Consider the following 55605-nt stretch of genomic DNA (forward strand, 5'->3'; position numbering starts at 1 on the left):
CAAATAACCTAGCCCCACGCAAATCCCGCTTACCCCAGTTAACTCAATAGCGCTTTACCAATTGAAAATAATCATGCAATTCGCTTTGTTGCCACAGTCTTTTGCTCAGTTTAGCCACCGGCTCTTGAGCGCCTGCAGCTAACCAAGCAACCACCGCTTCTGCCACATTCGGCCATTTACAATAAACCGCACTGTCTTGCTCAATAAAGCGTTGTACTTGCTCTGTACTCAGTTCTTCCATCACCTGTGCAAGGCCTGCAATGTCTAAACAACGCGCATTTGCTACTTGTTCAAACTGCCCTTGGAGCGGTCGCACTAACAACTTTTTGCCCATCGCTAAGGCTTCACAGCTGGTTTCAAAGCCGGCGTTACTGATCACCCCTGCCACACTCGCAAAGCAATCCGCAAACCCCTGCCGGGATGGCGGGAAATAATGCACATGTCCCACTTGCTGATGCTCGGCTTGGGGATGAAAAACACTGAACCGGTAATCGCTGAGGGGCGCCAGCAACTGATGGATTGCAGCTAAATTCTCAAACGGTAGATAAACTAAATAATGTCGTTGCTGCAGATTCGTCACTTGCGCTCGTTGGTGAATAATAGGTGGCACCGTGTGCTGGCCATCCTCAAACCAATGCATGCCCAGCGCCTCACTTACCGGTGCAAACCAACGCAGCAACTGCCGTTGAGCGACATGAATAGGGAGTGTTTGCGTGGCTTTATAAAAGGCAAACTGGCGGCCAATACCAATCACTCGGCGCTGTTGTTTACGACCAGCCCAGGCGGTAATGGGTTCGTAGTCGCTAACGATGAGATCGTAAGGAGCTAGATCCAACTGCTGTACATCCTGCCAGAACTTACCCCAGTTATTGCGCCGCATGGTTTCTCGTAGCGATACTCGACCTTGCTGCACGGCAAAGGTGAGGCCTTCGCACCATTGCCAATCACCAAACGCTTCCATATCGAACAAAGCCGCTTGCGGCCGTCCTGATACTAAAAAATCAAGCTCGATATCGCTGCGTTGACTAGCAGCCTCAGCTAATGCCGCGCACCGGCTTAAATGACCGTTACCGGTGCCCTGTACTCCTACTAAGATACGCATGCTATCACTCCTATAGCGATCATACTTCCTAGCCCTATCCCAGCCAAAATGTCGCCCGGATAATGCACTCCTAATAACACCCGCGACGATCCCACCGCCACTGCCCAGGCATAAAACAACCACGACCAACTTGGCCAGGTCCAAGTTAACAGCGCTGCCATTAAAAATGCTGCGGTGGTATGCCCGGATGGAAAACTAAAAGGATCGTGCGCAATAATCACCGCTTTTAACGCAGGTTTGGCTTGATATGGGCGGGGTCTCTTATAGTAACGCTTGAGCAGGCAAAATAACGGTACTTCTAGCGCAAATCCCAACCATAATGCGTATTGCAACTGTGTCTGGGTTTGTAGCAAGGCCAACAGCAAAGCTAGTAGCGCATACAAATAGCCATCACCTGAGTGCGATATCCAGCGCACCAACTTGCGTTGAGCTAAGGCTTGGTAGCGGTGATTACACCAACTAAAACTGCGCTGATCGTAGTCGTTTAGCTGCTTAATCCACCCCGTCATATGCTCTTCCTCTGCAGGTTAACTGGCGCAAATTTAACCAGTAGCCATGGCAGCTCTGTGACAACTCGATGAACAATCGATGACAAATGCTAATAACACTACATTTGATCGGTTGTTTATAGCGGCTAAAAATTCGATAATATGCAGTATCGATAAAGAGCGAACAGGTATCTTCATGAGTGACTACTTGCTGCTGTTGGTTGCAACAGTACTAGTCAACAATTTCGTGTTGGTTAAATTTCTTGGATTATGTCCCTTTATGGGCGTGTCTAATAAGCTAGAAACAGCCATTGGTATGTCGGCTGCGACCACCTTTGTGCTGACGTTAGCCTCGGTGTGTAGCTACCTTGTTAACCAATATATCTTGGCACCGCTAGACTTAATGGCGCTGCAAACATTGAGCTTCATTTTAGTGATTGCCGTAGTGGTACAATTCACTGAAATGGTCGTACATAAAACTAGCCCCACGTTATACCGTTTACTGGGCATCTTTTTACCGTTAATTACCACCAACTGTGCGGTCCTTGGTGTGGCTTTATTAAATATCAACGAACAACATAATTTTGTCGAGTCAATCATTTATGGCTTGGGTGCAGCGCTAGGCTTCTCGCTGGTCCTTATTTTATTTTCAGCGTTGCGCGAACGCCTAGCTGCGGCGGATGTACCGGTGCCATTCAAAGGTGCGGCAGTGGCGATGATTACAGCCGGCCTGATGTCATTAGCCTTTATGGGATTTAGCGGCTTGGTGACCAACGCATGAGTATGTTGACTGCCATCATTGTGTTAGGTGTACTGGCGCTGGTGTTTGGGCTTATTCTTGGCTTCGCGGCAGTACGCTTTAAAGTGGAAAGCGATCCTATTGTGGATCAAATTGATGCTATTTTGCCGCAAACCCAATGTGGTCAGTGCGGCTATCCCGGTTGTCGCCCCTATGCCGAAGCCATTGCCAACGGCGATGCCATCAATAAATGCCCTCCGGGCGGCGAAGCAACCATTAAGCAACTAGCTGAGTTGATGGGGGTAGAACCACAACCTCTTGATGCCGCACATGGTACCGAGGATGTCAAAAAGGTAGCGGTGATCCGTGAAGATGAATGCATCGGTTGTACCAAGTGTATTCAGGCCTGTCCGGTAGATGCCATTTTAGGCGCCGCCAAGCAAATGCATACGGTTATAGCCCATGAATGTACGGGCTGTGATCTTTGCGTGGAGCCATGCCCAGTGGATTGTATTGATATGGTGCCGGTACCCGTGCGCCCAGAAAATTGGCAATGGAACCTAGAACAGATTCCAGTGACTGTTGTGGAGTCAGCTAAATAATGTCCGCGATCAACATCAGTGCTATTGAGGCAGGTCAGTTGTGGAGCTTTCACGGCGGCATTCATCCGCCCGAGCGCAAACAGCTATCGAACCAAACGCCCATCCAAACCTTGCCGTTAAGCAAGACGTTTGTGGTGCCGGTTAAGCAACACAGTGGTAACAGTGGTGAAATACTGGTTGCTGTCGGCGACTACGTCCGTGCTGGTCAACCACTCACCCAACCGGGCTTACAACGTGGCTTACCCGTGCACGCTCCTACCTCGGGTACAGTGCTGGCGATCGACGAACAGCCGATCGCTCATCCGTCGGGCCTAACTGACCTCACCATTACCCTTGCTGCCGATGGCCAAGATGCATGGTATCCAACCACTCCCTGCCCTGATTATCAGCAATTAAGTCGGGCTGAGCTGTTAGAGCGTATTCAAGCAGCCGGGATTGCAGGTTTAGGCGGTGCGGGCTTTCCTAGTGCACAAAAATTAGCGTTACAACGTCCGCTTGAGTATCTCATTATCAATGGGGTGGAATGCGAACCCTATATTACTGCTGATGATCGCTTAATGCGTGAACATGCCGCCGAAATCATCAGTGGCACCGAGATCTTAATGCAGGTTAGCGGTTGCAACAAAGCCTTGATTGCAATTGAAGAGAACAAGCCTGAGGCGATTGCGATATTTACCCAGTTACTTAGTGAACGCGCTGCAACAGCAAGCAGCATTGCGTTACGCCAAGTGCCGGTAAAATACCCCTCGGGCGGCGAGAAGCAACTGATTGAAATTTTAACCGGACGGCAAGTTCCCAGTCGCGGCCTACCGATTGATGTCGGCTTATTGATGCACAACGTAGGAACTGCGTTTGCTATTCATCAAGCTATCGTACTGGGCATACCGTTAATACAACGGGTGGTTACCGTCACCGGCGAACAAGTGGATAAACCTGGTAACTACTGGGTTCGTCTTGGTACTCCAGTTGCTGATCTGCTAGCTTATGCGGGCTTTCATGAAACTACCGGTAAGGCTGCACAACGGGTGATCATGGGCGGGCCTATGATGGGCTTTGCCTTGGCTAATTTACAAGTGCCGGTGGTGAAAATCACCAACTGCTTGTTATTGCCCTCAACCACCGAGCTAGCCCCAGCCCAGCAAGAAATGAATTGCATTCGGTGTGGCGCTTGTGCTGACGTGTGCCCGGCGCAACTGTTGCCGCAGCAACTGCAATGGCTGGCCAAAGCCAAAGATTATGATGGCCTCGAGCAACAGAACCTGTTTGACTGTATTGAATGTGGTGCTTGCGCTTACGTCTGCCCAAGTGAAATTCCGTTGGTGCATTACTATCGTAAAGCCAAAGCTGAGATCCGCAATATTGCGCGCGAAAAAGCCAAGGCAGAAATTGCACGCGAACGCTTTGAAGCGCGCCAAGAGCGCCTTGAACGCGAAAAACAAGAACGATTAGAACGTCATCGGCAAGCTGCTGAAGCACGTAAAGCGGCCCAAGCTGAAGCGGTCGCCGCTGGCGCTGATAACCCGCAAGATGCGGTCCAAGCAGCGATTGCTCGGGCCAAAGCTCGCAAAGCCGCACAAGCCGCTGCTGCCGCCAAGGCCAACGACTCTGCCGAAGGTGAATCATCATGACATTTAAAATAGCCGCATCGCCCCACGCTCACCAACGGCGTACCACCACGCAAGTGATGCGTTGGGTTTACCTGGCGGTGATTCCTGGCATCTTGGTACATAGCTACTTTTTTGGCTTAGGGATTATCTTACAACTGTTGTTAGCATTACTCACGGCATGGATCTGTGAAGCTGCCGTGATGCGTGTTCGTGGACGCTCCATAGCAAGTGCCTGGCAGGATCATACCGCCATAGTGACTGCCGTGTTGTTAGCCATTAGCATACCCAGCTTGGCACCTTGGTGGATCATTGTGATTGGCACCGCCTTTGCCATCTTGGTGGTGAAGCATGTCTATGGCGGCGTTGGCCAAAATCTATTTAATCCTGCCATGGCTGGCTATGTGCTGTTACTGGTGTCCTTTCCGGTACAGATGACCAGTTGGCCGATCCCACAACAACTGGCACAGTTACAGTTATCGCTAACCGATACGTGGCAGTTAATCAGCAGTGGTTATAGCCAAGCAGGCTACAGTTTAGAGCAATTGCGTAGCGGTATTGATGGAGTCACTATGGCAACTCCTCTAGATAGCTTACGCACCGATCTTAGTCATCAACTCACCACCGCAGAAGCGCTGCAAAAACCTATTTTTGGGAGTTTTGCTGGGGTTGGCTGGGGCTACCTCAATCTGGCCTTTTTGCTTGGCGGCTTGGTGCTTATTTATCAACGTATTATCAGTTGGCATATCCCGGCCGGGGTGCTGCTAGGCTTAACGGTGCCGGCTACTTTGTTGTGGTTGTTCTATCCGGATCAAAGCATCTCTCCTTGGCTACATCTGATGAGTGGTGCAACCATGTTGGGGGCCTTTTTTATTGCCACCGATCCGGTAACAGCGGCTACGTCTAACAAAGGCCGCTTCATTTTCGGCCTCATCATTGGCGCTTTAGTGATGGTGATTCGCACTTGGGGGGGCTACCCTGATGCTGTTGCCTTTGCGGTGTTGCTAGCTAATATGGCCGTTCCCGTGATTGATAAGTACAGCCAACCGCTAGCCTATGGCCATGGAGGTAGAACATGATCGGCAAAAGTATGCGCCATAATGGTATGGTTCTAGCCTTGTTCGCTATTGTTGCAACCCTGCTCATTGTGGCCACAGCTCAGTTTACCGAGGAGCCCATTAAGCGCCAACAAGAACAAGAATTATTGCAAGTGCTGAACCAATTAATTCCACCTGAGCTGCATGATAACGACTTGTACCAGAGCTGTAGTTTAGTTGACCATGCTGAACTGGGGCCTGGCTCTCATCGCATTTATCGGGCTAGCCTGAACCAGCAAGCCACCGCCTTAGCGGTAGAAGTGACCGCACCGAATGGTTACAGTGGTGCGATTGAACTACTAGTAGCCTTCACCGTCGCCGGTGAGGTGAGTGGCGTGCGTACCCTACGCCATCAAGAAACCCCGGGCTTGGGTGATAAAATTGAGATCCGCAAAGATGATTGGATCACCAGTTTCAACGGTTTAACCGTGCAAGGAGCTGATGACAACCGCTGGGCGGTGACTCGCGATGGCGGTATGTTTGATCAATTTACTGGCGCTACTATCACCCCAAGAGCCGTAGTGCAGGCAGTAAAACGTGCCAACCTGTTATTTCAGCAGCAACAGCAACAGTGGTTCGCGGCCCCTAACAACTGTGCCGGAGTAAGCTCATGAACGCCTACAAAGAGTTAACCCTACAGGGCTTGTGGACCAACAACCCTGCCTTAGTGCAACTGCTAGGCCTGTGCCCTCTGCTCGCAGTTACCTCAACGGTAACGAATGCGTTTGGGCTTGGTTTGGCAACCTTACTGGTGTTAGTGGGTTCTAACGTCACCGTATCACTAGTGCGCGACTGGGTTCCTAAAGAAATTCGTATTCCGGTGTTTGTGATGGTGATTGCAACCTTTGTTACCGTCATGCAATTATTGATGAACGCTTATGTGTATGGCTTGTATCAATCGCTGGGTATTTTCATTCCGCTGATCGTCACCAATTGTGCCATCATTGGTCGTGCCGAAGCTTATGCCTCCAAGAACCCCTGGCAAAAATCGGCGTTTGATGGCCTGATGATGGGCTTAGGCTTCACCTTAGTACTGGTGTTGTTAGGCGCCATTCGTGAGATTATCGGTAACGGCACCCTGTTTGATGGTGCCGATTTACTGCTAGGAGCATGGGCCAGTGAGCTACGTATCGAACTGGTTCAATTTGACTACCCGCTGCTGTTGGCGATTCTGCCGCCGGGGGCCTTTATTGTGATGGGCTTTATCATTGCGGGTAAAAACTGGTTCGATCAGCGCCAAGCCGAGCGCGCCAAAACACCAGAAAAACAAGTAACGCGGGCTCGGGTTACGGCCCAATAACTATCATGAATAAAGACAAACGTATTGCTATTTTAACGCGCTTGCGCGAGCACAATCCGCACCCTACTACGGAACTTGAGTACAACTCGAGTTTTGAGTTACTGATTGCTGTGTTGTTATCGGCCCAAGCCACCGATGTTGGGGTAAATAAAGCGACTCGTAAACTCTTTGCCGCAGCCAATACTCCGGCAGCCATGTTAGCCTTGGGCGTGGACGGCGTTAGAGAGTACATTAAAACCATCGGCCTCTTTAATGCCAAGGCTGAGAACATCATCAAAACTTGTACTATCTTGGTGAATCAACATCAAGGCGCTGTGCCAGAAGACCGCGAGGCTCTAGAAGCCTTGCCAGGGGTTGGACGCAAAACCGCTAACGTGGTGCTCAATACAGCGTTTGGCTGGCCCACTATTGCCGTCGATACCCATATTTTTCGGGTTGCGAATCGGACTAAATTTGCGCCAGGCAAAACCGTCCGAGCGGTAGAAGATAGACTAGAAAAAGTGATTCCGGCCGAATTTAAAGTAGATGCTCATCACTGGTTTATTTTACACGGGCGATACACCTGTATTGCGCGTAAGCCAAGATGTGGCAGTTGCTTAATCGAAGATTTGTGCGAATTTAAACAGAAGACATCAGACGAGGTTTAACATGAGACTACTGCACACCATGCTACGTGTTGGCGACCTGCAACGCTCCATTCAATTTTATACCGAACTGTTGGGCATGAAGCTATTACGTACCGCTGATAACGAAGAATACAAGTATTCTCTGGCGTTTGTTGGTTACGGCGATGAAGCTGACCATAGCGTGCTTGAGTTAACTTACAATTGGGGTGTTACTGAATACGAACACGGCGGTGCCTTTGGCCATATTGCTATTGGTGTTAGCGATATTTATCAAGTTTGTGAGCAATTAGAGCAAGCTGGTGCCGATGTTTATCGTAAGCCAGGGCCGGTTAAAGGTGGCAAAACCATCATTGCTTTTGTTCGTGATCCGGACGGTTATGCCATTGAGTTAATTGAGCGTAGCGCAGCCAATCCTGGAGATTTATGAGCCAGACACCAACGCCAACACCAACGCCAGCCAGCACTGCACCCGCTGCTGCGGTGACCATGCAAGAGCGCTTTCGCGGCTACATGCCGGTCGTTATTGACGTTGAAACCGCAGGTTTTAATGCCAAAACTGATGCCTTACTTGAAGTTGCCGCGGTTATTCTGGAATTCAATCAGGCCGGACAACTGCAACCGGCCAAATCCTTGCACTATCATGTTGAGCCTTTCGAAGGTGCCAACATTGAGCAAGCTGCCATCGATTTTAATGGCATTGACCCGCACTCGCCCTTACGCGGCGCAGTAGCAGAGAGCGAAGCTCTCAAAGACATGTTCAAGCCGATTCGTAAAGCGCAAAAAGACGCGGGTTGTCAACGTTGTATTTTAGTCGGCCACAATGCGACCTTTGACCATAGCTTTGTTATGGCAGCAGCAGAGCGAGCACAACTCAAACGCAATCCGTTCCATCCGTTTGTTACTTTTGACACGGCCGCTTTAGCTGCGGTGTTTTTAGGTCAAACTGTGCTGATCAAAGCATGCCAAGCAGCTGGTATTGCCTTTGATAGTAAACAGGCGCATTCTGCCCTGTATGATACTGAACGTACCGCTGAGCTGTTTTGCTATATGGTTAATCGCTATCAAGATCTCGGTGGCTGGCCCTTGCAACCCGCAAGCAACAGCTAAGCCTCGCTGGCACTTAACACAAACAATAACAAGGAAACGCATATGCCCACCCATCACCGTGTTCCATTATTCTTAGCCAGCCTGTTTGTGGTGGTCGTCTGCTGGTCAGCCATAGCGCCTGCTGATAATCGGGTTTGGTGGGCTGAAATGGTACCTATTTTTGCGATCTTTATCGGCTTGGCCGTCACCTACAAGCAATTTAAGTTCAGTAATACCAGCTATCTTTTGATGAGCGTGCTACTCATCATGCACACCATAGGTGCGCATTACACCTTTGCCAAAGTGCCATTTGATTGGGTCACCGAAACCTTTGCCTTTGAGCGCAACCATTACGACCGGGTGGCTCATTTTAGTGTAGGCTTTTATGCCTATGCGGCGGCTGAGTTATTGCTGCGTAAGCAATGGGCTCGCCCCGTGACGGCGATGTTATTCGGGCTGTTTTTAATCATGGCTGTAGCCGCCGCCTACGAGATCATTGAATGGCAATTCGCGGTGATTGAAGGCGGCAATGCCGGCATCGAATTTTTGGGCTCACAAGGTGACCCCTGGGATGCCCAAAAAGACATGCTGGCTGATACCCTAGGAGCTATTGCCGCGCTAGTGTTGTTCTATTTCTCGCGTTGGGTTAAGCCTGCTAAAGACTAAACCCCGATGTCTTCATGCCATAACTGCGGATGCTGCTGAATAAAGTTTTGCATTAATTCGATACAGCTAGCATCCTGCCTTACCTCCACCTCAATTCCGGCCTCAAGCAAGCGCTGTTCAGCACCCATAAAGGTCTGATTTTCACCAATAACTACCTTTTTGATGCCATAGAGCTCAATTGCTCCTGCGCACATGCAACAAGGGGATAAGGTGGTGTAAATGGTGCATTCCCGATAAACTTTCGCCGGTTGCCTGCCGGCATTTTCTAAGGCATCCATTTCGCCATGCAAAATAGGGCTGCCACTTTGCACCCTTCGATTATGGCCACGGCCGATGATCTTGCCTTGGTGCACGAGCACCGAACCTATGGGCACCCCGCCCTCAGCTAACCCTTGTTTTGCTTCAGCGATAGCCGCTTGCATAAATTCATCCATTGTTTGCGCTCCTGATGTTTTGCAGATTCACCATAAATACTTTCTCTGATATCCAGCATAGCCCAAATTCTGCTATTATGAACCGTCTATTCATCACGTATAAGTTAGCACATCTATCATGAGCACTGTCGCAATGCCAACCACCCAACCTCCTCTCAGCCAGTTCAGTCAGCTTCCGTTAGCAGCCAATTTGTTGCAACGCGTGGCCGAGCTTGGCTACAGCACCATGACCCCCGTTCAAGCAGGCAGTTTGCCGGTGATTTTGGCGGGCCAAGATGTGGTGGTACAGGCCCCAACCGGCTCCGGAAAAACCGCAGCCTTTGCGCTAGGCTTGTTAACCAAGCTGGTGCCCGCTCAGCAAGCACCTCAAGCACTGGTAATGTGTCCAACACGTGAGCTGGCCGAACAAGTAGCCGAAGTCATTCGTAGTCTTGCCAAAGCCATCGGCGATGTGAAAGTACTGACACTTTGTGGTGGGGTGCCAGCGCGAGGCCAGCGTGAGTCATTGCAGCACGGTGCAAACATTCTGGTGGGTACGCCAGGGCGTATTCTAGATTTGCTGCAGCAGCAAGCTTTCAGCACAGCAGCCATCCACACGTTGGTCTTGGATGAAGCGGATCGCATGCTAGAAATGGGCTTTATCGATGATCTTAAGGCTATTGTGAAGACGCTACCGGGCCAGCGCCAAACGTTATTGTTTAGTGCCACCTACCCAGCCACTATCGCCCAACTTGCGCAACAGGTAAGCCAACAGGCCAAACATATTCAGACTGAAGATGTTGCAGTACCAGCGGCTATTACCCAACGTTTTTATGAGTTAACCGACACTGCCGCTAACGCAGTGGCAAATCTTCTGCTCCAATTACAGCCACCCAGCTGTATGGTGTTCTGTAATACCAAAGCTGAGACGCAAAACATTGTGGCTCATTTGCTTGGCCAAGGCATTAGCGCCACCGCCTTAAATGGTGATCTTGACCAAAAACAGCGCGATCAAGCGATGATTCAATTTCTCCATGGTAGTGTCCGCGTGTTAGTTGCAACGGATGTCGCCGCGCGGGGCGTGGATGTGGATCAATTACCCCTGGTGATTAACGTGCATATGGCCCATGACCTTGATACCCACACCCATCGCATTGGCCGTACCGGGCGGGCTGGCAGTGCTGGTCTAGCTATTACGCTGCTAGGGGCACAGGATAACTATCAAAGGCATCTGCTAGAAGATCAACTCGATAAACCTATTCAGCTGTTAGCACTACCAGCACCGGCTGCGGCTAATCTTAGCTTGCCCGCACTGTGGAGTACGCTGCAAATCACTGGGGGCAAGAAAGATAAACTGCGCCCAGGTGACATTGTTGGCGCCCTCACCAAAGATAATCAGCTTAAAGTAGACGCGATAGGTAAAATCAAAGTGCTTAGCCAGTGGTCTTTTGTGACGGTCCGCAAAGCTCAGGTGAAAGCGGCACTGGCCATTCTCAATAACGACAAAATCAAAGGTAAGCGCTTTCGCGCACGAGCGCTCTAACGTCTCTTGTCGCCATGCCGCATGCCGTAAAAGGCCAAAAAAAGCCCCAGCACTGAAACCAGTAGCTGGGGCTTATTCTTTGAACTAGCCTAAAAGTTTAGGCTATTACAGTTTGCCAGCGTTTTTCGACAAGTAGTCTGCTACCCCTTTAGGGTCTGCTTTCATGCCTTCGTCGCCTTCTTTCCAACCAGCTGGGCACACGTCACCGTGTTTCTGGTGGAAGTTCAACGCGTCAACCAAACGAATCATTTCGTCGATGTTGCGGCCTAATGGCAAGTCGTTCACGATTTGATGACGTACCACGCCTTCTTCATCGATCAAGAATGACGCACGGAAAGCCACGCCGTCAGTTGGATGCTCAACATCGTAAGCACGGCAAATTGAATGCTTAATGTCGGCTACTAATGGATATTTAACCGCACCAATGCCGCCGTCTGCTTCAGCGGTGTTACGCCATGCGTTGTGCGTGAATTGTGAATCGATAGACACACCGATAACTTCTACACCACGTTTTTTGAATTCTTCTAAACGGTGGTCAAATGCGATCAACTCAGAAGGACATACGAAGGTGAAATCTAATGGGTAAAAGAAAACAACCGCTTTCTTACCTTTAATTTGCTCGTATAAGTTAAAGCTATCAACAATTTCACCGTTTCCTAATACCGCTGCAGCAGTGAAGTTAGGAGCCTTACGACCTACTAATACACCCATGTTATATCTCCGTTTTCTAGGTTTACTTATTCTGCTGGGGCCGAATGGCGCTCAGCAACTTCTGCAATTAAAGCCTGCAATTCACCTTTTTGGAACATTTCCAAAATGATGTCACAACCACCCACTAATTCGCCTTCAATCCACAATTGTGGAAAGGTTGGCCAATCAGCGTAAGCGGGTAATTCTGCACGAATATCTGGGTTTTGCAAAATATCAACGTAAGCAAATGGCTGACCACAGCTCATTAATGCTTGCGATGCTTGCGCAGAAAATCCACAGTTTGGTAATTTAGGTGACCCTTTCATGTATAACAGAATAGGGTTTTCAGCAATTTGCTGTTTGATCTTTTCAACAGTTTCCATGCATACCTCAGATGTAGAGCATTTTAAAATGGCCATTAGTTTAGCATATCGAGCCTGCCTTATCAGCACTCCCAAAGTAAGTAGTTAGGTTAAATAAACCCAGCCAGCCCCCTTGAAATAAACTTTTATGCCACAATCTAACTATATAGTGACTGCAGGATCTTATTTCAATGCTAGAATGCATTGGCATGAGAAACTAGAATGTTTCAAAATCCATACGCAAATAATAACGGAGAGTCGACATGGCATTTGAATTACCAGCATTGCCTTATGCAAAAGATGCACTAGAGCCACACATTTCAGCTGAAACCATTGAATACCACTACGGTAAGCACCATCAGACTTATGTTACCAAATTAAATGATGCGGTAGCTGGTACTGACTTAGAAAGCCAATCGCTAGAAGACATCATCAAGTCTAGCAAAGGTGGCGTGTTCAATAACGCAGCACAAGTGTGGAACCACACTTTCTACTGGCACTGCTTAAGCCCAAATGGCGGCGGCGAGCCAACTGGTGCGGTAGCGGACGCCATTAATGCGGCGTTTGGTTCATTCGCTAAGTTCAAAGAAGAGTTTAGTGCCCAAGCAGCTGGCAACTTCGGTTCTGGTTGGACTTGGCTAGTTAAAAAGGCGGATGGTTCGGTTGCTATCGTAAACACCAGCAACGCTGAAACCCCGTTAACTGATGCTTCAGTAACCCCTATTTTAACTGTTGATGTGTGGGAACACGCCTACTACATCGATTACCGTAATGCCCGTCCAAACTACTTAAATGCATTTTGGAACTTAGTGAACTGGGATTTCGTAGCGAAAAACTTCGCTTAATCCGTTTCGCTCATGGCCCGAGTGCATGCACTCGGTGCCCATAAAAAAAACTCCAGTACTGTGCTTACAGTAACTGGAGTTTTTTATATCCAACCCGTACTTACTTAACCAGTGCTTACTCAACCAGTACTTACTCAACCAATACTTACTCAACCAGTACTTACTCAACTAAATTATCAGGGATCTCACTGCGCATACTATGCCAGATACGGCCCGATTGATAACCGTATTCGCGTACTAATAATACCGCATCGTCACGGCGCGAATCTGCCGCCATGGTTTTTAAATCCGCGTAGTATTTGCGAGCTAATTGCCGAGCTTGTGAATTTGAGAAGTAAAAATTACCAATCCGTGAATACAAGCCTTTAAAGCCGTTCAGTACCAACACATAAATAGGATTGCCAGAGGCCATGGCTAAGTCATGATTCAATTGATAATCATATTGACTGAAGGCTTCGGCACTATCTTCTAGGGTAGCCGCAGCGGTAAGCAATTCTGCTACTCGTTCTGGTGCATTTCGAACCGCTTGGCGAATGTAAATAGCACTGATATTAGTACGTGCCGACAACAATTGATCCACCAATTCAGGCATACCATCTTCATCTAACCTAGCTAAGGTTTCGAGAATGTTAAGGCCTGAAGTTTCCCAGAAGTTATTCACCCGCGTCGGCTTACCATGTTGAATGGTTAACCAACCGTCACGGGCCAGCCGCTGCAAAACTTCACGTAAGGTGGTGCGGGTTACCCCAATCAACTCGGACAGCTCGCGTTCTGCGGGAAGAATGGTACCTGGCGCAAAATGCCCGTTCCATATAGATTTTACGATATATTCCTCGGCAAAACCTGCTGGACTCTTTGCTTTGATGATCATGAAATGCCCTGTAGTTTGAATAACGGGTGCCTGCTTACTGCTGATATTTGTCATAGTGAGGGCTGATTCTACCAGCCTTTTCAATGGTCGGACAAGTTTTGCGAAAATATTTACCGACATCTTGATTGCGCTGGTCAGTACATCATTATTATCGACAATTTTAAGCTGCTAAGGTAAGGTGCCGGCAGTACATCATTGTGAAGAGACTCAGTATGTTAAAACATCTAGCCAAGCTACCAACGCAACGTTTGCCGTGGTTGTTTTTATTGTTGAGCGTTTTAGCTTTACTTAGCTTTGCGCTTTATGTCCAACATGGTTTGGGCATTGAACCTTGCGTTAAGTGTATTTACCAACGAACCGCCATCATCGCCATTGGCTTGGCTGCCTTTGTTGGCCTCCTAAGACCACAACAGCTACTGTTGCGCAGTTTAGCTTGGTTGGCTTGGCTGGTGGCGGCAGTTTGGGGCTATGTTATCGCGGCCGAACACGTGCAGCTACAGCAAGCAGAAAACTCCTTTTTTATTGTCTGCGAGGCCTTTCCTAACTTTCCTAGCTGGTTACCCTTGCACGAGTTGCTGCCTAATCTCTTTGGTGCACCCGGCCTATGTGGAGATATTGACTGGCAATTTGCCGGCTTAAGTATGCCGATGTGGATGCAAATCATTTTTGCTGGCTATGCCATCGTAGCCGTGGCGGTCATGCTGATTCGTTTACTAGTGCAGCGTGCTCTATAAAAGGGGTAAGGGTTAAAAAGCTTTCAAGGGGTATCTTGCAGCGGCCAAGTCACGATGCGGTCTTCTAATTCGGCCGCAAAGTCGCGTTCATTGATAACTCGGCCCACCACGCTTATCCCCGCTGCCACCATGGCATCTTTACTACCTTGATGACGTAACGGATGCCAACTTGGCAACGAACGCCCTTCGGCAAGGCGGCGATAAGCACAGCTGTTAGGTAAATAATACAACTGCTGCAAGTTGTCTTGGCTTATCACTACACAATCAGGAACGATATCGAAGCGCGTCGCATACTGCTTACAACTGCCGCTCTCAGCGCAAAGTAGTTGGCAACTGACATCGGTAAAATAGAGCTCATCGGTGTCATCATCCACCAGCTTATGTAAGCAGCACTTGCCACAGCCATCACAGAGTGACTCCCACTGCTCGGTCGTCATCTCAGCTAATGGCGTAGTTTGCCAAAATGGTTTAGCCACGTCCGGCCGCCACCTGGCCCTGCCATTGCCACGCGCTAGAGCCACTATCAGCCGGCTGCAACCACAGCTGTAACTCATCACCAACCGCTAACCCGGCCACCCCAGCAGGAGTCCCGGTTAACACCACATCGCCAGGGACTAAGCTAAAAGACTGACTCACTTCAGCTAAGAGTTCTGCAATCGGAAAGATCATCAGCCGAGAATCCCCCTGTTGCCGCGGTTGGCCATTTACCTCTAGGCCAAACTGCAAGGGTTGATCCAGCGCCAGTTCTGCGCTTGTGAGCCAACTAGATAGCACACAGGCGCCATCGAAGGCTTTGGCACGTTCCCATGGCTGCCCTTGCGCTTTGAGCTGGCTTTGCACCTCACGCAGGGTTAAATCTAACGCCACCCCTACGGCGGCAATGGCCGTTTGTGCGCTGGCTGGGGTGGCTGCGGTCAAGGGCTGACCGATCAGCACCGCGAGTTCAACTTCATGTTGGCATTCGCCTTGCTGGGTTGGAATCATCACCTTGGGTAAATAGGTAATGCTCGAGGGGGGCTTCATAAACAATAACGGTGCCGCCGGCACCTCATTACCTAACTCAGCTGCATGGGCCGCATAATTGCGGCCCACACACACGATTTTCGACGGTTGCGGTAAAGCAAGTTGGTCCGCTTGATACATACCAATTACCGCGGAAACCGAATACGATCCGACAAATAACCCACCGCTGCCACAAAATAGTGCGAACGGTTCCAACGCATCAAGGCATCGTAGTTGGCATATGCGAGATAAACGCGGCCCTGCTGGTCATCAGGGATCACCACAGAGGCTTCAATATCGTCCCGTTGCGGTAAATCACTCCCGTCCATTCGACGCACGCCCAATTGTTGCCATTCAGCTAGAGTTTTCTTGGTTTTCAACGAAGCTAAACTGGTATCAAAAGAGTCTGGTAGTTGCACTTGGCGACCCCAAGTAACATCATCCCGCCAGCCCACAGATTTAAGGTAGTTGGCCGCCGAGGCAAAGACATCGCCCATCGAGCCCCAGATATCTTTACGACCATCGCCATCATAGTCCACTGCGTACTGCATGAATGAACTTGGCATAAACTGGGTTTGTCCCATAGCACCGGCCCACGAGCCGCGCATTTGTTCAATCGGAATATGCTGTTCTTCTACGATGGTGAGTGCGTGCCATAATTCTTTCTTAAAAAAGGCCTCACGACGCCCTTCGTAAGCCATGGTGGTGAGTGCTGAAATCACGTCTTGGCCGCCAGTAAAGCTACCAAAATTGGTTTCAATGCCCCACAGCGCCACGATAAACCGCGGTTGTACGCCATATTCAGCGCCAATTTGCTCTAATAAATCGCGGTGCTCTTGGTATTTCTCTACTGCCTTTTTGGCTTTCCACTCAGGGACAGCTCGCGGTAAGTAAGTATCCAGCGTGAGTTTGAATTCCGGTTGATTACGATCGGCTTTAACCGAACGCTGGTACAGTTTCACCTCAGCAAAAGCTGTGTCTAAGGTACTTTGGGCGTAACCATCGGCCAAGGCTTCTTGTTTAAGTTTGGCCACATAAGCAGCGAAACCATCAGCACTAATTTCGTTCTCATTGGCCTGAGCCACAGTAGCGCTTAGCCCCATTAACAGTGCTACGGCAACCGAACAACATGCTTTAATCATTGAAAGACTCCTTTGGTTTCAATGTTTTTAATAGGTTTTCCTGTGGCTCGGGTAGTTGTAAATAGAACCCAGGCTCAGTTAAGTGTTGCTTTAACTCTGCCACACTCAACCGCGCTAACGAGCGCGATTCAGTTAAGGCGAGCGTCATCACATGAATAGGTTGACCGAAACTTTGCTGCAAAGGTTCAGGAAGTTTTGTAAAGTCGGCAGGATGCGGCATATATAAATAGGTATCCGCGTGGCGCGGACTGCGATAAATCGCACACAACATAGTCAGGCGCTCTCTTTATTGGTTAGTGATGCTGAGATAACAAGGTTTCAGCGAATGCCTTAAGCTTAGCCCCGCGCCAACCCGTTAACAAGTCTGGTACCATCAATTCTGCTTGGGCAGCAGCTGGTACTTGCCAAAACCAATGAATCACATCGTTGATTTGACGCCGTGAGGCGACCAAGCTGGGCTGTAACTGCAGTTCAGCAGCAACCTCGTTAACGCGCTTCTTCAACTCATTGAAGACCACTTTATAGCCGCGCATATCCGTTAAGCGTTCTAAACTCGCTGGCTGGTCACTAGCATCTGCACCCTTGCTAACTGCTTGTAGCAGGGCTTCACCAGCGTAGCGTACTGTCACCGGAGATAAGTCGGTCACCCCACGTAGATGATGAATACTGCTTGGCATGCGTCGTGCCAGCTCAAGTAAGGTATGATCTTTTGCGACAAAGCTCAGTGGAATATCAGATTTCTGTGCCCGCTCTAAACGCCATTGCAATAACTCACGCAATACCGCCAGTTGTTGGCGATTGCACTGCCAAGCATTACCAAAACTCAAATAAAGCCAATGTGGTGGGTCTTGATGGGCACGCTTTTGTACTTGCAGCGCCGTTTCTTCTAACACAATAGCTAGCTGCTCAGGGCTTAACTCGGCCAACAGCTGCGGGTAAATTTGATGCAAATAAAACACATCAGCTGCGGCATAATCAAGCTGCTCAGTGGCCAAAGGCCGTTGCAGCCAATCGGTTCTTGATTGGGATTTGTCGAGCTCTACTTGGGTATAATGAGCCACTAGGGCAGCGTAGCCTAACGCATCGCCATGGCCAGCTACCGCTGCTGCGATTTGGGTATCAAACACGCCAGTCACCACCTGCCCCATGTGCTGGGACAAGATCTCATAGTCTTCGCCACCGGCATGAATCACGAGGGGTTGTTGTTGATTGGCGAACAACTGCCACAGTGGCGTTAAATCCGTCACTGCAAGTGGGTCAATCAACACCAGCAAGTCATCGGCGCGAACCTGGATTAAACCTAATTTGGCATAATAGGTGCGGGTACGGACAAATTCCGTGTCCACCGCTAAAAAACTTGCAGAATCAGCTTGTTGGCAAAACCCAGCAAGCTGCTCTGCAGTGGTGATCAGATTAAAAGGAAGCATTAATTATTTCGCTTTGGCCTCTTCTTCGTCACGTAACTCACGCCGTAAAATTTTCCCGACATTAGTTTTTGGTAGCTCCTCACGGAATTCCACTAATTTGGGCACTTTATAACCGGTCATATTTTCACGTGAATACGCAATCAATTCTTTTTCAGTGAGCGACTTATCCTTGCGTACCACAAAGATTTTGACTTGCTCACCCGAACTGTCGTGAGGTACCCCTACCGCGGCAACTTCAAGAACTTTCGGATGTTCAGCAATCACGTCTTCTATTTCGTTAGGATACACATTAAAGCCTGACACTAAGATCATGTCTTTTTTGCGATCCACAATTTTGAAGAAGCCTTGCTCATCCATCAAACCGATATCACCTGTGGCAAACCAGCCATCAATCATCACTTTGGCGGTTTCATCAGGACGATTCAGATAACCCACCATTACTTGCGGGCCGCGCACCTGTAATTCGCCGGCTTCGCCTTGCGGTAACTCCTCGCCAGTATCAACATCAACGATACGCACCTCAGTAGATGGTAATGGCAACCCTATGGTACCGTTGTAATGCTCAATATCCGTAGGATTAACGGTTACTATCGGTGAGCATTCAGTTAAGCCGTAGCCTTCTAGCAAGCGCGATTTAGTCACTCGCTCCCAATGCTCGGCAACGGCACGTTGCACTGCCATACCGCCACCTAAAGCGATCTTAAGATGAGAAAAATCTAAATCTTTAAAGCCGTCGGCATGTAATAACCCATTAAACAGAGTGTTCACCCCAGAAATGATAGAGAACGGGTATTTACTTAATTCTTTTACGAAGCCTGGCATATCGCGCGGATTAGTAATCAGAATATTGCGTCCACCGTGCTTCATAAAGGTCAAGCAGTTGGCCGTAAGCGCAAAGATATGATAAAGCGGCAACGCCGTGATCACGGTTTCTTCGCCATCGACTACCAAAGGTGCGACCAACGCCGATACCATTTCTAAGTTGGCAACCATATTCCGATGCGACAACATGGCACCTTTAGCTAATCCGGTAGTGCCACCGGTATATTGCAAGAAAGCTAGATCATCACCACTCATTTGCGGTCGTTGATACTTAGCTTTGGCGCCTTGCGCTAGTATCTGTTTGAACTGCGTCGTATGCTGCAACGAATAGGCTGGCACCATCTTCTTCACATATTTAACTACGAAGTTAACAACCCAACGCTTCGGTGCTGGCAACATGTCACCAATACTGGTCAGGATCACTTTCTTGACCGGTACCTCAGTAATCACTTTCGCCAGGGTGTGCGCAAAGTTATCCAAAATAACAATGGCCTGCGCATTGGCATCACTCAACTGATGCTTTAATTCGCGGGCCGTGTATAGCGGGTTCACGTTAACCACGGTCATCCCAGCTCGTAACACCCCAAACAGCGCAATAGGATATTGCAGTAAGTTTGGCATCATCAAAGCGACGGCATCGCCCTTTTGCAAACCTTGCTGTTGCAGGTAAGCGGCAAAATCTTTACTGAGCGTATCTAACTCATTAAACGTCAGCTCAGTGTCCATGTTTACAAACGCAACTTTATCGCCGTACGTTTTTACACTTTGCTCAAAAATATCAATTAACGAGTTAAAGTGATCCGGATCAATGGTCTCCGGAACCCCTGCTGGATAGCGTTTTAGCCAAATTTTATCCACGCGCTTCATGCTCCTGAATACTTTTAATTAAAATTTACTAACACGCAATCATCGCATATCCAACCAGTGTTGCCTAGCCGTTATGATGCCGAATTATCTGTGATAAATAACCAATAATCGCATCTGGGCGCTCCATATGAACATGATGACCGCCTTCAACTTCGTGTACCCGTAGGTGCGGAACTTGCTCACGCCAGTCTTGTAAGGCCGTTTTTAGACGCTGATGTCCGTGGCTACCCAACAGCACGGTAAAAGGACATTCAATGTGGGCTAGCACATCACCAATCTGAGCCGCAGTTAAGCGCACCGCCGAACTTACCCGCAATTGCCCATCAGCACGAAACTGATAATGTTCGGGGCCTAATTGTTCAATGCCGCGTTCAACTAAAAGCGCCGCTAGTTCACGACTAAAATCACCAGCTTGAGCGCGGGCGCTGATGGCTAAATCAAGATTGGGATAGCGTGGCGGTTGTTTTTGCTGTTGCTGCCAACGACTACGAAAGCCTTGGCGAAGCTCGGTTGTGGTTTTATCCGCAGCGGTGGCAATCAAACCGAAGGCCTCTATTGCCAATAGTTCGCTCACTAACTCTGGCGCAATGCCTGCCAACATATTGGCCGCATAGGCCCCCATGGAATGAGCCACAATAGCCACCTGAGGCCATTGCTGTTGCTGGCACAAGCTCCAGATATCGTAGACATAATCGATAAAGGGATAATAATTGCCCGCCGGTCGATGGTCAGAATGCCCATGCCCAGCCCAATCCAGTGCTATCAAACGATAGTCACCGGCTAGATCCGACTGCAAAAATTCTTCGGCAAGAGGCAAAAAGCTGTGACAATTATCCAGCCAGCCATGCAGAGCCAAGAGTGGGTAACCATCTGTAGGCCCCCATTGCAAACCACGCATGGTGCCCCAGGGTAAATCAAAAGAAACAGGCTCAGCATGATGCCGAGCCTGTTGATAACGCAGTTGCGTAGACGGTGCTATTGCCGTTGTCGTCACAATCAATTATTTCCTTTATCTGACTGGCCCGAACCGCCCTCGCTAGCACCCTGGGTATTGCGAATAATCACCGGACCTGGGTAGTGCGGACGGCTGAAGTAGTAATGACGATACCATAACGAACTATAATCTACCTCAACTTGAGTTTTTTCTTTTTGAATCGGCCACAAATATTTGCCACTGGCATTCAGTACCGGGAACAAATAGTTGTATTCGTCAATCATTCCCGTTTCAGCTGCGGCTATGGTCCCGGTAAAGGTAATATAGCGCCCTTCTTTGTAAACCATGGGGTCCACAAAGCCGGCCAGTTTGGCACGAAACCGCCCATCGCTTTGATCGCTTGGAACGGGACGTCCCCAACCTTGCAGTTCTAAGTGAACCACTTCGATTTCGGTACCCGCATCAGTGTTACGCACCGCTGCAATCATACCGCCCCAACGCGCTGGCTGGCCGATATATTGCTCCGGCTGCTCAAGCGCATTCTTATAACTTACCAAACTTGCTTCATCAACTACTTCAAGTTCATCAGGAACAGACGAACAAGCGCTTAAAAAAAGTGCCGCAAGACCCATCAACCATAACTGTTTCATTTGTCTACTCCTCTGCGTGCATGTATCTGTATAGCATAGTTTAGAAAAGCCTTGTTACCAGTTAGTTCCCGCAAATATCTTGTAAAAATATGTATCAAGCAGGCTACTTAACGGCCGCCCTTATTCACGTCCCGGTAGCTTTTTCCAAGTCACTTCATTACGCACATAAAGCGGTTCAAGATCGGCCGCGTCAACGGCAGGTAAACCAGCATCAGCCAGACGAATCATGTCTTCGGCCAATGGTAAGGTGACATCATCTAGAATCTGCACGTTGGCGCCCGCCGCCAAGGCCTCGCCATAAGCCTGCCAACCCGTGCCCACTGCTGTAACTGGCCCTGCTGGCCACCAAGGTTGTTGCGCTAAGGCCGTTAGACTGGCCATTTGCGGCGCGAGGGTCGGCTTCGCTAACCCTGCTTGATTGTGATAAACCGCAACGTAAACTTCATTCATGCGGGCATCAATGGCGCTCACTATAGTCTTCGCATCATGTAAGCGTATGGCTTGCTGTGCCAAGGCCGCCAAAGTACTTACGGCCACTACCGGTAGGTTCTGACTGAAAGCCAACCCTTGCGCCACTGAAACGCCAATGCGCACCCCAGTAAAACTACCCGGTCCGTGGCCTACCACCAGCTGTTCCACGTCTGCTAGACCAAGCTCAAACTCAGCTAGTACCTCATCAATTAAGGTTAGAATCTTCTGTGAATGTTCACGCGGTGCCAACATGCTGCGCTGGGCCCATTGGTTGCCCACGCGCAATGCTACCGAGCACATCTCGGTAGAAGTATCTAAGGCTAAAACAGTGTGCTTCACTAACTGGTCTCCAAAGCTTTTAAAAATTCTAAGGCATCATTTAATTCGCGCGTTCTACGCATGGCTGGCAAGCTTTTCAAAAACAAGCCACCGTAAGGTTTAGTCACCAACCGTTGATCGCAAACAATCAACACACCTTGGTCATGGGCATCACGAATGAGTCGCCCCGCACCCTGCTTGAGTGCGATAATCGCAGGTGGCAATTGTACTCGCATAAAGGGCTCAACTCCACGTAAACGACAATCCTCGACTCGCGCTTGCAGCAAGGGGTCGTCGGGCGATGCAAAGGGTAACTTATCGATAATCACGCAGCGTAACGCATCGCCGCGCACATCTACCCCCTCCCAAAAGGATGCTGTGCCTAGCAACACCGCCCGCCCGTTGGCGATAAATTGCTCCAACAACTCTCGTTTGCTGGTACTGCCTTGCACCAGTAATTCACGGTCAGTTAATGGGGCCAATAAGGTGGCCACCCGTTGCAACATGCGATGACTGGTAAACAGTACAAACGTACCGCCGCTGGTATTGACTTCAAGCACCTGTAGGACTATCTCAACCAGTTTATCCGCCATGCTAAATTCATGGGGTTGCGGCAAGTATCGAGGCATACACAAGACCGCCTGCTCAGCAAAGTTAAAGGGGCTTGGTAAGCATAAGGTTGCCGCTTTGTATAAACCCAACTGGTGGGTAAAGTGGGTAAAATCTTCGCCCACGGCTAGGGTTGCTGAGGTAAAAATCCACGCCATGTCGGAGCGGTTTAAATAGCCTCCAAACTTATCAGCGACACTTAAGGGAGTCTGATGCAAGGTCACTTGCCGCACCGTGGTTTCGTACCAAAAACTGTAGCCAGTACGTTGGGTATCCATCAACAACTGCCATTTCGCCAAGCCATCGATACAGCGGTCGTAGGCATTATCTAAATCTTTACTACGCCCTAAAGCTTGCTTGATTACATGCACTAAAAACGTCAGGCTGTCTTCTACCGCTTGCGCCGCTTGTTGTACTTCTGCTTGCGCCGCATGCTGTCGCCAGTTGCCGCGTTGTGGCTCGGTCGGAAACACCAAGCGCCAATCGCGCAAGCTTAACAAGAGTTTATCAGCGGCCTTTTCTAATTGGCGCAAATCTTTAAGTTCAGTTAAGTACAGCACCTTAATTTCGTGGGCCAATTCTTGCAGCTGACGACTAGACACAGCTTCGCCAAAATACTGACTAGCAATATCTGGCAACTGATGCGCCTCATCAAAAATCACGGCATCAGCAGCTGGTACCAATTCACCAAAACCAACATCCTTCAGTGCCATATCAGCAAAGAATAAGTGATGATTTACCACCACTAAATCAGCATCTAAGGCCTTTTTGCGGGCCAGCACCAGGTGACAATCATCGTACAGAGGGCAATCACGGCCCAAGCAATTGTCCACCGTACTTGTTACCACCGGCAAAATCTCAGCATCTTCTGGGAGTCCGCTGATCGCGCCAACATCGCCATCGCGGGTACGCTGCGCCCAAATCTGCACCTCACGTAACTGCTGTTGCTGTACTTTAGTGAGTTCACTGGCATGAGCTTGGGCTGCTTGCAACCTATGTATGCACAAGTAATTAGCGCGTCCTTTGAGGAGCGCCACCACTTTGCTCGGCGCCAACAGTTTACGCAAGGTGGGAAGATCGCGGTGAAACAACTGCTCTTGCAAGGCTTTAGTACCCGTAGAAATAATGGCCTTACCATCACTTAACAGCGCCGGTACCAGATAAGCATAAGTCTTACCGGTGCCGGTTTCAGCCTCGACCACTAATTGCTGCCGCTTTTTTAAGGTGCTGGCAACAGCGGTGGCCATGGTGGTTTGCGCGGCGCGCGGTGCAAATCCCGGCAGCGCTTGTGCCAGCACACTGTCGGCTTCAAAATAGGAACTGATCTTGGCCATAAAGTCTATCGTATAGGAGAAAACTTAAGCCTACCATAAACTCGGCTGATGGTTGGCAAAAAGTCACTTGGGTAATAACACCATGATGCCTTTATCGAGGCGTCTGCCAAGCTGAATCATTTAGATTGGCGGTGGTGCCCAACAAGCCTATTTATAGTAACAAGACCGGCTCATTTAACCGCCACAACAAAGTTATACAACTTACAGACAGGAAATTTAATAATCCAATAAATTTAGGCTTGATGGCGTCACATTTTTCTATACAATAAAGCCACGAATTGATGAGAAAGACGGTTTCATAGTAGAACGGTAACATGCCTGCTTTTTAATCTTCAAACCTCTTTCATCAGCATCATTGAGCACACACTGGTAATTTAATGGAGTACATTATGACCAAGCAAAACTGGCACCACCATCATCATAGATATCGTTAGCCCAGTTTTGTGTGCTGAAGGCTAACTCATTTCATTTGGGATTGCCTTCTCCGAACTAGAACCCCGCAAGGCAATCCTTCGCGGGGTTTTTATTTGGAGAATATTATGGTTGTAGATAAAAGTTCACAGCGATTAACCATCGCCATTCAAAAATCAGGTCGTTTAAGCACGGAATCCATTGCCCTACTGCAAGCCTGTGGCTTTCGCTTCAGTCTGCACGAGGCCCGTTTACTTGCGCACAGCAGTAACCAACCGGTTGATTTGTTGCGCGTACGTGATGACGATATCCCGGGCTTAGTGATGGATGGGGTGGTTGATCTTGGCTTGGTCGGCGAAAATGTGCTGGAAGAAGTTCGTTTAGAGCGTAAAGCTACCAACATCAGTTATGATTTTACTCGCCTGCGGGCACTAGAATTTGGCCAATGCCGATTATCCATTGCGGTTCCCAAAGAAGACAATTATCAAGGGTTAGCGGATTTACAGGGCAAACGCATTGCCACCACCTACCCCTATCTGTTGCAAAATTACTTACAGCAACAAGGTATCAGCGCCAGCAACGCTATTCTTACCGGTAGTGTTGAGGTCGCTCCACGTGCCGGATTAGCCGATGCAATTTGTGATTTAGTCTCTACCGGCGCCACCTTAGAAGCCAACGGCTTGATCGAAAAAGAAGTCATCTTCCGCTCGCAAGCACAGTTAATTCAACGCCCTGGTAGCCTGCCTGCGGCCAAGCAAGCTATCGTTGATCAATTGCTACCGCGCATCGATGGCGTGCAAATGGCGAAAGAAAGCAAGTACATCATGCTGCACGCTCCGGTTGCGCAACTCGAGCAAGTTGTTCAGTTACTGCCTGGCGCTGAGCGCCCTACCGTACTGCCGTTAAGCCACACCGAAGAACTCGTGGCAGTGCACGTGGTGAGCACCGAAACCTTATTCTGGGAAACCATGGAACAACTTAAAGCCATCGGCTGTAGTTCCATTTTAGTCTTACCAATTGAAAAAATGATGGGTTAAGTTATGGCACAACTTCAACAAGTTATTTGGCAACAGCTCACGGCCGACCAGCAACGTCAGTTGCTGGCACGTCCTGCTCAAGCACAATCAGCCGAGCTACTTAGCCAGGTGCAAGCGATCATTGATGCGGTTGCCAATGACGGCGATGCTGCGGTGCTCAAGTACACCCAAGAATTTGATTGCCCGTGCTTAACTGAGCTGCGTTACGACGAGGCGGCAATTGCTGCCCAAGCCGCCTTAGTAGAGCCACAAGTTAAAGCAGCCATTGATACGGCCTATCAGACCATTTATGCGTTTCACCAAGCGCAACAGCCGCAGGCGGTTACCGTAACAACTGCCCCGGGGGTGAGCTGCACCCAACAATATCACGCGTTACAAGCAGTTGGCCTTTATATTCCTGGTGGCACGGCTGTACTGCCATCTACCGCATTAATGTTAGGCGTACCGGCGCAACTTGCAAATAATCCACGCCGGGTATTAGTCAGCCCACCGGATCGCAACGGTCAGCTGTCTCCAGCTCTGATGTACGTGGCGCAAAAATGTGGTATCACCGAGGTGTATCGCTGTGGCGGAGCACAAGCTATCGCAGCGCTAGCGCTGGGTACCGAAAGCATGGCGCCGGTGGCGAAAATTTTTGGCCCGGGCAACAGCTATGTTACCGCTGCCAAACAATTAGTTGCTCAGATTCCGGGGGGCCCAGCAATTGATATGCCAGCAGGGCCTTCTGAGCTGTTGGTGATTGCCGATGACAGCGCTAATCCGGCCTTTGTGGCGGCTGATTTATTATCTCAAGCCGAGCACGGTGCTGATTCGCAGGTGATTTTGCTAACTCCATCGGCACAGTTATTGGAGCAAGTCACGCTGGCTTTATCCGAACAATTAGAGCAGTTACCGCGCGCGGACATTGCCCGTCGAGCTCTTGCTGGTAGCGCCCTCATTCAAGTCAGCGACCTTGCCGAAGCCATCGCCATTAGCCAGCAATATGCCCCTGAGCACTTATCAGTGCAGTTAGATAGTGCTGAAGATTATTTAGCGCAGTTAACCCATGCTGGGTCGATTTTTGTCGGCCATTACACGCCAGAGTCTGGCGGCGATTATGCCACCGGTACTAATCACGTGTTACCTACTTACGGCTTTGCGCGCAATTACAGTAGCCTTGGTTTGTTAGATTTTTATCGGCGCTACACCTTACAACGGGTTAGCCAAGCCGGCTTAGCTGGTCTTGCTAACGCTATTATCGATCTTGCTGAAACCGAAGGGTTATCAGCCCATGCCCGTGCGGTTAGTATTCGGTTGGAGCAATCAGTATGAGTTTGGCCAGCAAATTACAGCGAGCTCACCTCGCCCAGTTAACGCCTTATGCCTCGGCACGCCGCAGCATGAGTGGTGGCAATGTGTGGCTGAATGCTAACGAAGCTCCCAGCACCCCATTAGCCGCCGTAGCTGATAACGCCATGAGCGGTAGCGATCTCAATCGTTACCCATCGTTTCAAAGCGCAGCTCTCAATCAGGCCTACGCCAGTTACGCTGGGGTTAGCGCCGAGCAAGTACTCTGTTGTCGTGGCAGCGATGAAGCCATTGAATTGCTGATTCGTACCTTTTGCGAACCTGGTCGCGATAGCATCGTCATTTGCCCCCCCACCTACGGTATGTATGCCATCAGTGCGCAAACGCACGGTGCTGGGGTAATTAGCGTGCCGCTGCAACAACAACAATTGGATGTTCCGGCCATCCTTGAGCAAATACAAACGGCAGCGCAAACCGTAAAACTTATTTTTGTCTGCAATCCCTCTAACCCGCTCGGCAATAACTTAACCCTAGACTCGTTGCAGCAGTTGCTACAGCAAGTAGGCGAACATGCTATTGTAGTGGTTGACGAAGCCTACATTGAGTTTGCCGCAGCAAGCTCTGTACAGGCTCTAAATGAAGTGAGCTCATGGTTGCAGCAGTACCCGCAATTGGTGGTGTTAAGAACGCTATCAAAAGCCTTTGGTCTGGCCGGTATTCGCTGCGGCTTTGCCTTAGCGCCCACAGATATCATTGAAGCCTTACGCAAGGTGATTGCCCCTTATCCGTTGCCACAAACGACGGTAGCTATCGCCACACAAGCATTATCTGATGCTGCCATCAACGCCATGCAGCAACAGGTAGTAGCAACCAACACCCAGCGCGAGCGATTGCTAGCAGCGCTAGCAGATGCCAGCTGGGTGACTAAGATTTGGCCCAGCTGTACCAATTTTGTGTTGCTCACAGTAACAGATGCGGCCGCGATCGTAGCGCACTTTGCCGCTGCGGGTATTTTAATTCGTAATCAGTCGCAGCAATTAGGACTGGCCAACAGCGTGCGCATCAGCATTGGTAGCGCCGCCGAAATGGACCAATTATTGAAGGTATTTCCATGAGTTCAGCAGCCCAGAAAATTTTATTTATCGACCGCGATGGCACGTTGGTAGAAGAGCCGCCGATTGATAAACAACTTGATAGTTTAGCCAAGCTTAAATTTGAAGCTGGCGTGATCCCGGCCTTACTGCAATTACAGCAAGCTGGCTATCGTTTGGTGATGGTGTCTAATCAGGATGGCTTAGGCACCGACAGCTTTCCACAAGCGGATTTTGATGCGCCCCACAACTTAATGATGGACGTGTTTAGCTCACAAGGCATACGTTTTGACGACGTCTTGATTTGTCCACACTTTGCGGAGCAGGCCTGTAGTTGTCGTAAGCCGGCCCTGGGCTTGGTCAAAGACTATTTGCAACAAGGCCGTGTCGATTTCACTCAGTCATATGTTATTGGGGACCGTGATACCGACCTACAACTGGCTGAAAATATGGGGATTCAAGGCATCAAATATGACCCAGCCACAACTTCATGGGCGACTATCGCCCACCAGTTATTGGCCAAGCCACGACAAGCCAAGGTACAACGCACCACCCGCGAAACCGATATTTTAGTTGAGCTCGATTTAGATGCCAGCCAGCCTATTAGCATCAGCACTGGAATTGGCTTTTTTGACCACATGTTGGAGCAAATAGCCACCCACGCTGGTTTTGCCCTCAACCTGCAGGTACAGGGTGATTTGCACATTGATGAGCACCACACTGTGGAAGATACGGCTCTGGCTTTCGGCCAGGCGTTACGCCAAGCTCTAGGCGACAAGCGTGGTATCGGCCGATTTGGTTTTGCCTTACCGATGGATGAGTGTCGCGCAGAATGTTTGATCGATCTTTCTGGTCGTCCTTACCTGCAATTTGAGGCCGATTTTAGCCGTGACAAAGTAGGTGAATTATCGACCGAAATGGTCGGCCACTTCTTCCGCTCATTAAGCGATGCCATGGCGATATCACTCCACTTAAGCACCACCGAGGGTAACAGTCATCATCAGGTTGAAAGTCTATTCAAAGTGTTTGGCCGGGCACTAAGAGCTGCTATCGCGCGCACGGGCGAACAAAGCCTACCTTCGAGTAAGGGGATGCTGGCATGAGTAAGCCAAGCCTAGTCATCGTAGATACCGCCTGTGCTAACATCAGCTCAGTGCGCTTTGCATTTGAACGCCTAGGCGTAAGCCCGCTGGTAACCGCCGATGCGGCTCAGATTAATAGTGCTGACCGGGTGATTTTACCCGGGGTCGGCACCGCCGCCGCCGCCATGCGCAACTTACAACGACTGGAACTCGTTGATACCCTGCGGCAGTTACAACAGCCGGTGTTGGGTATCTGCTTGGGGATGCAGCTGTTAACCACGGCATCAGCCGAAGGTGATGTTGATTGCCTCGGTATTATTCCGACTCGAACCGAGCGCTTACAAGCAGCAGATTTGCCGTTACCGCACATGGGTTGGAACACCGTGGATGGCCGTGCCGACAACCCGCTCTTAGCTGGTTTGCCTGATGCCAGTTATTTTTATTTTGTGCACAGTTTTGCGGTGGCCGTGAGTGCCCATACCATCGCAAGTTGTCACTACGGCCAAACCTTTGCTGCCATGGTCAGAAGCGGTAACTTTTTTGGTGCTCAATTTCACCCGGAACGATCGGGAGCTGCGGGCGCCACCATCCTTAAGAACTTTTTGGAGCTAACTGATGCTGATACCCGCACTTGATTTAATTAACGGCGAGGTCGTGCGTTTACAACAAGGTGATTTTGCTCGACAAACAACCTTTGCTAGTGATCCCCTACCGATCGTTGCTGATTACCAAGCAGCCGGTGCTCAATGGTTGCATTTAGTCGATTTAGATGGTGCCCGTGATCCCGCCCAACGACAGTTACAACTGCTGCAAAAAATCACCGCTGCAACCAGCATGTCGGTACAAGTAGGTGGCGGTATTCGTACCCAAGCCGACCTTGAACAACTGTTTGCTTGTGGCGTGCAGCGAGTGGTGTTAGGTTCGGTGGCGGTGAAACAACCAGCCTTGGTGCAACACTGGTTCAGCCACTATGGCAGCGATGCCATTGTGCTGGCATTGGATGTGAATATTGACGCTGACGGCCAAGCTTGGGTCGCTACCCACGGTTGGCAGCAATCATCCGAGCTAACCTTGGAGCAAATGATTGAGCAGTATTTACCGGTAGGGTTGCGTCATGTGTTGTGCACCGACATCAGCCGTGATGGCATGTTAACGGGCACCAATGTCGAGCTGTATCAGCGGCTCAAACAAGCCTACCCTAGCCTAGTGATTCAAGCCTCGGGTGGGATTGCTGATTTAACCGATTTAGAGCAGTTACAAGCCAACCAATGCGATGCCGCGATTCTTGGTAAAGCGCTGCTCACCGGTCGATTTACGTTGAAGGAGGCGCTCGCATGCTGGCCAAACGCATCATCCCCTGTTTAGACGTGCGCAATGGCGAAGTCGTCAAAGGCGTGCAATTTCGTAATCACGAAATTATTGGCGCTATCGAACCACTTGCCGAGCGCTATGCTGCGGCCGGAGCTGACGAGTTAGTCTTTTACGATATCACCGCGTCGGCCGATGCCCGCGTGATTGATAAATCCTGGGTAGAACGGGTGGCGCGTCTGATCGATATCCCCTTTACCGTAGCCGGTGGCATTAGCTCGATTGAGCAAGCGCAACAGCTGTTAGCTATGGGCGCTGATAAACTATCGATTAACTCGCCAGCACTGCAAAATCCCGACTTAATCAATCAACTGGTCGATGAGTTTGGACAACAATGTATTGTGATTGGCATTGATAGTTTTTTTGACAGCGAAAGCCAAACCTATCAGGTTTATCAGTTTACTGGTGACGAGCAACGTACTCAGAAGACCCGTTGGCAAACGGCTGATTGGTTGGCGGAAGTGGTCGCACGAGGCGCTGGCGAAGTGGTGCTAAACTGCATGAACCAAGATGGCGTGCGCAAAGGTTACGATATTGCCCAGTTGCAAACGCTACGCCGTAGTTGCCCTATTCCACTGATTGCATCGGGTGGCGCGGGTGCCAAAGAACACTTTGCTGAGGTGTTTCAGCAAGCTGCTGTCGATGGCGCTTTGGCGGCCTCGGTCTTTCACAAGAACATTATAGAAATTAGCGAGTTAAAAGATTATTTAGCTACGCAAGACATTGTGGTACGACGCTAACGCAAGCGCCGCTTGTACCCATGCACAAGGATACTGAGTTATGCTTATTACTCCAGCCAATCAAGCTGTCGTAAATTTTAGTAAAGCTGCGGATGGGTTGTTACCAGCCATGGTACAACATCCCCTAAGTGGCGAAGTGTTAATGCAAGGCTACATGAACAGTGAGGCTTTAGCGCACACGCTAAGCCACCAGCGAGTGACTTTTTTTAGCCGCAGCAAACAGCGGCTATGGACCAAAGGCGAAAGCTCTGAACACTTTTTGCAAGTAGTTAGTGTGCATACCGATTGTGATCAGGATAGTTTGCTTATTCAGGCGCTACCGCTCGGCCCTACCTGTCATCTAGGTAGCCGCAGCTGTTTTAGCGATGAGCAGTCAACGCCGATGTTGCAAACCCTGATGGATACCATCAGTTCGCGCCGCAATGCAGATCCGAGCAGCAGTTATACTGCCAGCTTGTTTGCCGCTGGCATCAAACGCGCGGCACAGAAAGTAGGAGAAGAAGGGGTTGAAGTAGCACTTGCTGCCACGGCCGGTGACAATCACGAATTGCTCAATGAAAGTGCCGATCTGCTCTATCACCTGCTGGTGGTATTAGCCGCCCGCGATTTAAGTTTGAATGATGTGTTAGCTGTGTTGCAAAAACGGCATCAGCCGGCTTCTACTTCATCATAGCGCCTGGCACTAGCAGCGCAGGCTGATACTAACCTTGCGCTGCTATGCCGATACTGAATTAAGCGTGCGGATGCTGAGTTAAACTCAGCCCGTGCTGCTCATTGTAGCGGCGGCTCACAACCCGCAAGCGCCAAGTTAGCAGCACCGCTGCCACCGATAAACCCACAATAAAGCCAACCCACATACCAGCAGCACCAATAGAAGGCACTATGGTATCCGTTAATGACAATAAGATACCCACGGTTAAGCCTAGTGGCCAGTACGACACAAAGGTAATAAACATCACCACTTTGGTATCTTTGTAGCCACGCAAGGTGCCTATTGCAATCGCTTGAAAGGTGTCCGACAGGGTAAAAATAGCAGCCAGCCCCATCAAGGTTGCAGCCAACTGGATCACCGCTTGATCATCGGTGTAGAGCCCAGCTAACCAAGCCCCGGTAATGTACATAATCAAGCCATTGACGGCGGCAAAGGTCATCCCATACAAGGTGGCTAACTTATGACTGAGCATCGCGTTTGCTGGATTACCAGCGCCCAACGCAAAGCCTACCCGCAAGGTAACAGCCATGGATAAACTCAGCGGCACCATATACACCAACGACGAAATATTTAATGCGATCTGATGACTGGCCACCACGGTTGCACCTAAGGGTGCTATCACTAAGGCTGCGGCGGCAAACAGACTCACCTCAAAAAACATCGAGGTCGCAATCGGAAAGCCAATACGCACTATGTACCAAACATCATCCCAGTTTGGCGCATGCCAGCGCTTAAACACCCCGATTTTTTTGAAGCGCTTAGCTAAGCTTACATACAGCACCATGCTTAGCGCCATCACCCAAATCACAATACTGGTAGCGACGCCACAACCGGCACCACCAAGCTCAGGAAAACCGCCTACACCGTAAATAAAGACGTAGTTAACTGGAATATTCACGATTAAACCAATAATCCCCACCACTAAGCTGGGCATGGTATGCGACAAGCCTTCACAGAAATTTCGCAACACCATGTAGATCACCAAGGCAGGTATCGCTGTGGCTACATACATCAGATAATCTAAGGTGATATCGCGGAAATTATCTTCAACACTCATGGCATTGAGGATCAAAGGTGCACACATGATCACGATAAAGCACAAAGCGCCACCCAACATGGCAGCGTAAATACCCTGCTGCACCATATTGGCAACTTTACGCTGCTTACCACCACCATCTAAATGCGAAATGATAGGGGCTAGCGCCAACGCCATGCCCATAATAATGAGGGTAGAAGGAACCCAAATGCTACCACCAACCGATACCGCGGCTAAATCGGTGGCACTCACCCGCCCCGCCATCAAGGTATCCACCACGCTCATTAACATCTGCGTTAATTGAGCGATCAGGATAGGGCCCGTTAACCGAGCTAATTTTTTCGATTCTGTCCACCAGTGTGACGCAACCGGGCTGGCTTGCTGGTTCAAGGTACTACTCTCCTAACAAAGAAAAAGGCAAAACATGCAGGCACTGGCAGGTTCGTCAGCGGCGGCTTAGTCGGCAAATAATTGCCAACCAGCATCGAGTGCCGCTACTAACCGCTCAATTTGCGCGGGCGTATTGTACGCTGCTAAAGACACCCTGACTACCGCTGGTAACTGCCAATCTTGCAATAAGATTTGCGCGCAATGGTGCCCTGCACGTACCGCAATCTGGTGCTGATCTAACCAAGTGGCGATGTCGTGGGCCTGAAACTCATCGCTGTAAAAAGCAATCACTGGGGTATGCTGTTTACCCGTGGGTAATAAGGTTAACCAAGCACGCTGCTGCAACTGTTGCCACAACTGCTGCCGTAGCGCTTGTAAATAATCATGCAAGCCCAATTGCTGCTGTTGCTGTAACCAAGCTAAGCCACTGGCAGCAGCAACCGCTGCGCCCACGTTAGGGGTGCCAGCTTCAAATTTATGAATACCTGTGACCAAATTGGCGTGGCTTTTAGTTACGCTAGTGACAATACCACCACCCACCGTAAAAGGTTCACTGGCAGCAAGTAAAGCTTGGCTTAACCACAACACCGCACAGCCGGCGACACCGTAGGCCTTATGCGCACTGAACACCACCGCATCGGCGCCCAACTGCGTTACTGCCAGCTGCTCATGAGCAACGGCTTGGGCCGCATCCACAATGGTCCAAGCCCCTTGCTGCTGGGCTGCCGCCAAAATCGGCTCGAGCGCAAATCGAGTTCCGGTAATATTGCTAGCTAAGGTAAGACTGACCACCTTGGTGCGCGGCCCCAATAAGTGTTGCCATTCACCCAACTCACCACTTGCTCTATCAAGGCTAATAAATCGCAGTCGTAAATCATGTTGAGCAGCCAAACGCTGCCACGGCAGGATGTTGGCATGATGCTCAGCACTACTTAGCAAAATTTCATCCCCCGCCTGCCAAGCTACCGGTAGCTGCTGCGCCAAACCGTTCAAGGCACTGGTGGTGGAGGCCTGGAAGCTCACCTGCGCAGCAGTTGCCCCAATCGCTTGGGCGCAATCTCGTCGCGCTTGCTCATAGCACTGGGTAGCAGCCCGCCCGCGTGCATAACTAGCACGATGCACATTAGCATGCTGGTGTTGATAATAATCCAGTAGCTTGGTTAATACCGATTGCGGTACTTGGCAACTGGCAGCACTATCAAAATAGGCCAGCTCCGGTTGGTACTGGCAGAACTCAAATTGCTGTAACGGCGGTTGATAGCTCACCTGACTCTAACTCGTCTGTTGTAAAAACTCGATGATTTGCTGGTTCACTAATGCAGCATGGGTTAATGGCCCCATATGCCCGCAGGGTAAAGTAACCGTAGTGGCATGGGGTAACACATGCAACAGTTGCTGCGCCACTTGCTTCGCACTAGCTTGAGTACTTGCACCTTGCAACAGGAGTAACGGCTGCTGCACGTGGCGGTAATCTTGTAATTTATGGGGCTCGCCCATCAACGCTGAAAAGTCCATGGCGACTTTACTTGCTTGAGCAATCATTAGGCGCTTAATTTTATCAGGTAACGCGTCAAAGTAGCCTGGTTCATTCCAATAATCGACAAAATTACGGGTAGCTGCCTGCGCATCATACTGGTCCATTTGTGCAGCAATGGCATCAATTTCAGCTCGCGCTGGGTCTTGATGGTCTAAGACATGAAATGCCACCGGCTCAAACAGCACCACACGGTCAACAACAAAGGGTTGTTCTAACGCTAACTTTAACGCCAAAGCACCCCCATAAGAGTGACCAATTAAGGTTACCGGTTGGGTTATCTGATAGTGCTGTAAGGCTTCTATCACTCGCGGCATTTCGTCGCTAAAGCGAAAGGCTTCAGGCTCTACCCCAGTTGCAACCGCAGGCGCTTGTCCATAGCCCAGCAAGTCGATGGCGATGATATCGTACTCTGCTTGTAATTGGGTTTGTAACGCCCGCCATTGGCCACTGTTGCTCTGTGAACTATGCAGTAGCACCAATACTGGCTGGCCCGCGGTACCACTACGATAAACTCCAGCTAACTCGCTCATAGCACCTGCCCAACAAAATAACCAATCATGTAGCCGGCTTGCAGCATTAAGGTAATAAAGGTACCAAGCACACCCACAGTGCGCGCCCACGAGGTTCCAATACTCAATTTAAGCCCTAAGGCATGGCCAATTCGCGCCACGAATAACAAGGCTCCAAGCCCGTGTAATAAGCTCGCAGACGCACCGGTTAAGTCCATCAGTACTAACAACAGCAAGCTCAGTGGTACGTACTCAGAAAAATTACCATGAATACGCACCGCAACTTCTAAATCTTGTGCATTGCCGGTACCAATACCCACCCGATGACGCCAACGCAGACGAATAATGTCGATGGCTAGCACGATATAAAGCAAGGTTAGCAAACCCGCATAAAGCAGACTTACAGATAAGTTCATGTCCATGGTGGCTCCTAATTTTTATTATAAAAAAAGCCCACACAAGGCGGGCTTTTTGATTATTATTGACCGGTTAAAGCTAACTTAACAGCTCACCTAACTCGGCACTGATAACCTCAACATCACGGGTTCCATCAATTTTGTGGAAGGCCGTTTTACCTTGTTCGGCTAGTTTACGATAATATGCTACCAAAGGCTCGGTTTGTTCATGATAAATTGCTAGGCGTTTGCGTACCGTGGCTTCTTTATCATCATCACGAATCACCAGATCTTCACCGGTTTCGTCATCTTTTCCGGCTACTTGCGGTGGATTGTACTGCACATGATAGACCCGACCAGAACCTGGATGCACTCGACGGCCGCCCATGCGTTCCACAATTACCTCATCTGGGACTGCAAACTCAAGTACCACATCCACATCAATACCAGCAGCATGCATGCCATCAGCTTGCGGGATGGTGCGCGGAAAACCGTCGAGTAAGAAGCCGTTGGCGCAATCAGCTTGGGCAACTCGCTCTTTCACTAAGCCAATCATAATATCATCAGATACCAGCTTGCCAGCATCCATAATAGCCTTGGCTTGTTGACCTAGTGGGGTACCTTCTTTAATTGCAGCTCGCAACATGTCTCCGGTTGAGATCTGTGGAATCCCAAACGTTTTCATCAGAAACTGCGCTTGAGTACCTTTCCCTGCGCCTGGAGCGCCCAACAAGATAATGCGCATGAACAACCTCTTTTAACTTGTGTGTGTTTTGCCAACGAATAAATGCGAACTTTACCTGCTGGCTCGCACCTTTACAAGTCCGAGCATTGCCGACTTTGGTCGGACAATGCTCGGTTGCACAGCTATTATTCGGTTAGTTCTAACATCAACCGATTTAAGCGGGTCACAAACTGCGCAGGATCTTTCAGACTGCCACGCTCAGCTAACGTTGCTTGATCAAGCAATAAATGAGCCCATTCAGCAAAGCGTTGCTCATCGGTGAGCGCAGTGATCCTTTGTACCAACGTATGTTCTGGATTAATTTCGAAAATATACTTGGTTTCTGGCACCGGTTGCCCTGCAGCTTCCATCAGCTTCGCCATTTGCGTGCTCATATCGTTGTCATCAGTGACAATACAAGCCGGTGATTGAGTTAACCGATGGGTCACCCGAACCGTTTTGATCTGGTCGCCAAGCGCCTTTTCAAAACGCTCTAATTGCGGTTTAAACGACTTTTCTGCAGCTTCATGTTTTTGCTTGGTCTCAGCGTCATCTAACTCACCTAAATCTAAATCACCGCGCGTTACTGATTGGAACGGTTTTTCTTTGTATTCGCTCAGGTGGCTCATTAACCACTCATCAATACGCTCTGATAACAACAACACCTCAATCCCTTTTTGACGGAAAATCTCAAGGGCTGGGTTATCTCGCGCAGCTTCGTAGCTATCGGCGACAATGTAGTAGATCTTGTCTTGCTTCTCAGGCATACGCTCAAGGTAAGCATCTAAGCTAACTCGAGCTTCGCGCTGATCTTCATGGGTCGAAGCAAAGCGCAATAAACTTGCGATTTTTTCTTGGTTAGCGCTATCTTCGGCCGGGCCTTCTTTGAGCACAGTACCAAAGGTATTCCAGAACTCTTGATAAGTGTCTGGCTCGTCTTTAGCTAACTTGCTCAGCATGCTCAAGATTTTCTTGGTGCTACCGTTACGCATTGAGCGCGTGATCTTATTGTCTTGTAGGATTTCACGCGACACGTTGAGTGGCAAATCAGCTGAATCCATCAAACCACGCACAAACCGCAAGTAAGTTGGCATCAACTGCTTGGCGTCGTCCATGATGAACACCCGCTTCACATATAGCTTAATGCCATGTTGCTGGTCGCGGTTCCATAAATCCCATGGCGCACGCTTAGGAATATAGAGTAAGCTGGTGTACTCGCTGGTACCCTCAACTTTGTTATGACTCCAGAGTAACGGCTCATCAAAGTCGTGGGCTACCGTTTTATAAAACTCTTTGTATTCGTCGTCAGTGATCTCGCTTTTATCGCGAGTCCATAAAGCTTGACCCGAGTTGACACTATCCCAACCTGTGTGCTTATCGTCATCATCGCGCTTCGGCATTTGCACCGGAATACTCAAATGATCTGAGTATTTGGTGATGATGCTCTTTAACCGCCATTCGTCTAAAAATTCCTTGGCATCATCGCGTACATGCAAAATGATATCGGTGCCGCGTTTTGCTTTTTGGATAACCGCAATATCAAATTCACCTTCACCACGTGAGGTCCATTCCACCCCTTCATCAGCGCTCGCGCCTGCTGCGCGGGTCCGTACGGTAACGCTATCAGCGACAATAAAAGCAGAGTAGAAACCTACCCCAAACTGCCCAATTAAGCGGCTATCTTTGGCTTGATCACCAGATAATTGGCTGAAGAAGTCTGCAGTACCAGATTTCGCAATTGTACCCAGATTGGTCATCACTTCTTCACGAGTCATGCCAATGCCGTTATCGCTGATAGTAATAGTTCCTGCGTCTTTATCGGCACTTACGCGCACCCATAACTCACCGTCATCGGCCAGTAGGCTGCCATCGCTAAGCGCCTTAAAGCGCAACTTATCCGCAGCATCCGATGCATTGGAAACGAGTTCCCGCAGAAAAATCTCTTTGTTGGAATATAATGAATGAATCATTAAGTGGAGCAACTGCTTCACTTCGGTTTGAAAACCGTGGGTTTCTGCTTGACGGGTCTCCGCCATAGTGGTCTCTCCTGCACTATTTGGTTAAACACTACAGCAGAGATGGGGATGGTGCTTGAGATTTCAAGCACCTTTGGCTAGTTTGCTTCGATAATTTTTCGCCCAGAAAAGGCATGACCTAAGGTAGCTTGGTCAACGTACTCAAGTTCACCACCCACGGGCACCCCATGAGCGATGCGCGACGTCTTAATGTGGGCTTGGCGCGCCAACTCAGCAATGTAGTGCGCTGTAGCTTCACCTTCGACAGTCGGATTGGTCGCCAGAATGATTTCTTGGATAGCTTCGCTACTTAGCCGTTGTGCCAACACATCTAAACCTATATCTTCCGGACCAATCCCATCGAGCGGCGACAAATGTCCCATCAATACAAAATAGCGTCCTTGATACTGCCCCGTTTGCTCAATCGCCAGCACATCGGCAGGGGTTTCAACAATGCATAACATGCCACTTTGTTGCCGTGCGGGGTGGGCGCAAATCACGCACTGCGGCGACTCAGTTAACGTCCGACAATCGTTACAATGACCTACTTTTTCGACTGCCTGCGTTAGTGCTTGCGCCAACCGCTGTGCCCCCTCGCGTTGACGTTCCAACAGCTGAAACGCCATCCGCTGGGCACTTTTCGGACCGACCCCAGGGAGCACCTTTAAGGCTTGAATGAGCTCTTGTATTGCCGGACTTAATTGCATCTGAATACCTGTGTCTTAAAACGGCATCTTAAAGCCAGGTGGCAAGTTCATGCCGCCAGCTACTTCAGCCATCTTTTCTTTGCTGGTTTGCTCTACCCGGCGCACTGCGTCATTTACTGCCGCAGCAATCAGATCTTCCAACATTTCTTGGTCGTCATCGCTCATCAAGCTAGGATCGATGGCAACGCGGCGTACGTTATGATTGCCCAGCATGGTTACTTTAACCAGACCAGCGCCCGCTTCACCTACTACTTCCATACTCGCGATTTCAGCTTGCACTTGTTGCATGCGCTCTTGCATTTTCTGCGCCTGCTTCATCATGTTTCCTAAACCACCACCTTTAAACATAACTACCTCTTCGTTTGGTTATTCGGGTTGCACCGAGTCTTCTTGTAACTCTGCGCCAAAGACTTGCGCTAATTGTTGAGCTACAGGATCTTGCTGCAAGGTTTGTTTTGCACGCGCTAATCGCTGCGCATCTATGTACTGTTGAATTTCTGCTGGCGTAGCTTGCTGAGTATCGCCAATCACCACATCTAACAATTGAATATCAAATTGCGCCAACATCCCCTGTTTAATAGTATCGATGGCTGCGTCATTCAAGAGATAGGCCCAGTTTTTCTGGCAAACTAACACGTGCCCTTGGGCGGTCTTTTGTAAATTACCATTACGAGCTAACTGCCTGGTCAAGCCATGTAATTCTAAATGATCTATCATCGCCGCCCAACCATCAATTTCAGCTGCCAAGCGCACCTGTGGCGCTAATTCCAGCTGATCTAATTGCAAGGTACTCACAGCCGGCGTCGCTAAACCAGCGTTCGCTGGTTGTGCTGGTGCCGCTGGTTGAGCTGGTGCCGCTGGTGCCGCTGGTGTAGCTGGTTCGGTTGTCGCCGCTGGTTCTGGTGCTGGTGCTCCTGCTGCTAGCGCTTCTGCTGCTGGTATTTCTGCTGCTGAACGAGCTGGTTCTGCTGGCGTTGCTACAGGCGCCACTACTCGGGCTTGTTCTGCTGGCGCTTCTGCTGCTGATCTAGCTGATTCTGCTGGGGTTGCTACAGGCGCCACTCCTCGGGCTTGTTCTGCTGGCGCGTCTGCTGCTGAACTAGCTGAGTCTGCTGGTGTTGCTACAGGCGCCACTCCTCGGGCTTGTTCTGCTGGCGCTTCTGCTGCTGAACTAGCTGATTCTGCTGGCGCCGCTAGCTCTGGCGCGGCTGCACTGGCTGACGTTGGCTGTTTAGAGCTTTGCTGTTTTTCAACCAGTGCCGCACGAGTGGCCATCAACGCTGCTAAATCAGGTTTGCTACTTGCCGCCGGCGTCGTTGCCGCTGGGCCGGCAGCTGGCTGCGCTGTAGCGGCGTCATCGGATACTGACTTTGCTGATACTGACGGCGCTGCTACCGGGGCTGTGCTTGTAGCACTGCTTGCAGCTGTGTTTGCAGCATGAGTCGCACGTGGTGCTTCCGCAAAATCAGCAAAACGGTCGTCGTCATCATCGTCATCGTCCCCTAAATAAGCTGGGATCTCGTCATCGTCAGCCGCTTGAACTGATGTGACCGGCGCCGCTTGAGTTTGCTCAGACTGATGCTCAGCTGCGACTGGTTTGCTATCGGGCGGCGCGGCGCTTTCAGCTACTTGATGCTGGGTATCGGTGACACCATCAGGCGTTTGCTGATACACCGCATCAGCCTGCACTGACTCAGTTGCGCTGGCCGCTTGGGGCTTTTTTACAGTCGCGCTAGCCCCCGTCACAGCTGGGGTTTCATTCACTTCTAACGATTGCGGCCGAAAAGCTAGCAGCCGCAATAAGGTCATTTCAACACCACTGCGCACATCGGCAGCGAGTGCTAAATCACGGCGCCCTTGTACGAGGATGTCATAAAAAACTTGCAGCAGTTCAGCTGCTAGCTGCCCAGCGAGCTGCTGAGCTTGTTCATCCAGTTGGGTGACCCAAGCACTATGAGGTACCACTTGGAACAGGGCCATTTGCTGCACTGTCTGCTGTAATTCGGGCAGTAAACCGGCTAAGTCTGGAACTTGGCTGGCCACATTATCTAGCGTTTGCATCATCCCAGCAGCATCTCCCGCCACTATTTGTTGCAACAGCTGTGCCACCTCATAGCCAGGCACACTACCCAGCATTTGTTGTACCCCAGCCACAGTAACAGCTTGTTCACCCTGGGCTATAGCTTGGTCAGTTAAACTAAGAGCATCACGCAAACTACCTTGAGCAGCCCGCGCTAATGCTTGAATAGCATCGGCATCAAACGGGATCTGTTCGGCGCTAAGCACCTGCTGTAGATGGTTGGCAATCTCATCGCGGCTCAAAGCCTTCAAGTTAAACTGCAGGCAACGTGACAGTACCGTAATGGGGAGCTTTTGCGGATCTGTGGTAGCAAGCAGAAACTTCACGTGCTCAGGCGGTTCTTCTAAGGTTTTAAGCAAGGCATTAAAGCTATGCCGAGAGAGCATGTGCACTTCATCTATCAGGTACACTTTAAAACGCCCTTGAGTAGGGGCATATTGCACGTTATCGAGTAGTTCGCGGGTATCTTCAACTTTGGTACGTGAGGCCGCGTCTATCTCTAGAAGATCGACAAAACGCCCTTGTTCTATCGCCACACAAGCACTACAAGTGCCGCAGGGTTCAGCGGTAATACCTTGCTCGCAGTTAAGACTCTTGGCAAGAATACGAGCTATGGTTGTTTTACCTACCCCACGGGTACCGGTTAACAACCAAGCATGGTGCAACCGCCCTGTTTTAAGGGCGTTAAACAAGGGTTTGAGTACATGCTGCTGCCCTACTACCTGAGCAAAATTACGCGGTCGCCATTTCCGTGCTAAAACCTGATAACTCATGTCTATTCGCTTGTCCGCTGGTTAAAAGAAGCCGATAACTAAAGCCCCTAAGTTACCCTAAAACTCGCACAGGGTATAGTATGGAATCTGCGCTTGGTTTAGCCGTTCAGCACCGGGTAAATCGTGCAGGGTGATCACGAAACTACATTCCACAATTTCGGCTCCCAAGGCCTGCACTAAGGCTACCGCGGCTAACACGGTACCACCCGTGGCGAGCAAATCATCAATGATCAGCACCTTGTCGGTAGCGGTAATGTCATCAGCGTGCAGTTGTAGCTCATCTTCACCGTATTCGAGTGCATAACGCTGACTCACTACTTGGCGTGGTAATTTGCCCGGCTTACGCAGCGGCACAAAGCCAACACCCAGCGCATAGGCAAGCGCTGTTGCAAAAATAAAGCCACGAGCCTCAATTCCAACAATCTTAGTGATACCTTGGTCGCGATAACGTGCTACCAAAGTATCTACGGTATGCTTAAATGCAGCCCCATCGGCCAATAACGGCGTGATGTCACGAAACACAACACCCGGCTTGGGGTAATCAGGAATGGCGCGAATATGATCGGTTAATTGCATGGTGAATTACCCTCAATGCGCCTGCCCTCAGCCGATGCTGCCTTAGCAGGCGATAATTTATACGGTAAGCTGCTTCGGGTTGTGAATGGTACTAGCTAAATCTTGCAGTAACCCCAATAAACGGTCAGCTGCAATCGGTTTAGCCAAGCACAAATTAGCCCCAGCTTTTTCAGCTAACCCGGCTACCTGATTAACATCTTGCGTGGTCATCAAGATTACCGGGGTTTGCTTATAGGCAGGAAGTTGACGAATATTTTTAATCAACGCCATGCCATCCATGAGGGGCATTTTATGGTCAACTAAAATCACGTCAAAGTGCTTATTCTTTACTCGGTTAAGCCCATCAAGGCCATCATTGGCGCAACTCACCGAGAATTGGCTCTGTACAAGAATCTGTAGCAACTGAGCCTGGGTTGCTGGCTTATCCTCAACCAACAAAAGTTCAAGAGACATAACGTGCCTTTCAATCGTTACAGCTTACGCTGCAAAAAATTTATACCACGCCAATACCGCAGGTAAAACCGGTACGGCAACAAACGTAATTACCGCAAGCCAGCCCATTTTTACGCCCGATTCGTCTCGGAAATCTTCATTATGTGCCATAAAATACATCCTCACTGACTAAAATTTTGCGGGGCGGATCATACTTCATTCGGCCGCAAGGAACAACACACAACGCTGCATTAACCCGTCAACCACTGTCACTAAGGCTTGCTCTAGTTGCTCTGGTTGATAGCCGACGGCGTAGGGCTGTAGACTGGCCAAAGCAGCACGCAAAGTGCTGCCGTTAGCTTGCTGGAGGGTCTCCAGCAACACCATTGTAAGCGGCGTTAGTTGCATAAATTTGACAGCTTCCTGTTGCTGCCAATGAGGCTGCGAGGTCAACTCACGATAAACCACCAAGCACACAGGTTCAGCTGCGGCAGGCGGTTGTGGGTTAGCCGCACTCACTTGCTGCACAGGGTACTGAAAGACTCCCAGTTGGGCACTTGGATTCACCCGGAATTGCACCCCATCGAGTAACTCGTTAGCAGTCAGTGCAGGTTCGGCCGCGGCGTTAGTAGCGTGCAACAACTGATAATCCACCTCGGCATACAAAGCGTCAACTTCCATCCGCTCGTATTGCGCCAACTGAGCCCACACCGCGGGTAACGTTTGCTGCGCAAAAGCCACAAATTCACGTCCGATATCGGCAAACAGCGGCGACTGCGCGGCGTGTTGCTGCATAAATTGATAAATCAGTTGTTGCCATTGCTGCTCATTGTGCAACTGTCGCAATACCGGGAAGCCACGGCTGATAAAACTATCTATGTTATTAAAAACCAAGCGCTGATACACAGCTAAACGCCGAGGTTCAACGCCTGCCAAGCTAACTTGGTTAGGATTGCGGATAGCGGCTGCCCACTGTTGCTGCAGCTCGCGCCAATCAGGACTCGATTTGTTACTTGTCATGCAGCGCCTCACCGAGGGGTTGCAGCTGTTGATCAAGCTCATACAGCTCGTTAAGAAGCTCTCCCAAGGGAGGAATATTGAAATCTCGTTCTAGTACCACCGCAAACGGCCCATGAACCTGCTGAGCTAAATGCAATAACTCCACCACTGCTGGTTTTACCCCGGCACCGTGGGTATCTATGAGTAAATCGGGAGCTTCTTCATGATGCCCCGCAATGTGGCCATAAGTGATGCGCGAGCTTGGTAATCCACGAATAAATTGGCGCGCATCGTAACCATGATTGATGCTATTAACGTAAACGTTGTTAACATCAAGCAAGAGCTCACAATCTGCGCCTTGCAAAATGCGCTTAATAAAACTCAATTCATCCAGTTCCGTAGCAGCACTCGCGTAATACGAAATATTCTCGAGTACCAACGGTCGCTCAATAATTTCTTGTACCCGCCGCACCCGCGCAATCACGTGTTCGGCAGCGGCTTCGGTAAAGGGGATCGGCAACAGATCATACAAATGGCCACCGACCGAGCAGTAACTCAGGTGTTCACTGTAGCGGTTGATACTAAACCTATCTAAGAACGCCTTGAGGCGCAGCAAAAAAGTCTCATCTAAAGGATCTTGGCTGCCAATGGATAGCGATAACCCATGGCTGCTGATGGGATAATGGTCGCGCAGATAATCTAACTGGTATTCAGCCAAATTACCGCGCCCCATCCAGTTCTCTGGTGCAATTTCCCATTGAGCCACGGCGGGTAGCTCCGTCAAAACCTGGTCTAAAAATTCCCGCCGTAAGCCTAATCCTAAGGAGGGTATGGGGTTAGGCGTTAGCGTTGCTCGCCGCACTTGCCTTCGCCGCATTTCATTTCTTGCTCAGTTTTACCTTTCTTTTTGGCATCCATTTTTTCGCGCATTTTTTCGCGCATTTTCTCACTCATGGCTTCGCCACATTTGCCCTCACCACATTTACCTTCAGCTTGATGTTTAGCACGCTTTTCTTGATCGGCTTCACCACATTTACCTTCGCCGCATTTCATTTCTTTGTCGGCTTTTTTATTAGCCTTGTCTTTACCACCGCCACGCATTTCTTGCTGTTGCTGAGCTGCTTGCTGGTAGCCACTAGGCAATTCACTAAAACCAAACGGATTAGCTTGCGCCGCGGGTGCAGCAGCACTTGCTAACAAGGCTCCTACAGCTAAAGTAACTGACGTTTGTAGTGCTTTCATAAGGATAACTCCAAGTGATTAATGACGATTGAAAAAAAATCTTGTTACTGAGTATAGACTAGCATAGCGAGTTAAAGTTCGAAATAGATTGCCATAGCAAAAAAAACCCCGCACCAGGCGGGGTTTTCATTATCTAACGAACCTGAAAGCTTAAGCCTTACAGCTTAACGCCACGGTTACTGGCTTTAGAACGAATGTATTGTTCCCAGCTACGTGCTGAGCGACGTTCGTTTTCAAACTTCTGTGCTTCTTTAACTGATGCCAAAGCTTGGCTGAACTTATTCTGATAAAAATAAGCTTCAGTTAATGACATATACACAGCACCGCGTTCTTCAATGCCTAAGTCTAATGCTTTACTGTAGGCAGCAGCTGCTTGAGTGTACATTTCTGCACGCAAATATGAAGTACCTTGGCGACGATATTGGGTTGCTTTGTCAGCGTTAGTTTCTTCTAACTCTGCCGCTTTACCGTATAGGGCCGCAGCACGCTTATATTCACGCGCTTGGTCATAGTTTTGCGCAGCATTTTGCCACAAACGTGCAGTCGGCTCGAGATCACCATTGTTTAGGTGTTTTTCCATTAAGCTTGCTGCTTTATATGGAATCTCGTTGTTACCGTACAGTTGAATCAAGGCTTTGTACTGGCTTTCTTTGTCGAAATAACCGGCTAAGTATGCAACCTCAAGAGTTTGCAGAGCTTTGTCGATTCTCTCTTCCAGCAAGTACATCATACCTAACTGATTCCACCAGTTTTTCTCGTCAGGAATAACTTTCAAACCGGCTTCTAGTACTTTAACTGCATCGCTGTACATTTTGCGTTCGTAATAAGAAGCTACTTTAAGAACATAAGGGTTCTTATTAGGCTCTTCGTAGTTACGAATAGCTAAATCAGCTGGTTGAATGATTTTGTCGAATTGCTTCATCTCGTAGTAAGCGTTAGCAATACGTAAAAATACATCCGGGTCTGCTTCGCCAGAGAATTGCAACCATTTGCCATAATACTGAATCGCTTGGTTGTATTGCTCTAATTGCAGGCTCAAGTCAGCTGTTAGCTTTAATGCAGTGGCTTGGTCGTTCCAGCCTAAGATATCAGCATCGGCCGCGGCTTTCACCAAAGGCAGAGCTTCGTCTAACTGGTCGTTACCCGCATACAAGCTACCTAACAAGCGATTTACAAAGGCTTGATCAAGATCAGAACGAATCGATAAATCTTTAAGTTCTGCAATCGCACCATTGGCATCGCCTGCTTCGTACAACTCAACCGCCGCCATGACGCGACGACCGATACGCTCTGAAATCGCTTCGTTACGACGCGAGTCTTTGCGTTTCTGAATTTCTTCAGCGGTAGGCAAGTTGTAGTTAACGTCTTGCGCTGAAGCAGTAACTGGGGTTACCGCTAAAGCCGCAAACAATACACCAGCGCTAGCTAAGGCTACGAGCTTCTTGTGCATCATCGTTATCCCTCCTCACCCATATTGAAGTCTAGTTGTACAGTTTGGCCAGGCTGACGCACAGCTTTACCATCAACTACCTTCGGCTTGTACTTCCAGCGTAATAGTGCTCGGCGAGCTTCTTGATCGAATACCCGACGCGGGTTCGAATCAATAACCTCCACATCAGTCACACCACCGGTTTCATCGATAGTGAAACTAAGCACTACGTAACCTTCAATGCCATCACGTTGCGCCGCTGGCGGATAACGTGGGTTGATTCGCACAATCGGCGTTGCTTCACCATCGCGAATCATCGCACCACTGGCATCAAAACCTGAATCCGTACCACCAACATCAACATCAAAACCTAAGTCTAAATTTAAGCCTTCTGAATCTGAAGTATCAGGTTCGTTAGGCGGCGTCTCAGGCGGCTGTTGTGGCGGCGGAGGCGGTGGTGGAGGCGTACGACGACGCTGATCCACATCCGAATCCGGTGGATTCGTCACAATTTCAATCGGTGCAGTCGGTGGTGGACCTTCGTTACGTCCCTCACCGCCGCTAATCAAAAAAGCCATGAAAGCGAACAGAAGGAACGTAGCTGCAGCACCTAATAGTATTGATACTATGAAGCGCACCATAATTAATCGTCCTCTGCGGCTATGGATATCTTGTCAATACCCGCTTCCTTGATTTGATCCATGACCTTAACGACAACGCCATGTTTGGCTTCTTTGTCCGCCTGAATCACTACGATATCAGTTGGCTGTTCGGCCAAAAGACGCTCGATGTTTGCGCCTACACGCTCAACATCAACCATACGCTTGTCCATCCATACTTCGCCGTTCGCACGAATAGCGATAAAGATGTTAGCAGAAGGTTTTTTCTCTGCTTGACTTGCTTCTGGCTTGTTCACGTCAATACCAGCTTCTTTAACGAAAGAGGTGGTTACGATGAAGAAGATCAACATGATGAATACGATGTCTAGCATCGGCGTCATATCGATCGCTGCATCTTCCTCTTCACGAAAACGTTTACGTGCCATAATTCTTCTCTCTTAATGATGTGGCAAACTGTCGATTAGCTTGTCTTTGGCCCGACGTACCCGCGCTTCTAAGCGTGATGCGAAGAACATACCAGACAATGCAGCAACCATTCCCGCCATAGTTGGGATGGTAGCCATCGAAATACCCGACGCCATCAGACGTGGGTTACCAGTACCTTGTACCGCCATGATTTCAAAGACTGCAATCATCCCGGTTACGGTGCCTAGTAGTCCGATCAACGGACAAATCGCTACGCAGGTTTTAATCAACAAAATGCGCGCGTTTAGCTTTTCGTCGGCTTCAGAAATCCATGCTTCACGGATTTTATGAGCGTACCACGAGGTGGTATCTTCTCGGGCGTTCCATTTATCAACAATTTCTTGTTTGATCTTAGGAAACACACCGGTCAGGAACCAGTAGCGCTCTATCATGAGTACCCACATGAGAAAGAGCGCTCCCATGACGACGTACAGGACGTCGCCACCGGTACCCAGAAAATCCCTGATAGATTCCCAGAGTTCCATCAGGTATACCATAGGATTACTCCTTCTTCTCCGCGTGAGCGGCGACGATACCTGCAGCTTGCTCGTCTAATACGTGAACAATAGACTTAGCACGCGCTGCCACAATGGCATGTACAAGAATCAGTGGCAGTGCTGCAATCAGACCCAATGCGGTGGTAACCAACGCCATTGAGATGTCACCTGCCATGATTTTCGGATCACCGGTACCAAACAAGGTGATTGATTGGAAGGTACCGATCATACCAACAACTGTACCTAATAGACCTAGCAATGGTGCGATCGCAGCCAAAATCTTGATGATATTAACGCCGCTCTCAATGCTTGGAGTCTCGCGCAGAATAGCTTCATCAAGTTTCAATTCTAGGTTTTCGGTGTCAGCGTGTTTGTTCTCTTGATAAACCTTCAAGATACGGCCCAAGGCGTTCTTGCTTGATGGATTCTCAGTGTTTTTCAACTGTGAACGCATCTTCGCGCTTTCTAAGCCTAAGGTTACAAACTTATAGATAGCAATCAAGAAGCCCACGATTAACGCTACAGTAATAACGTAACCTACGGTGCCACCTTGGTGATAACGCTCTTCAAGAGTTGCTTTCTGGGTAGCTAGGTTCAAGATTTGACCACGAGCTGGGTCAATGTATAAACCTTCGTAGCCAGTAGTTGCACTTTCAAATGCGCTAACAGCAGATAACACGAAGCCTTCAGGCTGACGACCTAAGGGTTGAATTTCTTCAGCTGAGTCGTTGTAGTTGAAGTATTCACCGTTAGAGATCAGGTTGAATACACCAATCCGAGTAACGTCACGGTTTTCTGAAGAACCATCAAGCAAAGTAACGTCTGCGTTGAAGGTTACAACTTTACCTGACTGTTGCATCTCGGTTAACCATGCCAACCAAAGCTCTTCTAATTCAGCAATGGTAGGTACTTCTTTCGCTTCAGCTACAGACTCTAGAACGTCTTCACGACCAGGATACTGTGCACTTACGATTGAAGTGGCGATACGACCGATAGTTTCACTAGCTGCACCACGGGCAACACCCACGATTTCACCCAAAGTACCAAGGGCGTTTTGTAGCTCTTGCTCTTTGTTAGCTAATGAAATTTCGTTTTCAGCAAATTGTGTTTGTAAACTTTCGCCACGAGCTTTCTCGTCAGCTAATTGTTTCTTCGCACGGTTTAATAAAGCTTGCTTATCAGCACGAGCGTCAGTGAATTCAGCTTCACGCTCTTTATTGATCTGCTGTGAAGCAGCTCGGTTTTGTTTTACCAGCTCAAGCAACTGCTCAAGAGATTGTGCTTGCTCTTGCGCATAAGCAGAAGTTGCGCCAGCCGTTAATGAGAATGCTGCTGCGACCAGCAAAGATTTCACTAGTTTGTTCATTCTGCACGCTCCGCTGCATAAATTGGCAGTTTGATCAGATCTGGGGCGGTTTGCTTACGCGCCATACGAATAGCTTTGGTTAATGAGCTTAAGTAAGCATCATCAAGCTTTTCCCATGCGCCAGATTCGACGTTATAAATCCAACCGTTTTTCAAATCTAACGATTGTGCCATTAATGCTGCACGGCCTAAGTGGAAGAAGTCTACAGAGATTTCTTCGCCTTCGAACTGCAACTTGCCTTCGTATGCAATCAGACCTGAACCGTAATCCATTTCTGCTTGATAGGCTTCAGTGATTTGACGGAATTGCTCAGAGGTAGCAACGTTAGATGCACCCATGATTTCACGTAAACGTTCAACTCGAGCCAAACGGCGCTCTTTGTGAATTGGAATGTCCAGCTCCACAAACTGCTCCAAAGCGTCGATCATTTTGTACATCAAAGGAACAACGCCTTGCTTCGTTGCTTCGATGCCATCGATCTGGCGCTGTAGAGAAGCCAGTGATGCGTTTTGGTCATCAACCAAACGTTGCACGTGGTCGTTGTAGACTTTTAAGTTCTCATATTCGTCTACAATTCCGCGATATTCGTACAGCATATCTTGGCTTTGCTCAAACAAAGAATTGATCTTTTGCTGAGAGCGTTGATCTGCGGCGTGGATCTTAGCTTCTTCGTTTTGCAACGTAGAAACGTCTTGGGCAGCTACTGTCGCGCTACCTGCAATTGCAAACATACCGATAACGGCAGCAGCAACTTTGCTTTTATTGATTACTTTGGTCATAGTTCCCAACCAATTTGACTTAACTTTAAGCGTAACAGCCTTATGCTGTTAGCCTCCCAGTTATTTGAGTGACGAAAAGAGTTTAATCAACACTTGCAGCTATTACCATTAGGAGTACTAAGGTAATAATGACTCAATACTCCCACGATACAAGTAATCCTGTCAACTACCGATATCAGTTATAGCTTACAGCAAAACCTTATATAATGACGTTTACAGCATCTTAACAGATGCCTATGAAGCACTTTAGTAACTGCCTTCCACTGGCTCGCCAAACTACCCTATTTTAGAGTTTGGTTTGGCTTGCAGATGGAGTACAGTACCTCAATCTAGGTAGTAACCACCAGCGCAAGGAATGAGCATGGCCTCATCAGCATCCTCAGTACATACACTAAAGCATCAGTTAGCTCATTTGCAATCCCAAGTAGAGCAACAATTAGCAGCTTTAGCATTACGCATTGATCGTTTGCAAATTGATGAAGAACAATTCGTCGATTGGTTTGACGCCCAATTGTTTCGGGCCGATGCTACCTGCCCCGCCGACTACTTGGCGGAAGTACGGCTGCATTTGCATGCCTTAGTGCAACAGCGCCAACCACAGCGCACCGAGTGGCTCAGTGCGCGCATAGCCGACCAACTACAAGCATTACATCAAGCGGTTGCATGGTTTGAGCGGAAATAAAAGCCAAGCGCTTGTTGCACGTGCGCAGGCAACTCTGGCAAGGCGGCTTTAGGAAGCAAATAAGTCGCCATCGCAAAGAAATCTTTGAACACCCGATTTTGTTCCGTGGTGCGGCGCAGATAATCATGCCCAGAAGAACCACCGGTTCCAATTTTAGTCCCCAACATACGCTGCACCATCATCGCGTGCTTATAGCGCCAAATAGTCAGCTTCTCGTCCATTTCTGCTAACCCGGTAATCACCTGATGTGCTAAGTGAAAAGCTGGCTCTTCGCGGTACTGAGTAATAAATAAAGCGCTTAACATGGCCTGCTGCGATAGACGTACCTGGCCATTTTTTTGCAACTCAATATAACGATTGTTATCAAAAAGAGCGGCAAAATTATCCCGATTTGACTGTAATGACGCCAGTTCCGTCGCCAACTGCTCGGGTGTCGCCGCGGTTTCACGAATAATTTTTTCGTCATGATCTAATGCGGCAGTTACAGCTTGTTGGTAAGTTTGCCAAAAACTAAAGTCGTTAAACTCTAAAAAAGGCATACGTGCCAACCAAGCATCCACTCGGTCAAATAGACTAGGTTGCTGTTCTAACGCTTCAAGATAAGCACGGTCAGTGTCATTCAGGCGGTTATAAAAGGATTGCTGATCAAAAGCGATACGATGGCCGCGCGTTAACCCGAGCAGAATTTCCAGTTCTTTGAACTGAATACTTTGGAACCCAGAAGCTGGCACCAAATAATCCCGAAACGCCAAAAACTCTTGCGGAGTCATGGTCTCGATAATCCCCACCTGATCATTCATTAAGTCTTGAATGGCCAGCACACGTTTCAGTCGGTGGGCTAACGTATAGAGCGTGCGGTCATCTAATTGGTCGGCTTGCAAAGCTTGATGAATAGAGCGCAACTCGTGCAGAACTTGTTTAAACCAAAGCTCATAAACTTGGTGCACAATAATAAAGAGGGTTTCGTCGTGCGCTTCTGCACCGTATTTGCGGCTATGCGGAGCTTGCGCATCTAGGAGTTTATCGAGCTGTAAATACTCGCCGTAATAAACCGGTTCGATATTTTTAGGCATGGTCATCTCAATTCATTTACTGTAAGTGAATTAAGATAGTGAATTCTTCGTGCGGGAAACTCAAGTAGGATTTTGTTGTTATTGGGTGGCGGCCTCACCAGCCAGCACCCCGGCACACACATCCCTAACTACGGCTGCTCCCTTCCGGGCCTGACCGGGTTCGCCAGTTCGTGTTGCGGGGGGACCAATGAGGCCACCATAACGTCGCGCATTATTACGCAAAGGCAGTTGAGTAGCAAGGCTTGCCGTCTCAACTGCCTATTATTGCAGCAATCTTACTATTTTTTGCGCTGCAAGCGCTCAGCAATGGCTTTACGAGCGGTTTCAGAACTCAGTGCTTTGATAAAGATATGGGCTTCGCGCTCAATTCTATCAGCTACCGGTTCATCCTGCTCTTTGATCAATCGTTTTGCAGCGCGTAAGCCAGCCCGAGGCTTACTTGCCAAGGCTGCAGCTACTTGCTCCAGTTCGACCGCTAGTTGCTCTGGCGCTACGACTTTATTGACCAGCCCATAAGCTAGTGCCGCGCTAGCATCAAAGCTATCGCCTAATAACAGTAACTCAGACGCACGCAAGTGCCCGACTAACTTAGGCAGTAACAAACTCGATGCGGCCTCTGGTACCAAGCCCAAATTAATAAAAGGTAGGGCAAAGGTAGCGCTAGAGCTGGCATACACCAAATCACAATGCAGCAAAATGGTGGTTCCGATACCAATGGATAAACCATTGACGCCGGCTACCAAAGGCACGCTAAGCCGACTTAAGGTGTATAAAAACTCAAACGGTGGTGCGCTATCATCTAAATCTTCAATCGCCAAGAAGTCATGTAAGTCATTGCCGGCAGTAAAACTGTCGCCCGAACCGGTTAAGATCACAGCTGAAATGCTGCTATCACGATCAGCATCTTGTAACGCTTTGCTGAGTTCAAGATACATGGTTTGCGTTAACGCATTCTTCTTATCTGTTCGGGTTAGTGTTAACCACAACACCCCTTGCTTTACTTCTTGTTTGACAAACCCTGAGCTGTGTTTATTCATGTTCACGTTTTTCCCATGCTTTACGCGTGCCTTCGTACACTGGCAAAATTAAATCTAAAGCGGTTTGCCCATTACTTGGTAGCGTTTCGTTATTGTCGCGAATTGGGGTGACTCGTTGGCCCCATTTAATGATGCCGGCGCCACAGGTTAGGCCACCACCGAAAACTGCTGACACAATAGTATCACCCGGTTTAACGATACCCTGCTCAACCGCTTCACAAAAAGCGATAGGCAAGGTAGCAGAAGAGGTATTGCCGTATTTTTGAATATTAATCACGGTTTTCTCTTCCGGCACATGACACATCTTGGCCAAGTAATCGATAAGGCGCTTATTCGCTTGATGCGGTATGAGTGAGTCTATGTCATCGGTCGTCAAACCGGTTTCTGCAAACACCTTTTCAACGGCCATGTTCATGCCTTTCACTGCCCGCTTGAAAATCTCTTGGCCAACAAAATTAAACGGCATGATGCCGTCAAAGCCAAAGCGGTCAAAACTCATGCCAAACTCTAACGCCAGAACATCGCGGGCATCAGCATCGCAAGTGACGTGAGAGGCTAATAAGCCGCATTCTTCGGTAGTTGCTTCCAGCACCATAGCGCCAGCGCCGTCACCAAAGAGCACTGCGCTTTCACGCTTGGTCCAATCCAAAATGCGGGTTAAGCGCTCAGCTCCAATAATCAGTACTTTTTTATGGGCGCCGGTGCGAATCGCTTGCGTTGCATAATGCATCCCATATAAAAAACTGCTGCAGGCAGCATTAAGATCAAATGCCGCAGCATATTTGGCACCCAAATCACGCTGCACAGCTGAGGCCACATTGGGGATAATTTCGTCTGGGGTACAGGTACCAACAATGATTAAATCAAGGTCATTGGCATCAAGGCCAGCTGCGGCCAAGGCATTGCGCGCCGCTACTGTGGCTAATTTGGAGGTGCCGACGTAGCTTACCCGACGTTCTTCAATACCAGTACGGGTGCGAATCCACTCATCCGAGGTATCTAAAAAAGTAGCTAAATCGTCGTTGGTCATAATAGCTGGCGGCAAGCATTTGCCCCAGCCGGTAATTTCTGCGTATATTTTCACGTTATATAAACCTATAGTCACCTGTCGTTTTTCGCTATCATAGCACGATTGTTAACAAGAGAAATGTCCGACCATTTAATCAGCTTATGAACTCACGTCAATCAATACGTACGGGCACGCCTAGCGCTGCTACCACTTTCACTACCGAACTTGGTAGTTGGCACCTACAACGCTTTCCGGCGCGCAAGCAAGATCCTTTGCAGGCTTGGGATGCGGCTGATGAACTTATACATAGTTGGCTAGCGACGCAGCGTCCGCAATGGCAGGCACCGCTATTAATTAATGATAGTTTTGGTGCACTGCTGATGGCTTGCCACTCTGAGCTACTCACTCCGCCACCGGTCGTTCATAGCTTAACCGACTCTTACGTGAGCCAGCGTGGCTTTCAACACAATAGCAAACTAAATCAGCTGAACCTGCAACTACCGGCTTTAAACCTCTTACAACCGCTGCAAAACTTGCCACCTAATATTGATGCTGTGCTTTTGAAAATACCGAAAAGTATCAGCTTATTAGAGTTTCAATTAGCAACGCTAGCTACCACACTGAAACCAGGCACCCCCATAGTGGCAGCGGCGAAAAGTAAGTTATTTACTCCTAGCGTGCGGCAACTGTTTGAACGTTACTGCGATAATGTCTCGGTATCCCTTGCCAGTAAAAAGTCTCGCACCTTAGAGGCGCAGCTGAAAGCAGTTGCAGACGCTGAACCTGCCGATTTTATTGATGCATGGCAACTGCCTGAATACGGCCTAGAAATGCGCCATCATGCAGGGGTATTTGCCCGTAATGCACTTGATATTGGCGCTCGGTTTATGCTGCAACACATGCCCGCTGCGGGCGCCAATCGGGTTATCGATTTAGGTTGCGGTAATGGCATCCTGGGGATTGTTTATGCACAGCAATCGCCTCACAGCCAAGTGACTTGGGTCGATGAATCTTATTTGGCTATGGCCTCTTGCCGCACTAATATCGACTTGAATTTGCCTCACTCTGAAGCTTATCAAACTCGGGTGGACGATTGTTTGAGTCAACAACCAAGTGCGAGTGCTGATTTGATTCTATGTAATCCTCCGTTTCATCAAGAAC

Annotated in this window: 63 protein-coding genes and 1 other RNA gene (1 of these 64 only partly in view); 23 read left to right on the top strand and 41 right to left on the bottom strand. The window is 49.2% G+C overall.

All coding sequences use genetic code 11. The features are described 5' to 3' along the window. Window positions 1-43: 43 nt before the first annotated feature. Window positions 44-1102: a glycosyltransferase family protein gene (locus NOG12_RS05495; protein ID WP_313932643.1), complete on the bottom strand. Its 1059-nt coding sequence runs from the start codon at window positions 1100-1102 to the stop codon at window positions 44-46. Then, complete coding sequence (locus NOG12_RS05500; RefSeq protein ID WP_110074675.1) at window positions 1090-1611, bottom strand: phosphatase PAP2 family protein; 522 nt, start codon at window positions 1609-1611, stop codon at window positions 1090-1092. Before NOG12_RS05500 ends, NOG12_RS05495 begins: the two co-directional genes overlap by 13 nt. A gap of 175 nt (window positions 1612-1786) precedes the next feature. On the opposite strand from NOG12_RS05500, the gene rsxA reads away from it, so the two are divergent. Genes rsxA through NOG12_RS05550 form a run of 10 tightly spaced genes read left to right on the top strand, consistent with a single transcriptional unit; the run spans window position 1787 to window position 9310 of the window. After that, window positions 1787-2371 carry an electron transport complex subunit RsxA gene (gene rsxA, locus NOG12_RS05505; protein WP_313932644.1) on the top strand — a complete coding sequence of 195 codons (585 nt, stop codon included), beginning with the start codon at window positions 1787-1789 and terminating at the stop codon, window positions 2369-2371. Next, a complete protein-coding gene (rsxB, locus tag NOG12_RS05510; RefSeq protein WP_110074677.1) occupies window positions 2368-2931 on the top strand; it encodes an electron transport complex subunit RsxB in 564 nt (187 codons plus the stop codon). Before rsxA ends, rsxB begins: the two co-directional genes overlap by 4 nt. Beyond that, complete coding sequence (rsxC, locus tag NOG12_RS05515; protein ID WP_313932645.1) at window positions 2931-4559, top strand: electron transport complex subunit RsxC; 1629 nt, start codon at window positions 2931-2933, stop codon at window positions 4557-4559. The genes rsxB and rsxC overlap by 1 nt, the downstream gene beginning before the upstream one ends. After that, a complete protein-coding gene (gene rsxD / locus NOG12_RS05520) occupies window positions 4556-5614 on the top strand; it encodes an electron transport complex subunit RsxD (protein ID WP_313932646.1) in 1059 nt (352 codons plus the stop codon). Before rsxC ends, rsxD begins: the two co-directional genes overlap by 4 nt. Then, complete coding sequence (gene rsxG / locus NOG12_RS05525) at window positions 5614-6246, top strand: electron transport complex subunit RsxG (protein ID WP_416380903.1); 633 nt, start codon at window positions 5614-5616, stop codon at window positions 6244-6246. Before rsxD ends, rsxG begins: the two co-directional genes overlap by 1 nt. Beyond that, window positions 6243-6932 (top strand): electron transport complex subunit E, encoded by a 690-nt coding sequence (locus NOG12_RS05530; RefSeq protein WP_313932647.1) that lies wholly within the window; start codon window positions 6243-6245, stop codon window positions 6930-6932. Before rsxG ends, NOG12_RS05530 begins: the two co-directional genes overlap by 4 nt. 5 nt (window positions 6933-6937) lie before the next feature. After that, window positions 6938-7579 (top strand): endonuclease III, encoded by a 642-nt coding sequence (gene nth, locus NOG12_RS05535; protein ID WP_313932648.1) that lies wholly within the window; start codon window positions 6938-6940, stop codon window positions 7577-7579. A gap of 1 nt (window position 7580) precedes the next feature. Continuing rightward, window positions 7581-7985, top strand: coding sequence for a lactoylglutathione lyase (gene gloA / locus NOG12_RS05540; RefSeq protein WP_110074682.1), 405 nt, complete (start codon window positions 7581-7583; stop codon window positions 7983-7985). A 59-nt stretch (window positions 7986-8044) separates the two neighbouring features. Next, window positions 8045-8665, top strand: coding sequence for a ribonuclease T (gene rnt / locus NOG12_RS05545; RefSeq protein ID WP_313932684.1), 621 nt, complete (start codon window positions 8045-8047; stop codon window positions 8663-8665). A 42-nt stretch (window positions 8666-8707) separates the two neighbouring features. Next, on the top strand, window positions 8708-9310 hold the full coding sequence (locus NOG12_RS05550) for a DUF2238 domain-containing protein (RefSeq protein WP_313932649.1): 603 nt from the start codon (window positions 8708-8710) through the stop codon (window positions 9308-9310). Here the strand turns inward: NOG12_RS05550 and NOG12_RS05555 are convergent. Next, window positions 9307-9744, bottom strand: coding sequence for a nucleoside deaminase (locus NOG12_RS05555; RefSeq protein WP_153826674.1), 438 nt, complete (start codon window positions 9742-9744; stop codon window positions 9307-9309). The two genes, NOG12_RS05550 and NOG12_RS05555, sit on opposite strands and share 4 nt — an antisense overlap. A gap of 118 nt (window positions 9745-9862) precedes the next feature. On the opposite strand from NOG12_RS05555, the gene dbpA reads away from it, so the two are divergent. Beyond that, window positions 9863-11266, top strand: a complete 1404-nt coding sequence (gene dbpA, locus NOG12_RS05560; protein WP_313932650.1) for an ATP-dependent RNA helicase DbpA — start codon at window positions 9863-9865, stop codon at window positions 11264-11266. Between the two features lie 105 nt (window positions 11267-11371). Here the strand turns inward: dbpA and NOG12_RS05565 are convergent, their stop codons facing one another. Together NOG12_RS05565 and NOG12_RS05570 are read right to left on the bottom strand one after the other, a co-directional pair. Next, window positions 11372-11977: a peroxiredoxin gene (locus tag NOG12_RS05565; protein WP_313932651.1), complete on the bottom strand. Its 606-nt coding sequence runs from the start codon at window positions 11975-11977 to the stop codon at window positions 11372-11374. 26 nt (window positions 11978-12003) lie between these two features. Beyond that, on the bottom strand, window positions 12004-12339 hold the full coding sequence (locus NOG12_RS05570) for a Grx4 family monothiol glutaredoxin (RefSeq protein ID WP_313932652.1): 336 nt from the start codon (window positions 12337-12339) through the stop codon (window positions 12004-12006). Between the two features lie 242 nt (window positions 12340-12581). Here NOG12_RS05570 and sodB point away from each other — a divergent pair, with 242 nt between their 5' ends. Then, window positions 12582-13163 (top strand): superoxide dismutase [Fe], encoded by a 582-nt coding sequence (sodB, locus tag NOG12_RS05575; protein WP_110074689.1) that lies wholly within the window; start codon window positions 12582-12584, stop codon window positions 13161-13163. 160 nt (window positions 13164-13323) lie between these two features. Here sodB and fadR read toward each other — a convergent pair whose 3' ends face one another. Further along, window positions 13324-14034, bottom strand: coding sequence for a fatty acid metabolism transcriptional regulator FadR (gene fadR, locus NOG12_RS05580; RefSeq protein ID WP_313932653.1), 711 nt, complete (start codon window positions 14032-14034; stop codon window positions 13324-13326). 212 nt (window positions 14035-14246) lie between these two features. Between fadR and dsbB the strand changes: the two genes are divergently transcribed. Continuing rightward, window positions 14247-14768, top strand: coding sequence for a disulfide bond formation protein DsbB (gene dsbB, locus NOG12_RS05585; protein WP_313932654.1), 522 nt, complete (start codon window positions 14247-14249; stop codon window positions 14766-14768). Window positions 14769-14791: 23 nt separating this feature from the next. On the opposite strand, the gene NOG12_RS05590 is transcribed toward dsbB, so the two are convergent. The 10 genes from NOG12_RS05590 to NOG12_RS05635 all read right to left on the bottom strand — a co-directional run bounded on the left by NOG12_RS05590 (window position 14792) and on the right by NOG12_RS05635 (window position 24344). Continuing rightward, a complete protein-coding gene (locus NOG12_RS05590) occupies window positions 14792-15244 on the bottom strand; it encodes a YcgN family cysteine cluster protein (protein WP_313932655.1) in 453 nt (150 codons plus the stop codon). Continuing rightward, on the bottom strand, window positions 15237-15911 hold the full coding sequence (locus NOG12_RS05595; RefSeq protein WP_313932656.1) for a fumarylacetoacetate hydrolase family protein: 675 nt from the start codon (window positions 15909-15911) through the stop codon (window positions 15237-15239). Before NOG12_RS05595 ends, NOG12_RS05590 begins: the two co-directional genes overlap by 8 nt. A gap of 5 nt (window positions 15912-15916) precedes the next feature. Further along, complete coding sequence (locus NOG12_RS05600; RefSeq protein WP_418055300.1) at window positions 15917-16912, bottom strand: lytic murein transglycosylase; 996 nt, start codon at window positions 16910-16912, stop codon at window positions 15917-15919. After that, entirely contained in the window at window positions 16905-17183 is a 279-nt protein-coding gene (locus tag NOG12_RS05605) for a YcgL domain-containing protein (protein WP_313932657.1), read from the bottom strand. The genes NOG12_RS05600 and NOG12_RS05605 overlap by 8 nt, the downstream gene beginning before the upstream one ends. A gap of 22 nt (window positions 17184-17205) precedes the next feature. After that, window positions 17206-18339 (bottom strand): ribonuclease D, encoded by a 1134-nt coding sequence (rnd, locus tag NOG12_RS05610; protein ID WP_313932658.1) that lies wholly within the window; start codon window positions 18337-18339, stop codon window positions 17206-17208. A gap of 3 nt (window positions 18340-18342) precedes the next feature. Then, window positions 18343-20019, bottom strand: coding sequence for a long-chain-fatty-acid--CoA ligase FadD (gene fadD, locus NOG12_RS05615; protein ID WP_313932659.1), 1677 nt, complete (start codon window positions 20017-20019; stop codon window positions 18343-18345). 73 nt (window positions 20020-20092) lie between these two features. Beyond that, window positions 20093-21022, bottom strand: a complete 930-nt coding sequence (locus tag NOG12_RS05620) for an alpha/beta fold hydrolase (protein ID WP_313932660.1) — start codon at window positions 21020-21022, stop codon at window positions 20093-20095. Between the two features lie 2 nt (window positions 21023-21024). Then, window positions 21025-21612 carry a Slp family lipoprotein gene (locus NOG12_RS05625; RefSeq protein ID WP_313932661.1) on the bottom strand — a complete coding sequence of 196 codons (588 nt, stop codon included), beginning with the start codon at window positions 21610-21612 and terminating at the stop codon, window positions 21025-21027. A gap of 120 nt (window positions 21613-21732) precedes the next feature. Continuing rightward, complete coding sequence (tsaB, locus tag NOG12_RS05630) at window positions 21733-22422, bottom strand: tRNA (adenosine(37)-N6)-threonylcarbamoyltransferase complex dimerization subunit type 1 TsaB (RefSeq protein WP_313932662.1); 690 nt, start codon at window positions 22420-22422, stop codon at window positions 21733-21735. Further along, window positions 22422-24344 carry a DNA repair helicase YoaA gene (locus NOG12_RS05635; protein ID WP_313932663.1) on the bottom strand — a complete coding sequence of 641 codons (1923 nt, stop codon included), beginning with the start codon at window positions 24342-24344 and terminating at the stop codon, window positions 22422-22424. Before NOG12_RS05635 ends, tsaB begins: the two co-directional genes overlap by 1 nt. Window positions 24345-24883: 539 nt before the next feature. Here NOG12_RS05635 and hisG point away from each other — a divergent pair. Genes hisG through hisIE form a run of 8 tightly spaced genes read left to right on the top strand, consistent with a single transcriptional unit; the run spans window position 24884 to window position 32033 of the window. Beyond that, on the top strand, window positions 24884-25792 hold the full coding sequence (gene hisG, locus NOG12_RS05640; RefSeq protein WP_153826683.1) for an ATP phosphoribosyltransferase: 909 nt from the start codon (window positions 24884-24886) through the stop codon (window positions 25790-25792). A 3-nt stretch (window positions 25793-25795) separates the two neighbouring features. Further along, the gene (hisD, locus tag NOG12_RS05645) at window positions 25796-27103 is read left to right on the top strand and encodes a histidinol dehydrogenase (RefSeq protein WP_313932664.1); all 1308 of its coding nucleotides are present in this window, start codon (window positions 25796-25798) and stop codon (window positions 27101-27103) included. Next, a complete protein-coding gene (gene hisC / locus NOG12_RS05650; protein WP_313932665.1) occupies window positions 27100-28194 on the top strand; it encodes a histidinol-phosphate transaminase in 1095 nt (364 codons plus the stop codon). The genes hisD and hisC overlap by 4 nt, the downstream gene beginning before the upstream one ends. Beyond that, entirely contained in the window at window positions 28191-29273 is a 1083-nt protein-coding gene (gene hisB, locus NOG12_RS05655; RefSeq protein ID WP_313932666.1) for a bifunctional histidinol-phosphatase/imidazoleglycerol-phosphate dehydratase HisB, read from the top strand. Before hisC ends, hisB begins: the two co-directional genes overlap by 4 nt. After that, on the top strand, window positions 29270-29887 hold the full coding sequence (gene hisH, locus NOG12_RS05660; RefSeq protein ID WP_153826687.1) for an imidazole glycerol phosphate synthase subunit HisH: 618 nt from the start codon (window positions 29270-29272) through the stop codon (window positions 29885-29887). The genes hisB and hisH overlap by 4 nt, the downstream gene beginning before the upstream one ends. Further along, window positions 29868-30617 (top strand): 1-(5-phosphoribosyl)-5-[(5-phosphoribosylamino)methylideneamino]imidazole-4-carboxamide isomerase, encoded by a 750-nt coding sequence (gene hisA / locus NOG12_RS05665; protein ID WP_110074706.1) that lies wholly within the window; start codon window positions 29868-29870, stop codon window positions 30615-30617. The genes hisH and hisA overlap by 20 nt, the downstream gene beginning before the upstream one ends. Beyond that, complete coding sequence (gene hisF / locus NOG12_RS05670; protein WP_313932667.1) at window positions 30587-31360, top strand: imidazole glycerol phosphate synthase subunit HisF; 774 nt, start codon at window positions 30587-30589, stop codon at window positions 31358-31360. Before hisA ends, hisF begins: the two co-directional genes overlap by 31 nt. Before the next feature lie 40 nt (window positions 31361-31400). Beyond that, window positions 31401-32033 carry a bifunctional phosphoribosyl-AMP cyclohydrolase/phosphoribosyl-ATP diphosphatase HisIE gene (hisIE, locus tag NOG12_RS05675; RefSeq protein WP_313932668.1) on the top strand — a complete coding sequence of 211 codons (633 nt, stop codon included), beginning with the start codon at window positions 31401-31403 and terminating at the stop codon, window positions 32031-32033. Between the two features lie 58 nt (window positions 32034-32091). Here the strand turns inward: hisIE and NOG12_RS05680 are convergent, their stop codons facing one another. The 21 genes from NOG12_RS05680 to NOG12_RS05780 form a co-directional block, all read right to left on the bottom strand. Next, window positions 32092-33498: an MATE family efflux transporter gene (locus NOG12_RS05680; RefSeq protein WP_258306499.1), complete on the bottom strand. Its 1407-nt coding sequence runs from the start codon at window positions 33496-33498 to the stop codon at window positions 32092-32094. Window positions 33499-33564: 66 nt separating this feature from the next. Further along, window positions 33565-34764 carry an aminotransferase class V-fold PLP-dependent enzyme gene (locus NOG12_RS05685; protein WP_313932669.1) on the bottom strand — a complete coding sequence of 400 codons (1200 nt, stop codon included), beginning with the start codon at window positions 34762-34764 and terminating at the stop codon, window positions 33565-33567. Window positions 34765-34770: 6 nt separating this feature from the next. After that, entirely contained in the window at window positions 34771-35565 is a 795-nt protein-coding gene (locus tag NOG12_RS05690) for an alpha/beta fold hydrolase (protein WP_153826691.1), read from the bottom strand. After that, window positions 35562-35960, bottom strand: a complete 399-nt coding sequence (locus tag NOG12_RS05695) for an MAPEG family protein (protein ID WP_228759522.1) — start codon at window positions 35958-35960, stop codon at window positions 35562-35564. Before NOG12_RS05695 ends, NOG12_RS05690 begins: the two co-directional genes overlap by 4 nt. Window positions 35961-36039: 79 nt before the next feature. After that, on the bottom strand, window positions 36040-36684 hold the full coding sequence (gene adk / locus NOG12_RS05700) for an adenylate kinase (protein WP_110074712.1): 645 nt from the start codon (window positions 36682-36684) through the stop codon (window positions 36040-36042). A 125-nt stretch (window positions 36685-36809) separates the two neighbouring features. After that, the gene (htpG, locus tag NOG12_RS05705) at window positions 36810-38699 is read right to left on the bottom strand and encodes a molecular chaperone HtpG (RefSeq protein ID WP_313932670.1); all 1890 of its coding nucleotides are present in this window, start codon (window positions 38697-38699) and stop codon (window positions 36810-36812) included. Window positions 38700-38776: 77 nt separating this feature from the next. Continuing rightward, window positions 38777-39385 (bottom strand): recombination mediator RecR, encoded by a 609-nt coding sequence (recR, locus tag NOG12_RS05710; protein ID WP_110074714.1) that lies wholly within the window; start codon window positions 39383-39385, stop codon window positions 38777-38779. A 15-nt stretch (window positions 39386-39400) separates the two neighbouring features. Beyond that, the gene (locus NOG12_RS05715) at window positions 39401-39733 is read right to left on the bottom strand and encodes a YbaB/EbfC family nucleoid-associated protein (RefSeq protein WP_153826693.1); all 333 of its coding nucleotides are present in this window, start codon (window positions 39731-39733) and stop codon (window positions 39401-39403) included. Between the two features lie 18 nt (window positions 39734-39751). After that, entirely contained in the window at window positions 39752-42238 is a 2487-nt protein-coding gene (dnaX, locus tag NOG12_RS05720; RefSeq protein WP_313932671.1) for a DNA polymerase III subunit gamma/tau, read from the bottom strand. Window positions 42239-42295: 57 nt separating this feature from the next. Next, window positions 42296-42814: an adenine phosphoribosyltransferase gene (gene apt, locus NOG12_RS05725; RefSeq protein WP_313932672.1), complete on the bottom strand. Its 519-nt coding sequence runs from the start codon at window positions 42812-42814 to the stop codon at window positions 42296-42298. 57 nt (window positions 42815-42871) lie between these two features. Next, on the bottom strand, window positions 42872-43267 hold the full coding sequence (locus tag NOG12_RS05730) for a response regulator (protein ID WP_313932673.1): 396 nt from the start codon (window positions 43265-43267) through the stop codon (window positions 42872-42874). Window positions 43268-43291: 24 nt separating this feature from the next. Beyond that, complete coding sequence (locus tag NOG12_RS05735; RefSeq protein WP_313932674.1) at window positions 43292-43417, bottom strand: hypothetical protein; 126 nt, start codon at window positions 43415-43417, stop codon at window positions 43292-43294. A 45-nt stretch (window positions 43418-43462) separates the two neighbouring features. Then, window positions 43463-44266: an HvfC family RiPP maturation protein gene (locus NOG12_RS05740; RefSeq protein WP_313932675.1), complete on the bottom strand. Its 804-nt coding sequence runs from the start codon at window positions 44264-44266 to the stop codon at window positions 43463-43465. Then, entirely contained in the window at window positions 44256-45122 is an 867-nt protein-coding gene (locus NOG12_RS05745) for an HvfB family MNIO-type RiPP peptide maturase (RefSeq protein WP_313932676.1), read from the bottom strand. Before NOG12_RS05745 ends, NOG12_RS05740 begins: the two co-directional genes overlap by 11 nt. Next, window positions 45089-45487: an HvfA family oxazolone/thioamide-modified RiPP metallophore gene (locus NOG12_RS05750; protein WP_313932677.1), complete on the bottom strand. Its 399-nt coding sequence runs from the start codon at window positions 45485-45487 to the stop codon at window positions 45089-45091. The genes NOG12_RS05745 and NOG12_RS05750 overlap by 34 nt, the downstream gene beginning before the upstream one ends. 157 nt (window positions 45488-45644) lie before the next feature. Next, window positions 45645-46940 carry a tetratricopeptide repeat protein gene (locus tag NOG12_RS05755; protein ID WP_258306500.1) on the bottom strand — a complete coding sequence of 432 codons (1296 nt, stop codon included), beginning with the start codon at window positions 46938-46940 and terminating at the stop codon, window positions 45645-45647. 2 nt (window positions 46941-46942) lie between these two features. Then, complete coding sequence (locus NOG12_RS05760) at window positions 46943-47557, bottom strand: energy transducer TonB (protein ID WP_313932678.1); 615 nt, start codon at window positions 47555-47557, stop codon at window positions 46943-46945. 2 nt (window positions 47558-47559) lie between these two features. After that, the gene (locus tag NOG12_RS05765; protein ID WP_092855554.1) at window positions 47560-47961 is read right to left on the bottom strand and encodes an ExbD/TolR family protein; all 402 of its coding nucleotides are present in this window, start codon (window positions 47959-47961) and stop codon (window positions 47560-47562) included. A gap of 12 nt (window positions 47962-47973) precedes the next feature. Next, window positions 47974-48498 (bottom strand): MotA/TolQ/ExbB proton channel family protein, encoded by a 525-nt coding sequence (locus NOG12_RS05770; RefSeq protein ID WP_110074724.1) that lies wholly within the window; start codon window positions 48496-48498, stop codon window positions 47974-47976. 4 nt (window positions 48499-48502) lie between these two features. Next, on the bottom strand, window positions 48503-49864 hold the full coding sequence (locus NOG12_RS05775; RefSeq protein ID WP_110074725.1) for a MotA/TolQ/ExbB proton channel family protein: 1362 nt from the start codon (window positions 49862-49864) through the stop codon (window positions 48503-48505). Further along, the gene (locus tag NOG12_RS05780; RefSeq protein WP_110074726.1) at window positions 49861-50643 is read right to left on the bottom strand and encodes a DUF3450 domain-containing protein; all 783 of its coding nucleotides are present in this window, start codon (window positions 50641-50643) and stop codon (window positions 49861-49863) included. Before NOG12_RS05780 ends, NOG12_RS05775 begins: the two co-directional genes overlap by 4 nt. Before the next feature lie 361 nt (window positions 50644-51004). Here NOG12_RS05780 and priC point away from each other — a divergent pair, with 361 nt between their 5' ends. After that, complete coding sequence (priC, locus tag NOG12_RS05785; protein ID WP_162014544.1) at window positions 51005-51325, top strand: primosomal replication protein PriC; 321 nt, start codon at window positions 51005-51007, stop codon at window positions 51323-51325. Here the strand turns inward: priC and NOG12_RS05790 are convergent. From NOG12_RS05790 to NOG12_RS05805, 4 genes are all read right to left on the bottom strand, one after another. Then, window positions 51295-52398, bottom strand: coding sequence for a tryptophan 2,3-dioxygenase family protein (locus NOG12_RS05790; protein WP_313932686.1), 1104 nt, complete (start codon window positions 52396-52398; stop codon window positions 51295-51297). The genes priC and NOG12_RS05790 overlap by 31 nt on opposite strands. A gap of 92 nt (window positions 52399-52490) precedes the next feature. Then, window positions 52491-52588: signal recognition particle sRNA small type (ffs, locus tag NOG12_RS05795), an RNA gene on the bottom strand. 88 nt (window positions 52589-52676) lie between these two features. Further along, window positions 52677-53435 (bottom strand): enoyl-CoA hydratase, encoded by a 759-nt coding sequence (locus NOG12_RS05800; RefSeq protein ID WP_313932679.1) that lies wholly within the window; start codon window positions 53433-53435, stop codon window positions 52677-52679. Continuing rightward, complete coding sequence (locus tag NOG12_RS05805; RefSeq protein WP_313932680.1) at window positions 53428-54519, bottom strand: ketoacyl-ACP synthase III; 1092 nt, start codon at window positions 54517-54519, stop codon at window positions 53428-53430. Before NOG12_RS05805 ends, NOG12_RS05800 begins: the two co-directional genes overlap by 8 nt. 86 nt (window positions 54520-54605) lie before the next feature. Between NOG12_RS05805 and NOG12_RS05810 the strand changes: the two genes are divergently transcribed. Then, window positions 54606-55605, top strand: the 5' portion of a protein-coding gene (locus tag NOG12_RS05810) for a methyltransferase (RefSeq protein ID WP_153826702.1). The gene runs 188 nt beyond the window's last position; the window shows 1000 of its 1188 coding nt (coding positions 1-1000); its start codon is at window positions 54606-54608; its stop codon lies beyond the right edge, outside the window.

This window comes from Pseudidiomarina fusca, from assembly GCF_032227045.1.
Lineage (GTDB): Bacteria > Pseudomonadota > Gammaproteobacteria > Enterobacterales > Alteromonadaceae > Pseudidiomarina > Pseudidiomarina fusca.

Bases quoted from the DNA above. Each gene is read 5' to 3' on its own strand.
- NOG12_RS05595 (WP_313932656.1), bottom strand. From the start codon at position 15,911: ATGTATCAAGCGGACCAACTTGCTTTACCGCAACCGTCGAAAATCGTG.
- NOG12_RS05770 (WP_110074724.1), bottom strand. From the start codon at position 48,498: ATGGTATACCTGATGGAACTCTGGGAATCTATCAGGGATTTTCTGGGT.
- NOG12_RS05555 (WP_153826674.1), bottom strand. From the start codon at position 9,744: ATGGATGAATTTATGCAAGCGGCTATCGCTGAAGCAAAACAAGGGTTA.
- NOG12_RS05730 (WP_313932673.1), bottom strand. From the start codon at position 43,267: ATGTCTCTTGAACTTTTGTTGGTTGAGGATAAGCCAGCAACCCAGGCT.
- NOG12_RS05775 (WP_110074725.1), bottom strand. From the start codon at position 49,864: ATGAACAAACTAGTGAAATCTTTGCTGGTCGCAGCAGCATTCTCATTA.
- NOG12_RS05780 (WP_110074726.1), bottom strand. From the start codon at position 50,643: ATGACCAAAGTAATCAATAAAAGCAAAGTTGCTGCTGCCGTTATCGGT.
- hisIE (WP_313932668.1), top strand. From the start codon at position 31,401: ATGCTTATTACTCCAGCCAATCAAGCTGTCGTAAATTTTAGTAAAGCT.
- hisD (WP_313932664.1), top strand. From the start codon at position 25,796: ATGGCACAACTTCAACAAGTTATTTGGCAACAGCTCACGGCCGACCAG.
- recR (WP_110074714.1), bottom strand. From the start codon at position 39,385: ATGCAATTAAGTCCGGCAATACAAGAGCTCATTCAAGCCTTAAAGGTG.
- NOG12_RS05530 (WP_313932647.1), top strand. From the start codon at position 6,243: ATGAACGCCTACAAAGAGTTAACCCTACAGGGCTTGTGGACCAACAAC.
- NOG12_RS05570 (WP_313932652.1), bottom strand. From the start codon at position 12,339: ATGGAAACTGTTGAAAAGATCAAACAGCAAATTGCTGAAAACCCTATT.
- rsxD (WP_313932646.1), top strand. From the start codon at position 4,556: ATGACATTTAAAATAGCCGCATCGCCCCACGCTCACCAACGGCGTACC.
- hisG (WP_153826683.1), top strand. From the start codon at position 24,884: ATGGTTGTAGATAAAAGTTCACAGCGATTAACCATCGCCATTCAAAAA.
- NOG12_RS05695 (WP_228759522.1), bottom strand. From the start codon at position 35,960: ATGAACTTATCTGTAAGTCTGCTTTATGCGGGTTTGCTAACCTTGCTT.
- gloA (WP_110074682.1), top strand. From the start codon at position 7,581: ATGAGACTACTGCACACCATGCTACGTGTTGGCGACCTGCAACGCTCC.
- NOG12_RS05550 (WP_313932649.1), top strand. From the start codon at position 8,708: ATGCCCACCCATCACCGTGTTCCATTATTCTTAGCCAGCCTGTTTGTG.
- hisC (WP_313932665.1), top strand. From the start codon at position 27,100: ATGAGTTTGGCCAGCAAATTACAGCGAGCTCACCTCGCCCAGTTAACG.
- nth (WP_313932648.1), top strand. From the start codon at position 6,938: ATGAATAAAGACAAACGTATTGCTATTTTAACGCGCTTGCGCGAGCAC.
- NOG12_RS05635 (WP_313932663.1), bottom strand. From the start codon at position 24,344: ATGGCCAAGATCAGTTCCTATTTTGAAGCCGACAGTGTGCTGGCACAA.
- NOG12_RS05605 (WP_313932657.1), bottom strand. From the start codon at position 17,183: ATGTTGTGTGCGATTTATCGCAGTCCGCGCCACGCGGATACCTATTTA.
- dnaX (WP_313932671.1), bottom strand. From the start codon at position 42,238: ATGAGTTATCAGGTTTTAGCACGGAAATGGCGACCGCGTAATTTTGCT.
- rsxA (WP_313932644.1), top strand. From the start codon at position 1,787: ATGAGTGACTACTTGCTGCTGTTGGTTGCAACAGTACTAGTCAACAAT.
- NOG12_RS05735 (WP_313932674.1), bottom strand. From the start codon at position 43,417: ATGGCACATAATGAAGATTTCCGAGACGAATCGGGCGTAAAAATGGGC.
- NOG12_RS05745 (WP_313932676.1), bottom strand. From the start codon at position 45,122: ATGCGGCGAAGGCAAGTGCGGCGAGCAACGCTAACGCCTAACCCCATA.
- rsxB (WP_110074677.1), top strand. From the start codon at position 2,368: ATGAGTATGTTGACTGCCATCATTGTGTTAGGTGTACTGGCGCTGGTG.
- hisH (WP_153826687.1), top strand. From the start codon at position 29,270: ATGAGTAAGCCAAGCCTAGTCATCGTAGATACCGCCTGTGCTAACATC.
- hisA (WP_110074706.1), top strand. From the start codon at position 29,868: ATGCTGATACCCGCACTTGATTTAATTAACGGCGAGGTCGTGCGTTTA.
- sodB (WP_110074689.1), top strand. From the start codon at position 12,582: ATGGCATTTGAATTACCAGCATTGCCTTATGCAAAAGATGCACTAGAG.
- NOG12_RS05690 (WP_153826691.1), bottom strand. From the start codon at position 35,565: ATGAGCGAGTTAGCTGGAGTTTATCGTAGTGGTACCGCGGGCCAGCCA.
- NOG12_RS05600 (WP_418055300.1), bottom strand. From the start codon at position 16,912: ATGATTAAAGCATGTTGTTCGGTTGCCGTAGCACTGTTAATGGGGCTA.
- NOG12_RS05765 (WP_092855554.1), bottom strand. From the start codon at position 47,961: ATGGCACGTAAACGTTTTCGTGAAGAGGAAGATGCAGCGATCGATATG.
- NOG12_RS05750 (WP_313932677.1), bottom strand. From the start codon at position 45,487: ATGAAAGCACTACAAACGTCAGTTACTTTAGCTGTAGGAGCCTTGTTA.
- NOG12_RS05495 (WP_313932643.1), bottom strand. From the start codon at position 1,102: ATGCGTATCTTAGTAGGAGTACAGGGCACCGGTAACGGTCATTTAAGC.
- dbpA (WP_313932650.1), top strand. From the start codon at position 9,863: ATGAGCACTGTCGCAATGCCAACCACCCAACCTCCTCTCAGCCAGTTC.
- rnd (WP_313932658.1), bottom strand. From the start codon at position 18,339: ATGCTTCCTTTTAATCTGATCACCACTGCAGAGCAGCTTGCTGGGTTT.
- hisB (WP_313932666.1), top strand. From the start codon at position 28,191: ATGAGTTCAGCAGCCCAGAAAATTTTATTTATCGACCGCGATGGCACG.
- hisF (WP_313932667.1), top strand. From the start codon at position 30,587: ATGCTGGCCAAACGCATCATCCCCTGTTTAGACGTGCGCAATGGCGAA.
- NOG12_RS05500 (WP_110074675.1), bottom strand. From the start codon at position 1,611: ATGACGGGGTGGATTAAGCAGCTAAACGACTACGATCAGCGCAGTTTT.
- dsbB (WP_313932654.1), top strand. From the start codon at position 14,247: ATGTTAAAACATCTAGCCAAGCTACCAACGCAACGTTTGCCGTGGTTG.
- apt (WP_313932672.1), bottom strand. From the start codon at position 42,814: ATGCAATTAACCGATCATATTCGCGCCATTCCTGATTACCCCAAGCCG.
- rnt (WP_313932684.1), top strand. From the start codon at position 8,045: ATGCAAGAGCGCTTTCGCGGCTACATGCCGGTCGTTATTGACGTTGAA.
- NOG12_RS05755 (WP_258306500.1), bottom strand. From the start codon at position 46,940: ATGATGCACAAGAAGCTCGTAGCCTTAGCTAGCGCTGGTGTATTGTTT.
- NOG12_RS05715 (WP_153826693.1), bottom strand. From the start codon at position 39,733: ATGTTTAAAGGTGGTGGTTTAGGAAACATGATGAAGCAGGCGCAGAAA.
- NOG12_RS05740 (WP_313932675.1), bottom strand. From the start codon at position 44,266: ATGACAAGTAACAAATCGAGTCCTGATTGGCGCGAGCTGCAGCAACAG.
- NOG12_RS05565 (WP_313932651.1), bottom strand. From the start codon at position 11,977: ATGGGTGTATTAGTAGGTCGTAAGGCTCCTAACTTCACTGCTGCAGCG.
- priC (WP_162014544.1), top strand. From the start codon at position 51,005: ATGGCCTCATCAGCATCCTCAGTACATACACTAAAGCATCAGTTAGCT.
- NOG12_RS05625 (WP_313932661.1), bottom strand. From the start codon at position 21,612: ATGAAACAGTTATGGTTGATGGGTCTTGCGGCACTTTTTTTAAGCGCT.
- htpG (WP_313932670.1), bottom strand. From the start codon at position 38,699: ATGGCGGAGACCCGTCAAGCAGAAACCCACGGTTTTCAAACCGAAGTG.
- rsxC (WP_313932645.1), top strand. From the start codon at position 2,931: ATGTCCGCGATCAACATCAGTGCTATTGAGGCAGGTCAGTTGTGGAGC.
- NOG12_RS05800 (WP_313932679.1), bottom strand. From the start codon at position 53,435: ATGAATAAACACAGCTCAGGGTTTGTCAAACAAGAAGTAAAGCAAGGG.
- NOG12_RS05790 (WP_313932686.1), bottom strand. From the start codon at position 52,398: ATGCCTAAAAATATCGAACCGGTTTATTACGGCGAGTATTTACAGCTC.
- adk (WP_110074712.1), bottom strand. From the start codon at position 36,684: ATGCGCATTATCTTGTTGGGCGCTCCAGGCGCAGGGAAAGGTACTCAA.
- NOG12_RS05760 (WP_313932678.1), bottom strand. From the start codon at position 47,557: ATGGTGCGCTTCATAGTATCAATACTATTAGGTGCTGCAGCTACGTTC.
- fadR (WP_313932653.1), bottom strand. From the start codon at position 14,034: ATGATCATCAAAGCAAAGAGTCCAGCAGGTTTTGCCGAGGAATATATC.